This window comes from Amphritea atlantica (genome assembly GCF_018860855.1).
GTDB classification, from domain to species: Bacteria; Pseudomonadota; Gammaproteobacteria; order Pseudomonadales; family Balneatricaceae; genus Amphritea; species Amphritea atlantica_A.
Window position 1 is genome coordinate 1 of record NZ_JAHKQE010000016.1, and the last position, 57,671, is coordinate 57,671.

A 57,671-nucleotide genomic window follows, 5' to 3' on the forward strand; every position below is an offset into this window, starting at 1 on the left:
GTGAGAGATGGTATCTACAGGTGCAATATCGGCCAACCACCACGTAGGGTGGCGGTGAGGAACGAACCGCACCGTTAGGATCAATGGCGCCAATGACGATGGTGCGGTGTCAATCGTGGGTTATGGAGATGGTGCGGTTCGCAAGCTCACCAAGCACCCTACCTCGCAAAGGCGATGGGGCGATGCGCGGCAACATGCAGGGATACCTGTGAGCCTACCTCAAACATCAGCGGCTCAAAGATTTCAGACTCGATTCGTCGACCCGATGGTAACAACAGATGATAAACCACCGAATGACCGAGAAACTCTTTCTGCTCGACCGTCGCCATAATACTGCCCTTATCCATACTCGGCCGAATATCGGCTGGGCGAATAAACAGAGATAAACGCTTACCGGATTCCGCGCCAAACGGCTCGGCAAACTCAAGGGTGCCCAACTCGGTATGCACAGAGGTTTCATTCAAGCATTCCCCATCAAACAACTCCCCCTTTCCGACGAACCCAGCCACCAGCGGATTAACCGGCTGATAATAGAGCTCTGTGGGTGAACCCCACTGCTGTAATTCACCCTGCGCCAAAATACCCAATTTATCACTGATTGCGAACGCTTCTTCCTGATCGTGCGTCACCATAATCGATGCGATCCCCTGATCTTTAAGAATAGCGCGAACTTCGAGGGCAAGCTGACGACGTAGGTCAGTATCCAAATTAGAGAAAGGCTCATCCATCAATAGAAGATTGGGCTTAGGCGCCAGCGCTCGGGCTAATGCCACCCGCTGCTGCTGTCCACCAGACAACTCATGGGGGTAACGGGCAGAGATATCCGGCAATTCAACCAGCTTTAACAGTTCCGCCACCGCCTGTCTTTTCGCGGCACCGCTATGCTTTTGCAGCCCGAAAGCAATGTTGTCGTATACGCTAAGGTGAGGAAACAACGCATAATCCTGAAACACAACACCGATGCTGCGTTGCTCCGGTGGCAAAGTGGAACCGACCGTAGAGATTGCCTGACCATTCTGCAGAATACTGCCGGCCAACACTGGATTAAAACCCGCTATCGCCCGCAATACCGTCGTTTTACCGCAACCACTGGGACCGAGCAAGCAGGCAATTTCCCCCGACTGCAGTTGAAAATTCAATCTTTCGGTAATCACTGCATTTTCATAGCCGCAGCTGAGTGAATTGAGTTCCAGCAGAGGAATCATACGTCGGGCGCTCTCTATCCTAAATGAAAATGATTCTCGCTTATCTCTAGCAATATTTCAACCGAGATTCTCGCCAGTACCACAACCGTTACCCTTCGATCTCAAACGCCCATAAAGAAAGCTGTGTCTCTAGGCTTTGATGCAAGCTCTTAACTAAGCTCTTAACTAAGCCCTTATCCAGATTGAATCGAAGAGCGAGGCAATATTAGATCTAAACTTAATAAAAAGGTGTTTCAATTCCCATCATCGTTAAAACCGCCAGCAGTACTAACCAGAAAATCGCTGCCCGTCGAATTAACTTATTTAAGCCAATAATCTCTTCAGCCGCTAAATGTCTAAACTGATCATCCCCCTGAGTAACCAATGGATACTGCCTCGCACTTTCCTCCCCCAACGCACCCAGAGCAATGCGGAACAACCATTCACGGTATCCCCAACTCTTCGCTTCAGGGTTTTTCAATTGGTTATAGGCACTCACCCCGTTGCCCACCATAAAGAATGTAAAACCTAACAGCTTGGCCGGGATGCCAATGATCAACTTAGACAACCAAACTTGCCGTGCCCTATTGGACCAGAGCGCCAAAAGCAGCCCTGGTAATCCCAAGCAGATAAACCAAAACAGGAGCACAAAAAAACCGGTCAACGATAGATAGAGATACTGCTGACAGATAGCATAATGAGCAGTCTGATTATCACGAACATCATCCGTACGCTGAAGTCCTAATAGCCCCGCTAACTGCAACCAAGATGCCTCAAAGTCGCCCTGACACCAGTCCTGATAATACTTACCGGTCAAATCACTAGGTGACCAGTTTTCCACAAAGAGATACAGCGCCAACACTTCTACAGCCAGCACCAACACACCAAACTTCCAACTAAAAAACTCAAGCAGTAATACTTCGCCAACGACCAGAGCAGCGATTAACAACAGCCAAGATCGATTACGCGATGGCAACGCTGCTGCTGACCATTTCACTAACCCTGGCGAGCGGCGCTTATAACGTCCGAATATCATCAGCAACATCACCGCTAGAAACTTCATCCTTGTATCTCCATCTTCAGTTGCCGGTTAAAATACGCTCGATTAAATGCCGGACCGGGGTCTGTTTTACGTTGCGGTGCAATATCTTCATGGCCGGTAATCTCTTCCGTGGTCATCTTTGGATAATAACCGATCAATGCCGCCGTCACCCGCGCTAACTGTTTATATTGCTGTACCGTATAAGGGACATCGTCAGCCCCTTCCAACTCAATACCAATGGAAAAATCATTACAGTTGTCGCAGCCGGCATATTCTGACTGGCCCGCATGCCAAGCACGCTGATCAAAGCTGACAAACTGAACCAACTGACCATCACGCTCAATCAACAGATGAGCCGATACCTGCAAAGTTGCAATCGTTGCAAAATAGGGATCAACGGAAGTATCTAACCGGTTTAGAAAGAAATCCCGAACATAGCCTCCGCCGAACTTCCTCGGCGGTAAACTGATATTATGGATCACCAATAGACGCGGCACCTGGTTAGCGGGACGCTGATTAAAGTTGGGCGATGGGCAATGCTCCGCAGCATTCAACCACCCCGCGTTGATCTGTAAATTATCCTTAGACTGCGTCATTTTTCCTCGAACAGCGACTACTTTACCCAGCGGGTTTCCGTTAGAATAGCCGCCTGTGAGCGACCACTGACTGAATAGTACCACGGCGCGCACATCAGACAAGCTATCAACACAGCCTTCGCCTGCGATAGCCGATTAACCGGAATCAGATCATTTAAACGGAGTCCCCATGGCCAACACCCAACTACTCAGTGATATCCCCGCCACCGTGCGCACCGCATTGTTGGAAGATATCGGTGATGGCGATATTACCGCCCGTTTGATTCCTGCAGAACAGCAAGCCAAAGCCCGAGTCATCAGCCGTGAAGACGCGATCATCTGCGGTGTGAGTTGGGTGAATGAAGTTTTTCACCAAGTAGATAAAAGCGTCAAGGTTAACTGGCTAGTGAGTGACGGCGATCACGTGAAGCCGAATCAAACGTTATTTGAACTCGAAGGCCCAGCCCGCTCACTGCTGACCGGCGAGCGCAGCGCCCTGAACTTTCTGCAAACCCTCTCCGGCACCGCCACCATCAGCGCATATTATGCCTCACTGATTGAGGGCACCGGCGTTAAACTGCTCGACACCCGTAAAACCATTCCAGGGCTGCGACGAGCACAGAAGTACGCGGTCAGCTGTGGACAGTGTTACAACCATCGTATCGGCCTCTATGACGCTTTCCTGATTAAAGAGAACCATATTATGGCCTGCGGCTCGATCGCCAACGCCGTGGCCACTGCCAAACAGAATGAACCGGACAAAGCGGTTGAGGTGGAAGTGGAATCTTTTGATGAGCTGCAACAGGCGCTAGATGCCAATGCCGATATCGTCATGCTGGATAATTTTGATCACGCAGGCCTGCGCTTAGCGGTACAGAAAAATAAACAACACCCCACTCCAGCCAAACTGGAAGCCTCGGGTGGTATCGATCAAAGCACCCTGCGCAGCATTGCTGAAACGGGTGTGGACTATATCTCCATCGGCCTACTAACCAAAGACTGCAAAGCGGTTGATCTGTCGATGCGATTTGTGTGATTGCTTTTAGTGCCTTTATCAACGGCTGTATTCACTGCTGTATTAACGGCTGTGAATAAAGCTTTAAGTGAGTCAGGACACTGAAAGCTGTCAGTGACAAACAAAAGCCTGACATTTAAGGCTTAAAGTCGAACACCTAAAACCGCAGAGAATGATTACTCTTTGATCACCCTATGCATAAAACGAAAAAATCCACCGCTGAGGTGGATTTTTTATAGTGGTAGTAGCTAAACCAGCCCACTATTTATTCCAAATTAGAAATAATAAGCAATTGAGATACAATACCCATTTTGAGCACAAGCGCTATCAAAAAGCGGTTGATTTACCACAAACCACCCTATTGACTCAATTCATCGCTAGAGTCGATTATGGCGCTTGACGACGACAATCCGCCGCGCCGATCAATTCCCACTCATCACTTTTCTGAATCTGTAGAATATCGTAAACCTCAACTACGGTTTTATTAACGTTATTATTCCACAGAATCTGACAGATCTCGGTGGCACTATCATTACGCTTTTCACCGTTTTCACGGGGCAACATCCCGATCGCCAGAATACCGCCATCCGACCACCATACCGGTGTCGCTGGGTACTTATCCGGCTGCGCTGCTAAATCGGCTTCAACTGCTGCCCGCTTTGCCAGTGATAAGGGTTCGTCATAGAGGAAATAAGTCACCGCTGCGGTAATCGCCACCAGCAAAATGAGCATTGTTTTTTTATTCATGGAGTACCGAGTAATCGACTAATAACAAAGTCACAGTAAATCAAAATCTTAACGAATAAACTAGTCGCCATTAGGCTAATTTCAGACATAAAAAAAGCGCAAATTTCTTTGCGCTTTTTTTGAATACTTAAAATTTAATCACAATAACCTTTAGCTACACAGCCACTATCCTCATCAACCGCCCATGCAACAGCGCCATGACTAATCGTGCCATTAAGTATATAAGTCTCCCCACCTAAGCCGTTATCCGAAACTGCTTGAGCTGTAATATCAATCGCTTGACTAGTAACACCACTAATACCCACGCTGGCAACATACTGACCAATTGCAGCACCTAATAACGCCTGACTAACTGTGTTATTTTGTCCATCACACTCTGTTAACGAACCATCAACCTGAGCACACACTTCAATAGCTGACTTAACCCCCCCCGTAGCATTTACTACTTCAGAGAATTTAGCCTTAGCTGCATAAGTCTGATATGCCGGCAACGCAATCGCTGCCAAGATACCGATAATCGCTACTACGATCATCAATTCGATTAGGGTAAAACCCTGTTGTTTATTCATCGTTTTTTTCATTCGTTATCTCTCCAGCGAGTAAAGTATTCATCATCGTCCCTGCTCCGAACGACTTCTTTCCCTTGCCATTATGGCTCTTCATCCATGCTCCTACGAGCCTGATATGAATAGTAACCTATTTTTTATGGCAGTCCAGTGACTTAAAGCAAGTGTCTGTTGATTCTCAAACCGACCAATAGATGTTACTTTACATATAGATAATAATACAAGACAGTAAGAGTGTTAGCGTGCCATTTAAGCTACAACTAAGGTCGCAACTTAAACAAAGAAGGCCAGCTACCCTTTCCATGCCGTTATTAATAACCTTATTACTGCGCTATCAACGAGAGCAACACAGATAAAATGGATTCTCTGAAACGATGAGTGTACAACCCTTTCAGCCGCTCAGTGGCTTGGCCAGACGACTGGTAAATGATGGTGTGTTTTCATCCGATGTGGCGATGGATGCACTAAAAACCGCCCGTAAAGACAACAAGCCCTTTATTGCCCACATTATCGAAAACCGCTTGGTAAGCGCTTACCGAGCCGCTGCCGCTGCCGCTGATGAGTTCGGCATGCCGTTATTTGATCTCGATGTGATCGATGTTGAATCACTGCCTCAGGGGTTAGTCGATGAAAAACTGATCACTAAACACCATGCGCTGCCGCTCATTAAGCGGGAAAACCGCCTCTATGTGGCGATCTCTGACCCTACCAATATACAGGCGCTGGATGAATTCAAATTTCATACCGGCACCACCACCGAAGGGGTCATCGTTGAGGAGGATAAACTTGCTCATCTGATCGATACCTTCTTGGATGAACAAAACTCTGCTCTCGATGGCTTAGAAGATGCCGATCTCGACAATCTGGAGATCGACGAAGGACTACAAGAACAGCAAGAAGATAGCGGCGAAGAGGCGGCCAGTGAAGCGCCTATCGTGCGTTTTGTTAACAAAATATTGCTAGATGCGATCAAAAATGGCGCGTCCGATATTCACTTCGAACCCTATGAAAAATCCTATCGTATCCGCTGCCGTATCGATGGCATTTTGCAAGAGGTGGCTAAACCACCGTCAAACTTAGCCCCCCGTCTTAGTGCCCGTTTGAAAGTTATGTCCCAGATGGATATCTCTGAACGACGGATGCCACAGGATGGCCGGATTAAGATGAAGATATCTAAAAATCGCGCTATTGATTTTCGGGTGAACACTCTGCCCACCCTTTGGGGCGAAAAAATAGTACTGCGTATTCTCGATCCGACCAGCGCACAGATGGGGATCGAAGCGCTGGGGTATGATGAAGATCAAAAAGAGCTCTATATGCAGACCCTGCAAAAGCCTCAGGGGATGATCCTCGTTACCGGCCCCACCGGTAGTGGTAAAACCGTCTCGCTCTATACTGGCCTTAATATTCTCAATACCGTTGAACGCAATATCTCCACCGCGGAAGACCCTGTCGAGATCAACCTTGAGGGGATCAACCAGGTTCATGTCAACAATAAAGTAGGTCTAACCTTTGCCGAGGCTCTACGCTCCTTCCTACGTCAAGACCCGGATGTGGTCATGGTGGGGGAGATACGGGATATTGAAACCGCCGAGATCGCCATCAAAGCGGCCCAAACCGGTCATATGGTTTTATCCACCCTGCACACCAACAGTGCTGCAGAGACGTTGACTCGACTGCGCAACATGGGCGTGCCGGCTTTTAATATTGCCACCTCGGTATCCCTTATTATTGCCCAGCGCCTCGGCAGACGCCTGTGCAGCGGCTGTAAAAAGCCAACAACTATTCCTGAAGCAACCCTGTTAGAAGAGGGCTTTACCCAGGAGCAGATTGCCGCCGGTTTGAATCTGTTTGAACATAACCCCGAAGGCTGCAATAAATGTAATAAGGGCTATAAAGGCCGTGTGGGCGTCTACGAAACCATGAAAATGACACCGGAAATTGCTCAGGTCATCATGGACAACGGCTCATCCTTGGATATTCTGGCACAGGCAAATGCTCAAGGCTTTAGATCACTACGTAAATCGGGTTTGCGTAAGGTGATTCAGGGGGTCACCAGCCTAGAAGAGATGAACCGAGTCATAAAACTCTAACAGCGTTAACTTTTAATCTATTAAACCTGTAAACGGATGCAATTCAGATGGCGAAGAAAGCAACAGATAAAACCCCTCTGACTTTTAACTGGGAAGGTAAGGACAAAAGCGGCAACCAGAGCAAGGGCGCCATCAATGCTCAGAGCATTACTGAAGCGAAAGCGATGCTACGCAAGCAGGGCATTATGCCAAAAAAGGTGCGTAAACAGACTTACAGTATGTTTAGCAACCATAACAAACCGATAAAACCGATGGATATTGCCCTGTTTACCCGTCAGACCGCCACGATGCTGAAGTCTGGCGTACCGCTATTGCAGGGCTTTGAGATCGTCGCCAACGGGGTTGAAAAAGCCCAAATGAAAAAGGTGATCTACGACCTTAAAACCGATGTAAGTGGTGGTACTAGCTTTGCTAAAGCACTAGAGCGACACCCTAAATATTTTGATGATCTTTATTGCAATCTAGTCCATGCGGGGGAGAGCTCCGGCTCACTGGAAACGATGCTAGACCGTATAGCTAGCTATAAAGAGAAGATGGAGACCCTGAAAAAGAAAATCAAGAAAGCACTGACCTACCCTATTGCAGTTATCGTGGTCGGTTTAGTCGTCTCCGCCATTCTTTTGATCAAAGTAGTTCCGCAATTTGAGAGCGTGTTTTCCAGTTTTGGCGCAGACCTACCCGCGTTCACTATGTTCGTAGTCGGTTTATCTAAAGTCGCGCAAGATTGGTGGTTTATCGCCATCATTGTCATCGTGCTAACAGGCTTTGCCTTCACGAAAGCCCATGAAAAATCGAGAGGTTTCCGTGAGTGGCTCGACCGCGCCGTACTCAAAATCCCTATCATTGGACAAATTCTACACAACTCGGCTATTGCTCGCTTTGCCCGAACCTTGGCAACGACCTTTGCGGCAGGGGTGCCCTTAGTGGATGCGCTCGACTCAGCAGCCGGCGCATCGGGTAACATTGTCTATGAAAAAGCGATTCAACAGATAAAAAATGGCGTCTCTACCGGCCAGTCACTGCAAAATGCCGTCACCATGACAGGACTCTTTCCCGCCATGGCTACACAGATGATCGCCATTGGTGAAGAAGCGGGTTCTCTAGAGATGATGCTGGATAAAGTCGCTAGCTATTATGAAGAGGAAGTAGATAACGCCGTCGACAACCTCTCAACCCTGATAGAACCCATGATTATGGCTATTCTCGGTATTCTGGTGGGTGGTTTGGTTATCGCCATGTATCTACCGATCTTCCAATTGGGTAACGTTGTCTAAATTATAACAGCCAAATTTAATATTTTATTTCAAAAGCGTTCAGGCTGTTATGGGATACTGATATACAGCCAACGCTATAGAATGATCACACCCATGTTACTGTAGGCCGAACTTCCTTATGTACGAAATTATTGCAGCAACACCTTGGTTGGCGATCACGTTAACCGGTGTTTTTTCTTTGCTAGTCGGTAGTTTTCTTAATGTGGTTATTTACCGCCTACCGCTGATGATGGAACGGGAATGGCAGCAAATGACCGAAGAAGCCGCTGCATCTGCTGAAACCGATGCGACGCTACCGCAAGCAGTCATAACCGAAACATCCTTAGAAACTTGCATAGAAACATCCTTATCAACTGACGATCCATCAGAAGCCTCCTTGCTAAAAGAACAACCGCTAGAAAACGATAACGATAAGGTCTTTAATCTTTCACACCCCGCTTCGACCTGCCCTCACTGTGGACATCTAATTCGCTGGTATGAAAACATCCCGCTTATTAGCTATTTTCTGATCCTCAGGGGGCGCTGTAGCCGCTGTAAAACCCGCATATCGATACGCTACCCGCTGATCGAGCTGATCACCGCCGCCATTTCCGCTTTTATTGTCTACCAGTTTGGTTTTAATACCCTGGCACTGGCGATTATTTTCTTTAGCTGGTGCCTGATCACGCTGACCGCGATCGATTTAGATCATCAACTGCTGCCGGATAAGATCACCCTACCGCTGCTTTGGCTCGGCCTGATCGTTAACAGCTTTGGCTATTTCACTAGCCTGCCGTTGGCACTCTGGGGCGCGGTACTCGGCTATCTCTCACTCTGGTCGGTCTACTGGATCTTTAAGCTGGTGACAGGCAAAGAGGGGATGGGCTACGGCGACTTTAAGTTACTCGCAGCGCTAGGTGCTTGGGCCGGAGCGGATATGTTACCGCTAATCATCCTCGCGTCATCGCTGATTGGCGCCGTAACCGGCGGTTTAATGATACTTTTCCGGCGTCACGGATCGCAAACACCGATGCCATTCGGCCCCTACCTAGCGGGTGCGGGCTGGGTTGCGCTATTATGGGGCGATAGTCTTACCGGTTGGTACCTGCAACTGCTAAGCTTATAAATATCGAATTGATACAACGCTGAATCCAGAGAGACTGATATGTTTGTAGTGGGTCTTACCGGTGGCATTAGCAGTGGAAAATCTGCTGTGTCCCACCTATTTGAGCAATTATCCGTGACCGTGATTGATGCGGACCAAGTCGCCCGTGAAGTCGTTGAGCCCGGTGAGCCGGCGCTGGAAAAAATTACCCAACGTTTCGGGTCAGAGATACGCTTAGCCAACGGAGGATTAGACCGTAAAGCGCTGCGAAAAATTGTTTTTACTGATCCCCGCCAACGGGACTGGTTAGAACAGCTACTGCACCCACTCATTCGGGATCGTATTCTGTTAAAGCTGGATCAGTGCGATTCAGACTATGCTATCTTGGCATCGCCACTTTTATTAGAAACCGATCAGCATCTGCTGGTGAATCATATTGTGGTGGTCGACGTGGATGAAGGGACTCAGATTAGCCGTACCGTGGCACGCGATAATACAGATATTGCACAGGTAAAAGCGATTATCGCCGCACAGATGCCCCATGATGAACGCGTCACTAAAGCCCATGACCTAATCGATAACAGCGGCTCTTTGGCAGATCTTAAGCCGCAGATTGAACAACTACATTTAAAGTTTCTGTCGCAAGCACAACAGGAACAGGAGTCCGACCTTGGCAAATAACCCCAGCAATAACTCACACGGCAAAAAAACGCTCGTCGCCTGCCCTACCTGTAAAAAAGAGTTGGAGTGGAGTAGCGAAAACCCTTTTAGACCTTTCTGTAGCGAACGCTGTAAGATGATTGATCTGGGCGCTTGGGCGGCAGAAGAGTATCAGATTGCGGCAGAGCCCAGTGTCGACGATTACAGCAGCAGCTTTGAAGATGCCGAAGGCAGCGATTATCTAGACCGACCGCTACACTAATTACAAGATACCGATGTGGCTTTTTATTGAGATATAAATACTCGACGCATTATGTTGATCTAGCTTTATCGCCCCTAGAAGGGGCTCCTACAAGCAAAGGACGTGCGGAATAAGCAAAGGAAGTACTGAATTTTACGTGGGAGCTACCTCTGGCTGCGATTATCTGCGTATCAACAGCGAAAACCACTGATGGCCGCAATCCCCTGACCTCCGACGTCGATAGTCTTTTCGAGATCATCGCGCGATACCCCACCCAGCGCATAAACCGGCAACCTTGTTTGACTCACTAGCCGGGTAAACTCATCCCAACCTAGCGGTGCAGTATCGGGATGACTCGGCGTCTGCTGTACTGGCGAGAGAGTAATGTAATCCACCCCGACCCGTTCAGCCTGCTGAATCTGCTCTAAGCTGTGACAGGATGCCCCCAACCAACGCCCCGAAAACAGATCACAACTATCCGGCCCTTGTTGATCCAACTGCTGCAGGCGGTCGGAGCTTAAATGAATAGCGGATACGCCGGCCGCGTTCGCCGTTTCGATTGAGGTATTCCAGATAATCGGCAGGCTTTTAAAGCGCTCAGCAAGCTGCGTATAAAGCGCTAACTGCACAGAGTTAGTCAGATGCTTTGCCCGCAACATAATCGCGTCAGCGCCATTAAGGGTCGCTTGAGCCACAAATCCACCGTACTGATCGGCTAGCTCAGTTAAGCACGACTCGCTGACTTGGCCGTTTTCTAACAAAGGCTCCGTCGAAAACTCCGGCGTAATCGCCATCGCGTTTGGCAATAACAGTGCATTAACGATCGGTTTATTGGCCGCCGGAAACTGATAGTTTGGCAACTCAGACAAGCGGATCCATTTTAGTGGCTGACCTTCTCGGCCATAAGCTTCGCCGCTAAAATGGTTGACTCGGAATACATCCAGCATTACAGATTTATCCGGATAGTGATAGGGCACCTGTATTAACGGTCGAGTGGCCGCCAGATCAATCGTAATACCCAACTCTTCATGCAGCTCCCGGGCAAGCGCATCGCGAGCTGATTCGCCCGACTCCACCTTGCCACCGGGAAACTCCCATAAGCCACCCTGATGCTGCTTGCTATTACGCAGTGCGATCAGCAGCTCACCGGACTCATTAAAGATCGCCGCTGCCGCCACATGAATCAGTTTAGACAAAACCTATTCCTATTCAAAAATTGATTAAGAACGATAGTCCGCATTGATGGCAACATAGTCTTTGCTCAAATCAGTGGTCCATACTGTTTCTTGCTGATCACCCCGATTAAGCAGAATACGAATCGTAATCTCCTCTCGACTCATCACTGCCTGTCCAGCCGCTTCGGTATAACTGGCCGCACGGCCACCGTTTTCAACGATACAGGCTTCGCCCAGCCAGATTTGCAGCGCGTCAACATCGAGGTTATCAACGCCAGCATAGCCTACCGCCGCTAAGATCCGCCCCCAGTTAGGATCACTGGCAAACAGAGCGGTTTTTACCAATGGAGAATGCGCCACCGCATAGGCTGTTTTTAACGCTTCATCAGAACTAGCCGCTTGCTCAACACTGATGGTAACAAATTTGGTTGCCCCTTCACCGTCACGCACAATAGCCTGTGCCAGTTCGAGCAACACCTTGTTAACCGCCGCATCAAACAGTGCCAACAGCTCTGCGGTCGTTTCACTGATCTCGATACCACTGGCACCGGTCGCTATTAACATGCAGGAATCATTGGTGGAAGTATCACCATCGATCGTAATACGGTTAAACGAACGATCCGCCGCACGGCTCAATAGCGCTTGCAGCAGTGCCGGTTCAACCTTCGCATCGGTGGCAATATAGGCCAACATGGTCGCCATATTCGGTTTGATCATACCGGCACCTTTAGAAATGCCGGTTAGGGTAATCAACTGTCCCTGATGCTCAATCTGCATCGAATAGGCTTTAGGACGCGTGTCGGTGGTCATAATGCCACTGGCAGCCTCTAGCCAGCCGTTATCAGTCAGGGCTTCAAAAGCAGCAGGAATCGCACTAATAATGCGTTCTTTCGGTAGTTTTTCACCGATCACGCCGGTCGAGAACGGCAACACCTGAGCAGACGTAACACCCGCCGCTTCAGCCACAGCCTGACACACATCCAGCGCGTCCTGATAGCCTTCCTTACCGGTTCCAGCATTCGCATTGCCGGTATTGGTCACCAGATAGCTGGGCATTCCCTGTTGCAGGTGTTGCTTACAGATTCGCACCGGCGCGGCACAGAATTGATTGAGGGTGAAAACACCGGCGGTGCTTGCTCCAGCGGCGATCTCCATCAAAACCAAATCTTTTCGGCCCGGCTTTTTAACGCCCGCTGATGTTGTACCTATACGAAACCCTGCAACCGGGTGCAGCGTCGGAAGCGTGCCAGGACCTACTGCCATTACCAACTCCTTAAACCTTGAAAAAAAAGAAAGCAGCTTGGCTGCTTTCTATCGATTAATCAATCACGCAATCAGGGTAAGTATTACCCCTTAAGCGATCAGTTCAGCTTACCGTGACACTGTTTATACTTCTTGCCTGAACCACAAGGGCAAGGATCATTACGACCCACTTTTTTGCCATCACGCACAAAGGTTTCAACTTCAGCCGCCGCTTCTGGTGCTTCATCAGCTTCAGGCTCATCGGCAGCCATTGCCGATGACTCAGCATGCTGGAAATTCATCTGCTGCTGTTCGGCCTGCTCACGACGCTGACGTTCTAGCTCGTCCAGTTCTTCTGGTTGGCGTACCTGTACATGACTCAGAATTTTGATCACATCGGTCTTAATATTTTCCAACAGATGCTCAAATAAGATAAAGGATTCGCGTTTGTATTCCTGTTTTGGGTTTTTCTGTGCATAACCACGCAGGTGAATCCCTTGACGCAGCATATCCATCGATTGAAGATGCTCTTTCCACAGCGTATCCAGCACCTGCAACATCACCTGTTTCTCGAACAGGCGCATATTTTCCACCCCAACAAATGCCGCTTTAGCCTGATAATCTTCGACGATATCCCGCAGAATCCGCTCACGCAGTGTATCTTCATGCAGGGTGTCATCTTTATCTAGCCATTCCTGAATCGGCATCTCTATACCGAATTCAGACTCGATGTGTTTCTCTAACCCAGCAACATCCCATTGCTCTTCCAAGCTCTGAGGCTTGATATAATCATTGATTGTATTTTCAACCACTTCAGCGCGTACCGCCTCGATGGTTTCAGAAATATCATTGGTCGCCATCAGCTCATTACGCTGATCATAGACCGCCCGGCGCTGATCGTTCGCCACATCATCATATTCCAGCAGTTGCTTACGAATATCGTAGTTACGGCCTTCAACTTTACGCTGTGCTTTTTCAATCGCGTTAGAGACCATCTTATGCTCGATCGCCTCGCCCTTCTCCATCCCCAGCGCTTTCATAAACTGACGCACACGATCAGAAGCAAAGATACGCATCAGATCATCTTCCAATGACAGGAAGAAGCGCGATGAACCATTATCACCCTGACGACCGGCACGGCCTCGAAGCTGGTTATCGATACGGCGTGATTCATGACGTTCAGTACCGATAATATGTAGACCACCCGCCTTCAACACCGCATCATGGCGTTCTTGCCATTCAGCCTTCGCCTGCGCAATCTGCTCTTCAGTCGGGTTATCTAAACCTTCCAGCACCGCTTCAAACTTACCGCCCAGGACGATATCGGTACCACGACCCGCCATATTGGTGGCAATCGTCACTGCACCGGCACGGCCAGCATCGGCGATAATAGTCGCTTCCTTACCGTGATTCTTGGCGTTCAAGACATTGTGAGGGAAGTTTTTCTTCTTCAAGAAGTTAGAGATCATTTCAGACGATTCAACCGAGGCGGTACCCACCAGCACGGGACGTTTCTCTTCAACGCAGTGCTCGATCTCTTTTAGAATCGCTTCGTACTTCTCTTCAATTGTGAGGAAAACCAAATCGTTATAGTCGATCCGCGCAACCGGTACATTGGTTGGGATAACCACAACATCCAGACCATAGATCTGATTCAATTCGAATGCTTCGGTATCTGCGGTACCAGTCATACCAGACAGTTTTTCATACAAACGGAAGTAGTTCTGGAAGGTAGTCGATGCCAACGTCTGACTTTCTTGATTAATATGCACGCCTTCTTTCGCTTCAACTGCTTGATGCAAACCTTCAGACCAGCGACGCCCCGGCATAATACGACCGGTGTGCTCATCAACGATAACCACTTCACCATCTTGAACGATGTAATCCACATCTCGCTGGAACAGATTATGCGCCCGCAGTGCTGCCAATACATGGTGCAGCATACCTAAGTTCTGTGGTGCATAGAGACTTTCACCTTCGGCCAGAATCCCCTCTTTGGAGAGCATCTCCTCAATGCGCTGATGACCACGCTCAGTCAGTTCAACGGTGCGGTTCTTCTCATCAACAGCAAAATCACCGTCAATCTCGATCTCTTCTTTAGGATCGATCTCGCCATCAAACTTTTCCAGTACCGGAATCAAGGTGTTCATCTTGCGGTACATTTCGGAACTATCTTCCGCCGCACCAGAAATAATCAGCGGTGTACGCGCTTCATCAATCAGAATGGAGTCAACCTCATCCACAACTGAGAAGAAAAAATCACGCTGTACTTTGTCTTCAACACTAAAGGCCATGTTATCGCGCAGATAGTCGAAGCCAAATTCGTTGTTAGTACCGTAAGTAATATCGCAATGATAAGCGTCGCGTTTAGTTTGCGGGTCTTGGCCGGATAATACGACACCGACGCTCATACCGAGAAACTCATACAGTGGGCGCATCCACTCGGCATCTCGACTGGCTAGATAATCGTTCACTGTGACAACATGAACGCCCCGGCCCGCTAGCGCATTCAGGTAGACAGGCAGTGTTGCTACCAGGGTTTTACCTTCACCGGTACGCATCTCTGCGACTTTACCTTCATGCAGCGTGATACCACCGATCATCTGCACATCGAAGTGACGCATCCCCATAACCCGACGGGAGGCTTCACGCACCACCGCAAAGGCTTCCGGTAGAATGGCATCCAGACTTTCGCCCTGAGCCAAACGCGCTTTGAACTCAACTGTCTTGGCTTTCAGATCATCATCAGAGAGGGGTTCTACTTCGCTTTCATAGCTATTGATCTGCTTAACGACCTTACCCATCTGTTTGAGTACGCGATCGTTCTTACTACCAAATACCTTCTTAAACATCGAAGTGAACATAATCTGATTATTTACCTATTAGCAGCGGCGGGCTTGGGCCGGTTAAAGTATTAAATTAACGCAACATTCTACATCTATTGGGGCATCAAATTGAATCTCAATAGGGATATTTTTTCAGCGGGTATAAATGACCGGAAAAATGGTAAAAAGCCGGACTGAAGAGTCCGGCTTTTATAGAATGGATACGATTTAGCTGACAGCGGCGGGCTGCAAGTATGAAATAGGCATCGATTGTTCGCGCCCTTCAAAGGTAACAATCTCCCACGCGTCTTCTGTTTCCAGTAGTTTACGCAACAGCAAATTGTTTAAATGGTGTCCTGATTTGAAGCCATGAAATTCACCAATCAAGCTTTTACCCAACAGATAAAGATCACCAACCGCATCCAGCACCTTATGTTTTACAAACTCATCATCATACCGCAGACCATCTTCATTCAAGATACGGTAGTCATCAACAACGATGGCATTATCCATACTGCCACCCAATGCCAGATTTTGGCCTCGTAGATATTCAATATCCCGCATAAAACCAAAGGTACGCGCACGGCTAACCTCTTTAACAAATGAGGTGCTAGAAAAATCGAGGCAGGCTTCCATGTTTTTTTCAGCGAAAGCGGGATGATCAAATTCAATCATAAAACTTACTTTAAAACCGTCAAACGGCTTAAAGGTGGCCGACTTTTCATCTAGTTCGACACTAATCTCTTTCTTAATGCGGATAAACTGTTTAGGGGCATCCTGTTCCTGAATACCAGCAGATTGAATCAGGAAGACAAACGGCGCAGCACTACCATCCATGATCGGCACTTCTTCAGCACTCAGCTCAACAAACGCATTATCAATACCCAGTCCAGCAAGAGCCGACAACAAGTGCTCTACCGTGCAGACCCGTACGTCACCTTTCTGCAGATTGGTTGATAGCGTCGTATCACCGACATTTTTGGCGCAAGCATTAATCTCTACCATTGGCTCGAGATCGACGCGACGGAAAACAATGCCGGTATCCACGGGGGCAGGTTTTAGTGTCAAATACACTTTCTGCCCAGTGTGGAGGCCCACGCCAGTTGCTTTAATACTGTTCCGTAATGTACGTTGTCCGATCATATTTCCTGCCAAGGTTATTTTGTGGCGATAAACGCGCCATTTTAGCAAAATTACGTCTATATCAGCAATAACTGATTTAGCGTAATACCGACAATGTCAGGCTAAGAGATCAATTTCATCAATCCGCCTGACGCCGCAGAAACGTCGGGATATCCAGATAGGTCTCAGTTTCTCCTTGCGTGCTACTCTTCGACTGCTGTGAGCTAGAAAGTTCCCTCTGTGACACTCTATTTTTTTCAGCACTGATATGATCTGCCTTTCGACGATGCACGGCCGGCAATTCAAGCTGATCTAGATCGAGTTCACCGTCGGGCTTACGGTTACTACTCACCACCTTAACCGTCGTTTCTTCAGGTTCAGCTTTTTGTAATCCGGTAGCGACAACGGTCACCTTAATATCATCAGTCATTTCTGGATCAATAACCGTACCGACCACGACGATAGCATTATCGGAGGCAAACTCTTCGATCACCTGCCCCACATCACTAAACTCACCGAGTCCCAAATCGAGACCCGCAGTGATATTGACCAGAATGCCTCGAGCGCCCATGAGATCGACATCTTCAAGTAATGGACTACGAACAGCCGCCTGTGCTGCTTCCATCGCACGGTTTTCACCCCGTGCCATACCGGTGCCCATCATCGAGGTGCCCATTTCTGACATCACAGTACGCACATCTGCAAAGTCGACGTTGATCATACCCGGACGGATAATCAGATCAGAGATGCCCTGCACAGCGCCTTTCAGCACGTCATTGGCTTCATCAAAGGCCTTCATCAGGGTACAGTTTTTACCCAGCACCTGGAGCAGTTTTTCGTTGGGCACAATAATCAAGGAATCAACATGCTCAGAAAGCTCTTTGATACCCTGATCGGCAATCAGCATTCGCTTTTTACCTTCAAACGGGAAAGGCTTAGTGACCACCGCAACGGTCAGGATACCGAGCTCTTTTGCCACTTCAGCAACAATCGGTGCTGCCCCCGTACCTGTACCGCCCCCCATACCGGCGGTGATAAACACCATATCCGCGCCGCGAAGCATCTCGACGATCTGATCACGATCATCCAAAGCCGCCTGCCGACCAATATCAGGATTCGCTCCTGCCCCCAACCCTTTGGTGATCTCGCCACCTAATTGCAGGACACTGCGCGAGGCCATATTATTCAAGGCCTGTGCATCGGTATTGGCACAGATAAACTCAACCCCATCAACTTCTGACGAGACCATGTGCTGGACCGCGTTACCGCCGCCACCACCAACGCCAATCACTTTAATGACGGCGCTCTGTGCAATGTTATTCACTAATTCAAACATATCCCTTCCCTCCAGGTTCAGTGCCCGACCCGCACCTGCTTGTGTTGCATTCTGTTTCATTGCTGACTGCCACATCCTGTGAATACTTCAATCACTCGGGGTAACACCGTATGTATCACGCCCCGCTCTATTTATACTTCGAATCCATTCTGCCTTACGCTTACAAAATCATCAGAAGTTCCCCTGAAACCAGGTTTTCATCCGTTGCAGTACATTCGGCTGCTCAGGACCATCGTCAACCAGCACCGCTTCAGCCTGATGCTGTACATCTTGTTTCGCGTATTGCAGTAAGCCAATACCGGTGGCATAGATGGGGCTATTCAAAATATCCCCCATCCCGCGCACCCCTTTTGGCAATGCCAGACGTACTGGCATATGAAAAATCTCTTCAGCGAGTTCGACTGCGCCTTCCATCTTCGCCGTGCCGCCAGTCAGGACGATACCCGCCGCGACCAAATCTTCAAATCCACTACGACGCAACTCTGACTGTATCAGCGTAAACAGTTCGTCATAGCGAGGCTCAACGACTTCAGCCAACGCTTGGCGAGATAGATCCCGTGATGGCCGATCACCCACACTCGGCACCTTAATCGTATCTTCGGCTCTGGCCAGTTGCGCCAATGCGCAGGCATATTTAATTTTAATCTCTTCCGCATGGGGTGTCGGTGTACGCAACGCCATGGCGATATCGTTGGTCACCTGATCACCAGCTATCGGGATAACCGCAGTATGTCGAATCGAACCGCCGGTAAAGATGGCGATATCGGTGGTACCACCGCCCATATCCACCATACAAACACCCAGTTCTTTCTCGTCCTCGGTCAACACTGACAAACTCGACGCTAGCTGCTCTAACACAGAGTTATCCACCGCTAAACCACAACGCTGAACACATTTTTCAATATTCTGTACTGCATTTACCGCACCGGTCACCAGATGAACCTTGGCTTCTAAACGCACACCGGACATCCCTAGTGGCTCGCGAATACCTTCCTGATTATCGATGACATATTCCTGCGGTAAGATATGCAGAATTTTCTGATCAGCCGGTATGGCGACGGCGCGAGCTGCATCGATGACTCGATCGAGATCATGCTCCATCACTTCACCCTCACGAACCGCAACGATGCCGTGAGAATTCATGCTATTAATATGGCTACCTGCAATGCCCACCGTGACAGAATGAATCTTACAACCTGCCATCAACTCAGCTTCATCCACCGCTCGCTGAATGGAGTGCACGGTGGATTCAATATTCACCACGACCCCGCGCTTCAGTCCACGGGATTCATGTGAACCAATACCTACGATATCGATCATGCCGTCAAGGCCAACTTCACCAACAAGACACACCACTTTTGAGGTGCCTATATCCAGTGCCACGATCATATTATTTCCAGGCTTCATCGCCATATTCTCTGTATCAACCCTTCTGTTGTTCATCAGTGGCCGCCAAAGGGCGCCACTTAACGGCAATGCCGTTGTTGTATCGAATATCAATCTGTTCTATTCGGCCGGCGTCCGCTTCCGCCTGCAGACGCTGTTGATAGATGGTCAAAAAGCGCTCTAACCGCGCCACAACCTGATCTCGACCGACAACCACTCGGATGCCATTATCCAGTAACAAAGTCCAAGCACCCCGAGCTTCGAGCTTTAACTCAACTAACCGTAAACCGGTATTACGCAGCATCTGATTCAAGTCGTAATATTCCGACATCATCATCCCCGTATTACTCGAAGGCCCCCGCAAACGCGGTAGTGCACTGTATTTAGCAACATCATCCGGCCAAAAAATATCGCCTTCATGGTTTAACAAACCATCTTCACCCCAACGGGCAATAGGTACTTCTTCGGTCACCGTCAGATATAAAGATGCCGGCCAGCGGCGACCCACACCAACCTGATACACCCAAGGATCAACCTGTATACCGGCTTTGACCGCCTGAATATCCGCGCTGAGCAGGCCACCATTCATGAGCGCCACCGACTTAGCGGCTATCTGTTGGCGATCAAGGTGCTGCGTATTACCGGCAAATATGACCTGCTCAACCGGCTGATCCAACCAGTTATACAAGGATCCGTATGCGTTACTCATCAACACCACAAATACCATTAGCGCGGTCAGAATAGTCGCCGGTTTAACCCACCAATCACCATCAATGCGATTCCACCAAGGGCCTTCGCTGTGCTCAGCCACTAGCTGTGTTGAGCTCTGTTTCGCTGCTGGCGTGTCCGTTTTGGCGGTTGGCTGTGCCTTTTTTACGCGGCCAAACCAGCCAGCCATTTTATTTTGCGGCTGTTCTGTTTTCTTATAAACCGTCGCAGAAGCCCCCCTTTTGGGCGGCTCTGGTGTTGGTTGTTCGGCAGAAAACAGTTTTTTCAGCATCGCTTACAGGCTCCCCCGTAAAATAGTCACGACCAGTTCTTCAAAACTAATGCCCGCTTCGCGTGCCGCCATCGGCACCAAACTATGATCGGTCATACCCGGCAAGGTATTCACTTCTAGCAGCTGAAAACCCCGCTGCTGATCCAGCATCACATCGACTCGACCCCAACCACGACAACCCACCATCTCAAAGGCTTGCTCAGACAGACGCTTGAGTTCGGCTTCCTGCGCCTCGGTTAACTCATTATCAAAATGGTATTGGGTATCATTGGCCTGATATTTAGCATCAAAATCATAAAAGTCATGCGGTGTTTCCAAGCGAATAACGGGTAATGCTTTACCATTTAACACCGCAATCGTAAATTCAGGCCCACTGATCCAACTTTCCACCAGCACCGCTCGGTCGAACTGCTGTGCATCATTGATGGCTTGTTCTAACGCCTCAATACTACGCACCTTGCTCATACCGATGCTTGAACCTTCATGGGCAGGTTTAACAATCATGGGAAAACCCAGTTGCTCAACTAACTGCTGCAGGTCGGTCGCTTCATCAGGCACCACATAGGCGGGTGTTGGTAGTCCTGCGGCACTCCATATCTGTTTACACTTAACCTTATCCATCCCTAGCGCTGAAGCCATCACACCACTACCGGTATAGGGTTTAGCCATGATTTCCAGTACTCCTTGCAGAGTGCCATCTTCACCACCACGACCGTGCATAATCAAAAATGCCCGATCAAATTCAGCCTGTTGTAGCTGCGCTAAAGGATCAGCGCCATCAGCACAGAGATCGATACCGAAGGCATCCACATTGGCCTGCTGTAAACCACGCAACACTTCAGCGCCACTTTTCAGCGAGATACTCCGTTCTGCCGATGAACCGCCGAACAATACCGCCACCCGGCCAAATTGAGCACGTTCCTGAGCGGTTATTGAGAAATGACTCATCAATCAGCCTCCGTCACAACGGTCAAATCCAGCTTAGAAAGCTGGTGTGCCAGTGCCGTGATATTCCCAGCACCTTGGGTTAACAATAGATCACCCGGCTTCAACAGATTTTTCAATACACTAGGCACCGCATCCACGGATTCCACAAAAACGGGATCCACGCTGCCACGCTGACGAATACTGCGGCACAAGCTGCGGCTATCGGCGCCAGCTATCGGTTCTTCTCCCGCCGCATAGACTTCCATCAATAACAGCACATCCGCTTCTGACAGCACTTGCACGAAATCTTCATACAGATCTCGAGTACGGGTGTAGCGGTGCGGTTGGTTAATCATAACCAAACGCTTGTCTGGCCAACCCCCTTTTACCGCCCGAATGGTCGCCTGAACTTCACGAGGGTGATGGCCATAATCGTCCACCAGCATCGCAGTTCCGCCCTCAACAGGAATATCGCCCAGCACCTGAAAACGTCGACCGACCCCTTCGAACTTCTGCAACGCTGTACAGATAGAGTGATCATCAATCCCTTCATCACTCGCTACCGCAATGGTCGCCAGTGCATTCAAAACGTTATGTCTGCCCGGCATGTTCACAGTGACCTGCAAATCCGCTCGCCCATCAGGCCGTTTCACCGTAAAACTGGTTTGCATACCACGCTGAACAATATCTTCCGCCCGATAATCAGCATCCTCATTCACACCGTAGGTCACGATAGGACGCCCCACCTGGGGAATAATCTCTTTAACCACGGGATCATCGGTGCATAGCACAGCCAAACCGTAAAAGGGCAAGTTATGGAGAAAATCGACAAAGGTCTGCTTCAACTTGCCAAAGTCACCGCCATAGGTGTCCATATGATCCGCATCGATATTGGTAACAATCGCTACCATCGGTTGCAGATGCAGGAAAGAGGCATCACTTTCGTCGGCTTCGGCCACTAAATAACGACTACCACCTAGCTTTGCATTGGTACCCGCACTATTGAGACGCCCACCAATCACAAAGGTCGGATCAAAACCCGCTTCAGCCATCACAGAGGCCAGCAAACTGGTGGTGGTTGTCTTACCATGGGTTCCCGCAACGGCGATGCCATGTCGATAACGCATCAGCTCTGCCAGCATCTCCGCCCTGCGTACAACGGGAATACGTCGTTCACGGGCCGCACTGACTTCTGGGTTATCATTACCAACCGCTGTAGAAATCACGACCACATTAGCGGCGGTAACATTCTCTGCAAGGTGTCCAATAAAGATCTCAGCACCCATCTCTTGAAGGCGATCAGTGGTCGCCGATGCCCTGATATCTGAACCGGTAATCTGATACCCCTGGTTCAGCAGAACCTCTGCGATACCGCACATACCCACGCCGCCAATACCGACAAAGTGGATTCTACGGATACGGCGCATCTCGGGGACTTCATAGATTTCAGTGGTATTATCAGTCACTTTTTCATTACCTCCAGACAGATATCCGCAACGGTCTGACTCGCCTCGGGCTGCCCCAGCTGACGCGCTTTTTGCGCCATTGCCAGCAGTACCTCACGGTCATTCAACTGCTCTGTCAAAATATTTATCAAGCGATCCCGATTCAGTTCATTTTGTTGAATCAGGATCGCCGCGCCGGCCTCTGCCAAATAGCGTGCATTCCCCGTTTGATGGTCATCTACCGCAAAGGGAAATGGCACCAAAATAGACGCCACACCCGCAATACTTAATTCACTGACCGTCAATGCGCCCGAGCGGCACAGCACAAGATCTGCCCAGCCATAGGCTTCATCCATGTGTTCAATAAAAGGCACAACACGAATAGATTCCCGTTCGGCCAGCTCTGCCGCACGATATAGCGCTTCAGTCTCAGCCAAATTGCGTTTGCCTACTTGGTGCAACACCTCTGGGATCATCCCCTCAGGCAGCGTACTTAATACTTCAGGCAACAACTCATTGATCGCTTTAGCGCCTAAGCTCCCCCCCACGACTAACAGACGCAGTGGCCCTTCTCGTCCAGCAAACCGTTCGGCTGGTGCAGGCAGATTAAGAATATCGCCACGTACCGGATTGCCCACCACGGTGGTCTTTACCTTGCTTTTGAAAGCTCCGCCGAAGGCTTCTAGTACACGCCGAGCGAGCTTCGCTAAAATCTTATTGGTCATACCGGCACAGGCATTCTGCTCATGCACTAAAACCGGCACACCGGTTAACCATGCAGCCAGTCCACCCGGGCCCGAAGCAAACCCACCCATACCTAGCACCACATCCGGTTTGACTCGGCGTAACACGCCAAATGCTTGATACAATGCATGCAGCAAGCGCAAGGGTGCCAGCAACAAGCTTAACTTCCCCTTACCACGCAAACCTTTCACATCAATACAGTGCAATTGAATATCTGCCGCGGGTACCACATCCGCTTCAATACCGGCTGCGGTGCCCAGCCACTCCACCGCTACACCCTGTTGTCGTAAGCAGTCAGCCGTCGCTAGCGCCGGAAAAACATGTCCTCCGGTGCCGCCTGCCATAATCAGTACTTTGCGGCCCTTATTCATCTTCACTGCCTATTGTCGATTTTTTCTTTTTCCCAGCTTTTGCTATACCCGTGGCATTAACTCGCAGCCGTTTTAACTCGTAATCCACCCGCATTACAATTGCGATCATCACGCAGCTGACCACCAAACTACTACCACCATAACTCACCAGAGGTAGCGTCAGCCCTTTAGTGGGTAATGCGCCGACATTAACACCAATATTAATCAGCGCCTGTCCGGTCAACATAATGGCGAAGCCATAAACCATATACGCCATAAAAAACTGCTGTAACTTTTCAGCACGACGGCCAATACGAAACATCCGCTGCGCCATTAAGCCATATAGCACCACGACCAGCAGTGCAAAGATCAACCCCATCTCCTCAGCCAGTACCGAAAACACAAAATCGGTATGAGCCTCAGGCAGATAAAATAGTTTTTGCACACTATTACCTAAACCAGCACCCAACCAATCACCTCGGCCAAAGGCGATCTGAGCCTGCGCCAACTGATAGCCGGAGCCAAAAGGATCGGCCCAAGGGTCAAGGAAAGTCTTTAATCGCACCACCCGATAGGGCTGCCACATCGCCAACGAAGCGATCACGGCAACACAGCCGCTAACGATCAACGCAAACTGGCTGAACTTCATGCCGCCGAGGAAAATCATCCCCATAACACTGCCCATCAATACCACCGCAGCACCAAAATCCGGCTCAAAAATCATCAAAGAGACAAAGAAAGCCAGCGGAAACGCGGGTTTAATAACCCCCATCCAGCTGCCTCTGACCTCGGTCAAACGGCGTACTAAATAGCCAGACAGATAGACCACCATAGTAAACTTGGCCACTTCAGACGCTTGAAGGTTAACCGGTCCCAACGGAATCCAACGAACTGAACCATTAATTTCTCGACCAACGATCAACACCAATATCAGCAACACGGAACCGATCAACAGCAACACTGGGCCGCAGCGTTCCCAAAGACTGATAGGCACCCTCAGCACAATGATCGCCGCCGTTAAACCGATTAAAATGAAGATCCCATGGCGGATCATATAAAAAAACGGATTACTGTTACGTACCGCGGCAACCTCAATCGAGGCTGAACTTATCATCACAAAACCCAGCAAAACCAAACACAGTGCCGCCGCAACCAGTAATGGGTCGAATGGCAGCACACGGTTGCTCACCGCTGCCTGAGTTTTCATCGATGTTTTAAGTGCAGCACTCGCTGTCATAGCGCCTCCACCGACTCAATAAATGCATCGCCACGCGCTGGAAAACCACTGAACATATCGAAGCTAGCGCAAGCCGGTGAAAGCAACACGATATCACCGGGCTGAGCCAATGCCGTCGCAACCTGCACCGCCGAGTCCATACTTTTAGCATACTGACCGTCAAGACAACCAACCGCTTGATCGATCAAGGCGCCGTCTTTACCGATAAGCACCAACGCCCGAGCAGCCTCTTTTAAGGGTTGATCGAGGTCGCTAAAATCAGCGCCTTTGCCCACGCCCCCCGCAATCAAGACAATTTTATGCCCCTCTGCCAGCATCGCAGATAAGCCATTAATCGCTGCCACCGTCGCACCGACGTTAGTGCCCTTGCTGTCATTAAAATAGGTTACGCCCTGCTTATCTGCGACCCATTGGCAACGATGCTTCAGTCCTGCAAACTGCTTAAGGGTTTGCAACATAGACTCAAGAGGAATATTGACCGCTTCACCCAAGGCCAGCGCCGCTAGCGCATTCGCTAAATTGTGTTGCCCCTGTATTTTTAGCTCACTGACCGCCAACAGCGGCGTTAAGCCTCGGGCTAAGAATGTTTGCCCCTGTTTTTCTAGCAACCCAAACTGATTCAGGTCGGGTCGACCTAAACCAAAGCTGCTGATCTTAACGCCCGTACTGACCAATGGTGAGGTCAGCGGATCATCACGATTGATCACCACGTTCGCCGCGCCTTTAAACACTCGGTGCTTAGCCTGATAGTAAAGATGCAAGCTATTGCTATAACGGTCGAGGTGATCAGGACTCACATTCAGCACCGTCGCTGCTGTCGCCCGCAAATCATTGACTGTTTCCAATTGAAAGCTGGACAGTTCCAACACATACAACGCTTGTTCACCGTCACTCAGCATATCCAGCACAGGGGTACCCAGATTGCCACCAATGCCGGTATCGATACCCGCATCAAGTGCCATCTGCCCTACCAATGTGGTCACCGTGCTTTTAGCATTAGAGCCCGTGATTGCGACAATAGGCGCCGTCACTGCCTGACAAAACAGGTCGATATCTCCGCTCAGTTTCACCCCTGCAGCCGCGGCGGCCTGGATAGCGGGCTGATCTTTAGCTACCCCAGGGCTCAGAATGATTTCACGGGCACGACACAACAGTGCTGGGTTCAACTCGCCACAATGGACTTCCGCATCCGGAAATTCGGCATGGATCAATTCAAGATTGGGCGGTGTATCCCGAGTATCAACAAGAATAAACGGTAGCCCTTTATCAGCCAGATAGCGCGCACAGGAAAGCCCGGTCTGCCCCAGTCCGATGATTATCCGTAATTGATCCGTCGCTATCAGGCTCACAATATCTCCGTTAACGTATTTTCAAGGTTGCTAAGCCAATCAGCACTAGCACCACGGTAATGATCCAAAACCGCACAATCACCCGCGGTTCAGGCCAACCTTTTAATTCAAAATGATGGTGCAGCGGTGCCATTCTAAAGATTCGCCGGCCGGTCAATTTGAAGGACCCTACCTGCAAAATCACTGACACGGTTTCAATCACAAACACGCCGCCCATAATCATCAGGACAAATTCCTGACGCACGATAACCGCAATCACCCCTAATGCAGCCCCTAGTGCTAACGCACCAACATCTCCCATGAAAACCTGTGCGGGGTAGGTGTTAAACCAGAGAAAGCCGAGGCCAGCCCCGACGATGGATGCACAAATAATCACCAACTCGCCAGCACCGGCGATGTAAGGGATATGCAGATAGTTAGCAAAATTAACGTTGCCGCCTAAGTAAGCAAAAAAGCCCAAAGCCCCCGCCACCAACACGGTTGGCAAGATAGCCAAACCATCGAGACCATCCGTCAGATTCACCGCATTTGAGGTGCCGACAATGACGAAATAGGTAAAGACGATAAAGAACAACCCCATTTCAATCGCGACATCTTTAAAGATCGGAATAATCAACTGGGTTTCAGCAGGAGCCTGAGCCGTCATATAGAGCACAATCGCCGCGCCTAAACCGCCCACCGACTGCCAAAAATACTTCCAGCGCGCCGGCAAGCCTCGGGTACTTTTCTCAATCACCATGCGGTAATCATCAACCCAACCCACCGCGCCGAAAATAAAGGTAACCCCCAATACAATCCAGGTATAACGGTTGGTCAAGTCTGCCCACAACAGAGTACTGATCATAATGGCCAGAATAATCAGTGCCCCACCCATCGTCGGGGTTCCTGCTTTACTGAAGTGAGATTCCGGACCGTCACTACGAACGGTCTGGCCAATCTGCTTACTTTTCAGTTTACGAATGAGCGCAGGTCCTAACATCAACGAGATCGACAGAGCGGTTAGCACCCCTAGAATCCCGCGTAACGTTAGATAACTAAACACGGTAAAAAAACTGTTATATTCAGCCAGCCAGTTGGCCAAAAACAATAACATCAGTGACTACCTCCGTCGGTAGAGCCGTCATTGGTCAGGCCCGTTACAATTTGATCCATTCCCGCACTGCGGGAGCCTTTTATCAACAGAACACGCGGACACTTCGGCAACTGCTGTATATAACTCAACAATGCCGCTTTATCCGAAAAATGCTCAGCACATTGGCCACCCGCCGCCATGAAACTTTCATTTGCAGCCTGGCTCAATACGCCGCAGCTCAATAACTTATCGATCCCTTTTTTAGCCGCGTACTCCCCAACTTCGCGATGCTTCTGTTTCGCATCCGCACCCAACTCACCCATATCGCCCAACACCAACACCTGTTCACCCTCAAGTTCCGCCAAGGCGTTTAGCGCGGCTTTCACTGCATCAGGGTTAGCGTTATAACTGTCATCTATCACCAGAGTGGTGTCATCTAGTCGAATCGGACGCATCCGTCCTGCTACACCTTGACACTGACTCAACCCTTCTGCCGCTACGGCGGGCTGACATCCATCAGCCAGCACGGCAGCCGCCGCAGCTAACGCATTAGCGATATTGTGCCGCCCCATCAATTCGAGGCTGACCGGATACTGAGCGCCTTGATAGTTCAACTCAAAGGCATAACAGCCGCTTGCCTGTAGTCGAATATCGGAAGCAAACACTGACGCTTCATGATTAACGATCGAAAAGGTTAACACTGGCTGCTGCGAGAGCATTCCTAGCCAGACACTGGCATGAGGATCATCGAGATTAACAACCGCAGTACCGCTATCTGATAAACCTTCAAATATTTCAGCCTTCGCCAGCACCACGCCACGCAGTGAACCAAATCCCTCAAGGTGGGCGCCAAACGCATTATTCAGTATGGCAACATCAGGCTTGGCCAGATGAGTGCTATAGGCAATTTCATGTGCACCGCTGGCCCCCATTTCAATCACCGCATATTGATCACCCGCCGACAGGCGCAGCAAGGTCAGCGGCACACCGATATCGTTATTGAGATTCCCCTGCGTCGCCAGAGTCTGCCCCCGCAACCGGTTAATGGAAGCCAACATCTCTTTGACGGTGGTTTTACCGCTGCTGCCGGTCACCGCAAACATCGAGCCACTAAAACGAGCACGATTGAAGGCGGCTAAATTTCCCAGTGCCATTCGCGTATTACTGACCACTAACTGCGGCACATCAACTTCAACTTTCCGCTCTACCACGACCGCCACTGCGCCGTCAGCTACCGCCTGAACAACAAAGTCATGGGCGTCAAAATTGTCGCCCTTTAACGCAACAAATAGATCCCCTGCATGAATATTGCGAGTATCCGTGCTGACACCCAGCAGATCACAGTCGGTACCGATCAACTGAGCAGATAGAGGTCCAGTCAATTCACTTAATCTAAATGGACCATTCATTGGTTGCCTCCTCGGTGCGCTAAATCTAACGCATCACGGGCAACGGCCAGATCATCAAAGGGTCGTTTCACGCCTTGTATATCCTGATAATTCTCGTGTCCTTTTCCAGCAATCAATAAAACATCCTCTGGCTTAAGTGCGGCAACAGCCTGCTCGATGGCTAACTGACGGTCAGCCTCGCAAACCACCTGAGCAGTATCACTAAAGCCCATCATAATCATGTCAATAATCTGTTGTGGATCTTCAGTACGCGGGTTATCACTGGTGACCATGACGCGCTCCGCCATCCTTTCAGCAACCTGTGCCATCTGCGCCCGTTTACCCTTATCTCGATCACCACCACAACCAAACACACACCAGAGTTCGCCGTTACAATAGCTGCGCAACGCCTCTAACGCTTTTTCCAACGCATCAGGCGTGTGTGCATAATCAACCACCACCAATGGAGGCTTTCTCGATACCAACTGCATTCGACCAGCAACGGCGTTCAACTGGCGTAATCCACGTTCAATCTGCGCCTGTGGATAACCCATTTTCTCGGTGATCGCGATGGCCAGCAGCAGATTGCTCAGGTTAAACCGGCCGATGAGACCCGTATCCAACGTGAAGGTCCCCTGCGCAGTTGTGATTTTTGCACTAATCCCTGCCGAGAGTTTTACCTCTGTCGCCCGTACCGCCGCACTCGCTGACTCACCAAACCCCACACGCTTCTGACCATCATCACGAGCTAACAGCGTGGCACCGAATACGTCGTCGGCATTGATCACCTGATGCTCAATCGCCAGATCGGTAAATAAACGAGCCTTGGCGGCGCCGTAACTCGCCATATCACCGTGATAATCAAGATGATCACGGGACAGATTGGTGAAGCCCGCCGCGTCAAAATGAACGCCGCTAACCCGCTGCTGATCCAACGCGTGGCTGGACACCTCCATCACTACCGCCGTGGCTCCCTGCTGACGAAAATCCGCCAACAATTGATGCACACCGATAGCATCGGGAGTCGTATGGGTCGAATCACTCAACCGCCCCAACAGACCATTACCCACCGTGCCGATCAAACCGCAGGTCTCACCAAAAAAGTTCAACAGCTGGGCTATATAATGGGCGCAGGAGGTTTTACCGTTGGTTCCGGTCACTCCCACCACCCGCATATGAAGAGAAGGTTCGCCATAAAAACGTGAAGCGACCTCGCCAATCGTGGCAGCAACATCAGCCACCCCGATCAGTGGGATCGCCACATTAATAGAGCCCGCTACAGCCAGTTCTGCGTCATCAACGATCGCAGCGACTGCCCCTTCTGCTGCAGCGGAGCAAACAAAATCAATTCCTTTATGGTTTACACCATCGCGGGCGAAAAACAGATCGCCCGGTTTCACTTTACGGCTATCCTGACAGATTCCGCTGATTGACAACGACGCCAGCTCAGTTCCCGCCAACTGCGGTAGCAAATCAACCAATGTATACTGGGCGATACTCATTTCATCACCACATGTGACGTAGCGGGTTGCCAGTTATCCGGCGCCACATTAAGCATTCTTAATGCACCACCAACCACTCGAGAAAAGAGTGGAGCAGCTACTTCGCCACCGTAATATTCTTGTCCCTTAGGGTTATCCACCATAACGACTGCAACAATCGCAGGGTTATCCACCGGCGCCACCCCAGCAAAGATCGACATGTATTGATCATCGGCGTAACCGTTAACGCCAACTTTATGCACCGTACCGGTCTTACCCGCCACGCGATAACCTTCAATCGCCGCGCGACGCCCTGTGCCGCCGGACTGAGTCACGGTTTCCATCATCCGCAAAATGGCGTCTGCCACTTTTTTTGGCATCACGCGGGTACCTGATTCGGGTCGGTCGAGTTTGAGTAGCGACACATGCCGCACTAGCCCACCGGTAGCAAACGGCAGATAAGCCTGCGCCAGTTGCAACGGTGTAACTGAGAGGCCATAGCCATAAGACATCGTCGCCCGCTCGACCAAGCGTTTTTCCGCTAAATAAGGTAACACCCCAGCCTGTTCGCCAGGGAATCCTGTACCTGGCACCTGTCCAAGCCCAACATTATGAAATACATTTCGCACCGCATCGCCATGCAGACTCAACGCCAGCTTAGTTGCCCCCACGTTGCTCGATTTAGTAATAATCCGCCCCATGCTCAACACGCCATAGTTGCGATGATCACGAATCGTTTTACCCTTCACGCGGATATAGCCCGGCGATGTATCAATCTTGCTATCTAAGGTATACTTACCACTCATCAACGCCGCTGCGATCGTCAACGGTTTCATGGTCGAGCCCGGCTCAAACGTATCGGTCACCGCGCGGTTACGTAACGACTCCATCCCGCTACCAAGATTGCTTCTGTCATTCGGGTTATAGGAGGGTTGGTTCACCATCGCCAAAACCTCACCGGTGTGCACATCCAACACAACCATCGCAGCGGAATCCGCCTTATGAGCCTGCACCGCCGCTTTCAATTCCCGATAGGCCAAATATTGCAACCGTAGATCGATACTCAGCTGCAGATCCTTGCCCTGCACCATCGGCTCTAACTCACGGATATGTTTAACCGTCCGTCCCAACAGATCCCGCATCACCAGTTTCTTGCCGGGTATGCCCTGCAACCAATCTTCAAATGCCAGCTCAATACCTTCCTGTCCCACACCATCTAAACCGGTAAAACCAACTAGATGAGTCGCCACTTCGGCCGCCGGATAAAAGCGTTTATATTCTCGATCAACATAGATACCGGGAATATGTAACTCTTCTACCTGTTCCGCCTGAGCAGGCGTCATCTGCCGCTTGAGATAGATAAACTGTTTATCTCGAAAACGTGACACCCGCTTTAACAAGGTGTTTTTATCGGTATCGATCAAACTCGCCAGTTTAGTGATTGAGGCGCTTTGCAGATCAAACTCTTTTGGATTCATCCATACCGTTGAAACCGGGGCGCTAACCGACAGCGGCAATCCATTACGGTCACTGATCATCCCCCGATGCGCGGGAATGATCGCTGTACGCAGCACGCGAGCATCACCCTGGCGCTTTAAAAAATCCTGTTCCTGTACATTCAGCGAGAGCATTTTGCCAGCGACGCCAGCCGCAATCAGGCACAGCAAGGCAAACACCAGCCATAAACGCCAGCCTCTTGCTGCACGAGCTTGCAAGCCTTGCTCATCGCTCATCTCTAATCACCTCAACCTGTTCAGGAATTCGCATGCCTAGGCGTTTAATTGCCACTGACTCAACCCGATTATTCGCGGCCAACGTGCCCTGTTCGAGCAATAACTGACCCCACTCAACCTGTAACTCATCCCACTGCTGCACCAACTCTTGCTGCTGATTAAACAAAACCCGGTACTGATGTGCCGACCAGATAACCAACAATGCCGACACCACCAGCAGCGCGACTAAACAAAACAGCAGCAAACCCGGCTTAATTAGCTCAGTAGGTTCAATCACCCCACTGATCGGCGGCTCCTCTTTCGCCTTCAGCCAGCTTGGTAATGGCAGACTCAGTTTCATCGTAGTTTTTTAGCAACCCGCATCACGGCACTACGTGAACGAGGGTTATCAGACACCTCATCCTGTCCCGCTTTCATCGCTTTACCCACCGCCTTAAGACGGATATTCAACATATCATCCGTCACCGGAATACCGGGGGGAAGGTGTTCATCACCTTTGACATACTTACGGATGAAGCGCTTAACGATGCGGTCTTCCAGCGAATGAAAACTGATCACCACCAGCTTGCCACCCGGTTTCAGCATCTCGAGCGCCTGATCTAGGCAATCTTCCAGATCTTCCAGTTCACGATTAATAAAGATACGAATACCTTGAAATGCGCGGGTAGCCGGATTTTTACCTTTCTCCCACGCAGGGTTCGCCTCAGTAATAATTTTCGCCAAGCGGCCTGTCGTCACAATAGGATCCAACGCGCGCTCATGAACAATCGCCTTGGCCATCCGCCGCGAATGCCGCTCTTCACCATAGGTATAGAGCACGTCGGCAATCTCTTTCTCTCCTGCCCGTGCCAACCACTGCGCTGCGCTTTCACCGACATCCGGATTCATCCGCATATCCAGCGGCCCATCGGACATAAAGCTAAAACCACGATTAGGGTCATCCAATTGCGGCGATGAAACGCCTAGATCTAACAGCACACCATCGACCTGTCCCGCCAACTCCCGCCGACGAACAAACTCTTCCAACTGCGCAAATGACCCTCGCTCAATACTAAAACGTGGTTCATCGCCAAATCGTTCGGCTGCGCAGATAATCGCTTCCGGATCTTTATCAATACCCATCAGATGGCCGCGCTCTGATAATCGGCTTAATACCAATGCCGAATGACCTCCACGACCAAAGGTCCCATCGATATAAAACCCATCCGGATCTTCAACCAGGGTATCCACAGCCTCATTCAGCAACACTGTGATATGTTTAAACTCTGCACTCATGTGCTAACCCCTGTCGGTTTAAAGTGATAAATTCTGTAATTCATCCGGCAGCTCGGCACCACCATCAACTTCAGCTAAATACTCTTCGCGAGTCGCCATCCAGCGCTCTTCGCTCCAAATTTCAAATTTGCTGCCCTGTCCCAACAAGATAATTTTCTTGCTTAAGCCAGCATATTCACGCAGCGGGGCCGATAACAATAAACGTCCATTGCCATCCATATCGATATCGGTAGCATGACCGATCAACAACCGCTGAATACGTCTCGCAGCTCGATTAAAGCTGGGTAATGCTTCAATCTTGGCCTGAATCTCTTCCCATTCGGCCAATGGGTATAGCAGCAAGCAACGTTCTTCCGTATCAATCGTCGCAACCAGATGCCCGTCGCAGTGCTCCGTGAGCGTGTCACGGTAGCGCGCCGGCATGACCATACGGCCTTTGGCATCAAGATTGATTGGATTAACCCCACGAAAAAACAAATACCTCTCCTAAAAAACCAAATTCACCCACATTTACCCACATTTTCCCACTGTGCACACTATAGGAATTAACCCCTACATTTGCAAGAAAGAAAGCGCCTAGAACAAGGTTAGAAACAGACAAACGATGAACTCGACGAATACAATTCATCGCCGAGCAATACCCATAGGATAAAAACAACCAAGAAAACAGCGAGTTGAAAAAAGTAAGTATTTACTACGCCCAAACACTCGCTATTTCAGATGAAAATAAAGCAGGAACAAACGGGAGCTATTTAGACCAACCCTCTTCAGCCAAATAGCGACACAACGCCGACCACAAAAACAAAAAACAGCGACACCTTTCTATCAACTTAAAAGTAGTAACCAAAAAAGCGCACCGATAAGCACAGAAACACATGACCCAAAAAACCTTATACCGACAAAAAAGATACTTACAGGCTAAAAATCAGCCTCGTTTGTGTTGATACGAGCAAAGAAAAATAAACGCATTGAACTCAGCGATAAGGCCTAGGTTTCGATAAGGAGCTATCGTGGACATCAAGGTTTAGTCATAAAAAAGAAAGTGCAGGAGCGCAAAGTTCGCCGATAAGCCCTAGCTTTTTGACAAGGAGCTGTCGTGGACATCAAGAGCCAAGCCATTAACAAAAAAACGTAGGAGTGTAGAGTTGGCCGATAAGCCCTAGGTTTTACCGAGAGCTGTCGTGGACATCCAGCGCCTAGATGTAAAAAAATGAGGTGTAGAGTTCGCCGATAAGCCGGGTTTTGTCGTGGACAATCATTCATCTAGGGCCTGCGTCGCCACAGGCCTCAAGCGACCTACCCGAATCCAGCATGGGCCATGCCTCATGGATTCCTATTTGGTCTTGCTCCAGGTGGGGTTTACCTTGCCGTGACATGTTACCACGCACGCGGTGCGCTCTTACCGCACCCTTTCACCCTTACCGGCTTCCTGTAAACAGGAAACGTAGGCGGTTTGCTCTCTGCTGCACTTGCCGTAGGCTTACGCCTCCCAGGCATTACCTGGCACCCTGCCCTATGGAGCCCGGACTTTCCTCCCCTCCCTTACGGGAGCAGCGATTGCCTAGCGAACTCTACGGCGCAAAGGATACCAGCAAGCACGCCATAAGCAAGCACAACTGCGATCAGCGCACCGAATTATTTACGCTCAAGCGCCGCCTGATACATCACCTTCTTTTTGATTCCGGTAATTTTCGCCGCCAGCGCCGAAGCCTGCTTCACCGACAACTCCTCCAACAGAATATCCAGCACTTCACTACTACGAGGATCCAGCAAACTCTCATCCTGCTTAGGCGCCCCCTCAACCATCAGCACAAATTCGCCTTTTCGCTGATTAGGGTCGGCTTCAACCTGAGCCAAAACCGCCTCAGCCGTGCCATTGAGAAAGGTTTCAAAGGTTTTGGTCAATTCGCGAGCCAAAGCAATCTGTCGATCAGGGCCAAAGGCAGCCACTATATCTTTTAAACTGTCGATAATTCGGTGTGGCGATTCATAGAACATCAAGGTGCGGGTTTCCGCCGCCAGCGCGGTATAAAAATTAAGCCGCTGCTGGGATTTCGCCGGCGGAAAGCCCTCAAACGCAAAACGATCAGAGGGTACACCGGCCGCACAAAGAGCAGCGACCAAGGCACAGCAACCGGGAAGCGGGCTAACTTTAAAGCCTGCCGCACGCACTTCTCGCACTAAAACAAAGCCAGGATCAGAGATTAACGGCGTGCCAGCATCAGAAATCAGCGCAATATCATCGCCTCTCTGCAACTTTTCGATAATTTTTTGCTGCTGCTGGCGTTCATTATGGTCATGAACTGCTATCATCGGCGTTTTGATATTAAAATGTGACAGCAAACGTCCACTATGACGGGTATCTTCAGCCGCAATCAATGCAACCGACTCCAATATACGGAGCGCGCGCGGCGTCATATCTTCCAAGTTGCCTATTGGCGTTGCGACAACATACAAAACTGCTTCGGACATCAGTATTCGAGCCATTTATAATTCAGGATGTGAAAGTATATGACGTTTCCAAGCCGTCTGTCTCTGGTCCTAACCGCCAGCGTGGCACTTTTTCTCACCGGTTGCGGTTCCCAACAGGGAAATATGACCACTCAAGCCCCAGCGGACCCCATGAAACGGGTCGCTGCACTGATTCAGCAGGCGGAAGTCGCTGCACCAGTAAAAAGTGCACAACTCAAAGCAGAAGCCGCTCGCCTACTCATTTTGCAAAATCGACAGGATGAAGCCTCCCAACTACTGGATGAGGTTGATATGCAGCGCTTAACGCCTGCTCTGCAGTTTGAAATTTCTGAGTTAAAAGCCAGAACGGCGCTACAGCAACAAGATGGACAGCGAGCGCTACGTTATCTACAGCAACTGCCAGCAGAAACTACCAAAAATCTAGCACCTGAACAGCAATACCAAATTGGTGAAATGCAAGCCGATGCTTATCGCTATGAACAAAACTCATATAATGAGCTGCAACAACTTATTCAACTGAGCAGCTATAGCCCAGCCGGCAAAGTTAAGGCGCTACACAACCGCATTTGGAGCTTACTCACCCAGATGCCAATCGATCAACTCACACAGCTTAGCCAGCAAGCCGACAACAACTATTATCAACAGGGCTGGTATGAACTCGCCCTAAGCGCAGGCAATGCACACGATCTGAGCCAGCAGAACAAACAACTACAGCAATGGAATGTCCTCTGGCAATCCCACCCTGCCCAGCAAACACCCCCTGACGCATTACTGGCCGTCACCAACGCTGATACCCTCAGTGCCGAGCATATCGCCCTATTCTTGCCTATGAGTGGTAATTTACAAAAACCTGCTGAGGCGATAATCACCGGTTTTATGACCGCCCATTACAATGCGGTACAAGCGGGCAAAACAACCGCCAAAGTCACCATGCTCGACTCAACCAAAATCACTACACCAGAACAACTTTACCAACTAGCCAACGAACGTAATATCGACCTTATAATCGGACCACTGCAAAAAGAGATGGTCGAAAACTTGATCAACTTCGGCCCCGCACCTATTCCGACGCTAACACTCAACACTGCCCCTGGCTTGCAGCAAAATAATATTTACCAATTTGGCCTAGCCATCGAAGATGAAGCGGCTCAGGCTGCGGAACGCATCTGGCAGGATCAAAAACGCCAAGTACTGGTTTACACGGCCAATACCGACTGGGGTACACGTGCAGCCAGCGCCTTCAAGCAACGCTTCAACGAACTCGGTGGCACCGTACTCAACAGTCTCAGCTACAACACCGATACTAGCTACTCCGAACAGGTCGCACAATTACTAGGTACCGACCAAAGCGCTATCCGTAAAACACAACTAACTCGCATTATCGGACAACGCCCTGAATTTGAAAATCGCCGCCGCCAAGATGTCGATGCTATCTTCCTCTCAGCACTGCCACAAACGGCTCGACAAATTAAACCGACCCTAGCGTTCCATTACGCAGGCGACATCCCGGTTTATGCCACCTCCCATATTTATACCGGCACCGAATCCGCCATTGAAGATCAAGACCTCAACGGTATTCGCTTCGTCACGACCCCTTGGTTTAGTAGCCCACCGTCGGCCGCACACTTACAACTGGCACAACAACGGGACAACACCGATAGCCGTTTTGGACGTCTCTACGCTCTAGGAATCGATGCCTTTACGCTGTTCCCCTATCTTGCCCAACTATCAGCATCTAGCTCGGCTAAAATAGATGGCGAAACCGGCTCGCTCTCAATCAATGAGAACAATCAAATTATACGCACCCTTAACTGGACTACGTTCAAACAGGGAATAGCTCAACCACTCGACTAAAATAACGATGGACAGAAAACAGATCGGCAAGGATGCCGAACAAGGCGCACTGCACTATCTCATGCAGCAAGGCTTAAAATTGATCGAACGAAACTATCACTGCCGGTTTGGTGAAATAGATCTGATCATGCGCGACAAAGATCAGTTAGTCTTTGTTGAGGTGCGAAGTCGGCGCTATCGCCAATGGGGCGGCGCCGGTTTATCGGTTGATTTTCGCAAACAGAAGAAATTAATAAAAACAGCAAGTTACTTCCTCAGCCAGCAGAAAAGCAGTAACCTGCCTATCTGCCGGTTTGATGTGGTAGCATTTGAGGCCAATCAGGGCAACGGGAGTGGAGATTCCCGCCCCGTATGGTATAAAGACGCCTTCAGACCTGAAGCCACTTTCTGACAGGAGCACCGATGGTACTTCAAGACCGAGTTATTAACCTATTCCATAACAGCATGGAGGTTAATGCCCAAACCATCGAAGAATACACCCCGATGATCTCGCATGCCGGCGAGCTGTTACTCGGCTGCCTGATATCCGAAAACAAGATCCTTTGTTGCGGTAACGGTGGTAGTGCGGCCCTTTCACAGCATTTTAGCAGCTTGCTAATGAACCAGTTTCGCCATGAGCGCCCCGGTCTGCCGGCAATATCGCTCAGCGCCGAAGGCTCAGCCCTCACCGGTATCGCCCAAGATGGCCAGTTTAACGACATCTTTTCAAAACAGATTCGCGCTCTCGGCCAACCCGGCGACTTATTACTGCTTCTCTCGAGTGACGGCCGGGCCGCCAATCTTGTACAAGCAATTCAAGCAGCCCATGATCGAGATATGCTGGTTATTGCCCTTACTGGGGGAACTAATGACGATATTCACTCTCTATTACTGCCGGACGAGGTTGAATTTTGCATCCCGGCAGACGATCCAGCCCTTATTTTTGGGGCACAAACACTGATTCTGCACGCCTTGTGCGATCTTATAGATTTTCAACTTTTTGGCGGAGAATAATTGATGAAACGGATAGCAATCCTAGTACTTGCAGGCCTTTTAAGTAGCGGCTGTTCGACCGTTGTCAGCAGCTTAAAAGAAGAGCCTATCAAGGAAGATCCTACCGACCGAACCACCGGCAGCTTTGTCGATGACCAACTCATCGAAATCAAAGCCAATGTCAATATCAGCAAGGGCTCAGTAGAGCTCAGCAGTAGCCATATTAACGTCACCAGCTTTAATGGGATTGTGCTGCTCACCGGCCAAGTTCCCACCGAAGAAAGCCGGTTAGAGGCTGAACAGATTGTTAGTCAGGTACGCAAAATCCGCCGCATCCATAATGAGCTAACCATCACCAGCCCCACCGCATCACTGGCACGCGCCAACGACACTTGGATTACCGCCAAGATCAAAGCTAACATGATTGGTGACAAAGGGATCGATGCGACCCAGATTAAAGTAGTCACCGAAAATGGTGTTGTTTATCTGATGGGCTTGGTTACTCGAGCTCAGTCTGATAAAGCGATTGAGGTTGTACGTCGTGTAAACGGCATCCAGAAAATCGTTAAGATCTTCGAATATATCGATTAGATTAACGTAGGAAATCATGAAAAGGTCACCGATGGTGGCCTTTTTTGATGCGGTGCTGTTGAAGAGTAAAGCGCACCCAACATGCGAAAGCAGCGTAGGCGTAGGGTGCGATGAAGCATGAACCGCACCGATGGTGCAAATGAAACATAGATCCACCAATCGTACTCGTGGCTATATCAAAACCATCATTGAATCAAAACCATCACGTTAATGCGACTTTCGGGGGTTTGGTGCGGTTCGCAAGCTCACCAGCCCCCACCGCGGGAGCTGCGTAGGCGTAGGGTGCGGTGAAGCATGAACCGCACCGATGGTGCTTTAAATTTCAACCTAAAGCCATTGGAAGATAATCCAGCGCTCTATTTAACAACCTTCAACGAAGGACGGCTCTTTGCTTTCGGCTTTGTGGGCTCTGGCGGTGTAGGGTCCGTCTCAGGCTCTTCCGCGAAAAGCGCCTCAACACCTGGCTCCGCGCCAAAGCCCATCCCTTGACCGTTCTCACGGGCGTAGATCGCCATCACGGCAACAATTGGCACAAACACATTCATGGGTACGCCACCAAAACGTGCATTGAAACTAACCGCATCATTCTCGACCGATAAGTTCTGCACCGCAGAAGGTGCAATATTCAAGACAATCTGACCATCACTGATAAATTGCTGCGGCACCATCACACCCTGAATCTCAGCATCAATCACCAAGTGCGGTGTCCAGCCACTATCCAAAATCCACTCATTCAGTGCACGGATAAGATATCCACGACTCGATTGCATTTTTCACTCCAAAAAAAAGGATGAGTAAAAACCCATCCTTTATATATTAATATCGTTCGTATCAGTCACGCATTTCACGTTCTTCTTCAGACAAGCTGATCTGAAACGCTTCACGCTCAAACAAGCGTTCCATATACTTGATAAGATCTTTGCACTGCGCCTCTGGCAACTCAACACCCAGAATCTCTAGGCGCCACAGCAGCGGAGCAATACAGCAGTCTACTAACGTAAACTCTTCACTCATAAAGAAGTCTTTTTCACCAAAGATAGGTGAAACAGCTACCAAACTGTCACGCAGCGCTTTACGCGCATTATCAGCCTCATCAGCATCTTCAGCCGTCAAAATAACATCGGCCAGAGAACACCAATCACGCTGAATCCGATACATATACAGACGACTTTCAGCACGTGCAACAGGATAGACAGGTAGTAGCGGCGGATGAGGAAAACGCTCATCCAGATACTCCATCATCACATTTGGCTCATACAACACCAGCTCCCGATCCAGTAGAGTCGGCAGGCTGTTGTATGGATTCAGTGAAGCCAGATCCTCAGGCAAACTGTTTGGGTCGCAATCGTTTATTTCAACGGCAACACCCTTTTCTGCCAGAACGATACGTACCCGATGGCTATAATGATCATTGCCATCGGAGTAAAAAGTCATAGAAGAACGCTTGGCCACTACACCCATTAAATCACCCCGTTTCACTTGTTCCATAAAATAAATATACGCGGACCAACAAAATTGGCCCGCGTATCGGTAATCTTGCCCAGCAGACGTTTAGTGAACGTCGCGCCAGAACTCTTTCTTCAGCGCAAAAGCGAAGACAAACAAGATCGCCAAGAAGATCAATACTTTATAACCAATCTGCTCAGATTCAAGCTTAACAGGGTTACCCATGTAAGACATGAAATTCACAAGGTCATAAATAGTCTTATCAAACTCTTCAACCGACAACTCGCCCTTTTCAGCAACGCTTAGGCAGCCACCCATTTGCAGACCCGTCAGAGGATCAATAGTCTTTTCATGATTAGCCATTTCAGACTTGGTGCAATGGTTTACCTGAAGGCCTTGCAGACCCTCTAACACATTTGGCATACCAACGTCAGGGAAGACAACGTTATTCACTCCCCAAGGACGTGCTGGATCTTTGTAGAAGCTACGCAGGTAAGTATACACCCAATCTTCACCACGTAGACGTGTTTCCAACGTCAAATCTGGTGGAGGTGTACCAAACCAACCAGCCGCATCAGTCTGAGGCATAGCGATAGTCATCTGCTCACCCACCTTAGACTCACCAAAGATCATGTGCTCTTGCACTAATTCACTTGGCATACCTAGATCGATTGCCGCACGCTCATAACGCTGAAAGTTAGCCGAATGACAACCCATGCAATAGTTTACAAAGGTCTTCATACCACGTTGCAGCGACTCTTTATTGGTATGATCCGGCCCCATAGTGTCCAAATGAACCCCGCCGGTATTCGCACTAGCTACCACCGGCGCCAGCACCAACATAATTGCGATAAAAAACTTTTTCATTAGCCTGTCACCCTTTCCGGTACCGGTTTAGTGCGTTCCATTCTGGTATAGAACGGCATCAGGAAGAAGTATGCAAAATACAGTGCAGTACAGATTTGTGCGACCACGGTACGCTCAGGAGAAGATGGAACAACCCCTAGGTAACCTAGTACAACAAAGCTGATTGCAAAGATTACTAGCCATACTTTGCTCATCCAGCCTTTATAGCGCATGGATTTAACCGGGCTGCGATCCAGCCAAGGCAGAACAAACAGGATAGCAATTGCACCACCCATCACCACCACACCAGGGAACTGAGATGCCGCAATAGGCGGAATCGCACGTAACATCGCGTAGAACGGTGTGAAGTACCAAACCGGCGCGATATGCGGCGGAGTCTTCAGCGGGTTAGCAGGTTCAAAGTTTGGCTGTTCAATAAAGTATCCACCCATCTCAGGGAAGAAGAATATGATCAGACAGAATACGAACAGGAAGACAACGACACCAACGATATCTTTCACGGTGTAATACGGGTGGAATGGGATACCATCAAGTGGGATACCGTTCTCATCCTTCTTATCTTTAATCTCAATACCATCTGGGTTGTTAGAGCCAACTTCATGCAGTGCAATGATGTGCATAACAACCAGACCCAACAGGACGATTGGTAGTGCAACCACGTGCAGCGAGAAGAAGCGGTTCAGCGTAATACCCGAAATCAGGTAGTCACCACGAATCCACTCAGCGAGGTCTGGACCAATAACCGGTACCGCAGAGAACAGCGATACAATTACCTGAGCACCCCAGTAAGACATCTGCCCCCAAGGCAGCAAGTAACCCATGAAGGCTTCAGCCATCAGCGCTAGATAGATCGTCATACCGAAGATCCATACCAACTCACGAGGCTTACGGTAAGAACCGTACAGCAGACCACGGAACATATGCAGATAAACCACAGCAAAGAATGCCGATGCACCGGTAGAGTGCATATAACGTAGTAACCAGCCATAATCCACATCACGCATGATGTATTCAACCGAAGCGAATGCACCTTCTGCACTTGGGTTATAGCTCATGGTCAGCCAGATACCGGTCAGCAACTGGTTAACTAAAACTAGCAGTGCGAGGGAACCAAAGAAGTACCAAAAGTTGAAGTTCTTTGGAGCGTAGTATTTTGCTAAATGATCATCCCACATCGCCGTGAGCGGGAAACGATCATCGATCCAGCCAATGATGCCTGGATTTCCTTTATTACGTGCGCCAGCCATTATGCAGTCTCCTGATCCACACCAATGATGATCACATTGTCGCTCTCATAATAATGAGGCGGAATCACCAGGTTAGTAGGTGCCGGAACACCCTTCAATACACGACCAGACAGGTCAAAACGAGAACCGTGACATGGGCAGTAGAAACCACCAACCCAATCAGCACCCAAATCTTCAGGGCCAAGTTCAGGACGGTAAGTCGGAGAACAACCCAAATGGGTACAAATACCAACCATCACCGCGATATCTTCACGAAGCGAACGAGCTGGTGTGCCCGGGATATACGCTGGCTGCTGCGGTACGGTCGACTCAGGATCCGCTAGACGGTCAGAAATCTTTGCTAAATTAGCCAAAGCTTCCGGTCCACGACGCACAATCCATACCGGCTTTCCGCGCCACTTCACGATCATCTGCTGACCGATTTCCAGCTTGCTGACATCAGCTTTAACCGGAGCGCCAGCTGTTTTAGCCTTTGCACTCGGATTCCATGAAGCCACGAACGGAACAGCAGCCCCTACGGCACCCACTGCCCCAACAGCAGAGGTGGCACCGATCAGGAGACGTCGCCGCCCCTTATTCACGCCGTCATTACTCATTAAGACTATCTCCCCTCACTCAACCTATAACCCCGCACTATTGCAGCGCAGCAATTATTGGGTTGCTCAGTAATGAATACCGAATTAACGGATTTTTAAAATGGCACAAATAGTAATGAAATTCCCTGCTTCTTACAAGGATAAATAGGGGTAAAACCGCCTTTTTACGCCTATAGTCGAGCAAGTCTTGACCTCATCACAAAGCACCAGAACAGAAACGAAAAAACGCCCGAACCATTGCTGGCGCGGGCGCTTTTTGTACGATACAAAAACTGTATCGCTGCGAATTAACGCTTGGAGAACTGTGGCTTCTTACGTGCTTTACGTAGACCAACTTTCTTACGTTCAACTTCACGCGCATCACGGGTAACAAAACCAGCAGCACGCAGTTCAGGACGTAGAGTCTCATCATATACCATCAGAGCACGTGTGATACCGTGACGGATCGCACCAGCTTGACCGAAACCACCACCGCCTTTAACGGTAATGTAAACATCAAATTTTTCTGTGTTACCAGTCAAATCCAGAGGCTGACGAACGATCATGCGAGCAGTTTCGCGACCGAAGTAAACATCTAGTTCACGCTGGTTAACAGTGATTTTACCTGTACCTGGACGCAAAAATACGCGAGCAGTAGAGGATTTACGACGGCCTGTGCCGTAATACTGAGTTGTAGACATATTGACCTGCCCCTTAGACGTTCAGTTCTTGTGGCTGTTGAGCCGCATGCGGATGTTCTGCACCAGCGTACACTTTCATCTTAGTGTACATAGCGCGACCCAAGGGACCTTTAGGCAACATGCCTTTAACGGCCAATTCGATGGTGCGTGTAGGATGAGTTTCAACCATCTTCTCGAAAGAAGTTTCACGCAGACCACCTGGGTAACCGGTATGGCGATAGTACATTTTGTCCTTACGCTTGTTACCAGTTACGTTAACTTTCTCAGCGTTAACAACGATGATGTAATCACCAGTATCAACATGAGGAGTGAATTCTGCTTTATGCTTGCCGCGTAGACGACGTGCAATCTCGGTAGCCAGACGACCCAGAGTTTTACCCTCAGCGTCGACAACATACCAGTCGCGTTTTACCTCTGCAGGCTTAGCGCTAAATGTAGTCATGATAATTTACCTATACATCAGTCTGAACAAGGCCAATCTGCTGATTAGCAAGGTTCGACGACCTTATAATTATTGGTTGTAAACCGAGGTTCACAACGTCAAAATTCCTTGGACCAATCCGAAGGAGCGCGGATTATACTGCAACTATAAAAATATGCCAATAAAAAGATTAGTCCGAGGATATAAAGAAATCATAAGACCAACCTCTAACACGTAGGGCGTAGTGAGCCTGCGAACCACACCGCTCAACAAACCGCATTGACATTAACGTCTTGATTGAATGATAGCGTTCGCTATAAGCTGGCGCCATTATTGATGCGGTTCATACTTCACCGCATCCTACAACACCCTCACACGTAGGGCGTAGTGAGCCTGCGAACCGCACCGCTCAACAAACCGCATTGACATTAACGTCTTGATTGAATGATAACGTTCGATATAAACCGGTACCATTATTGGTACATTCATGCTTCACCGCATCCTACAACACCCTTACACGTAGGGTGCGTGTGAGCTTGCGAACCGCACCGCTCAACAAACCATATTGACGTAGTGATCTTGATTGAATGATAGCGTTCGCTATAAGCCGGTACCATTATTGATGCGGTTCATGCGTCACCGCATCCTACAACACCCTCACACGTAGGGTGTGTGTGAGCTTGCGAACCGCACCGTTAATCGGATGATGCGGTGCGATTACCAAAAAAGCCACCATTGGTGACTTTTTTCGATCAACTATATTTAAACTCGGTGCTCTCGCGCCAAATACTCTTGCGACTGCATTTCAAGCAAGCGACTCTGAGTTCGCTGTATCTCAAACTCTAACCGCCCTTCACTATAAATCTCATGAATCGATTTTTCAGCGGTAAGAATCAACTTCACGCCACAATCATAAAACTCATCAACTAAGTTAACGAAGCGACGGGCAGCATCATCGTTACTTCGCCCAAGCTGCGGTACATCGCTAATCAACACCGCATGAAAGATCTTGCTCAATTCGATGTAATCATTCTGACTACGCGGCCCTTCGCACAGTTCGGAAAACTCAAACCAAGCCACATCTTCACAGCAACGACGTGCCTGAATGTTCCGGCCATTAATTTCCAGCGTGCAGCCTTCAGCCACCTCTTTAAGATCAGGCACTAAACGCTCAAAGCTTTGGTTTAAACAAGCATCCGCAGCGGCATCAAGCGGATAATGATACAACTCAGCTTGCTCAAGGGTCCGCAAACGATAGTCAACACCGCTATCCACGTTCACAACTTCGGTAAATTTATTTAGCATATCAATCGCGGGCAAGAAACGAGAACGCTGCAAACCATTCTCATACAAGCCATTTGGAACGATATTCGATGTAGCCACCAGCGACACACCGTTTTTAAACAACTCTTCCAGCAAACCGCCCAAAATCATAGCATCGGTAATATCGGTAACAAAAAACTCATCGAAGCAGATAATTTGGAATTCGCTGGCGTATTTTTTACCAATTTCAACCAACGGGTTAGGTGTGCCATCTAACAGCTTTAGTTCTTGATGCACCCGCTGCATAAAACGGTGAAAGTGGGTACGTTCTTTATTCTCGAACGGTAGGCTGTCATAGAAGGTATCCATCAGATAGGTTTTACCCCGCCCAACACCGCCCCAGAAATACAGCCCTTTCACCGGCTCAATTGTTTTCTTTTTCAGCTTGCCCGACAGACGGCTCATAAACCCTGAAGGTTTTGGCTCATTTTGCCGAGCAACTAGATCGTCATACAAACGCTGCAGATGCTTAACCGCCTCTTCCTGAGCCGAATCATAGGAGAAGTCATCTCTTTCAAGATCTTTTTTATAACGAGCAATAGGAGTCATGCGAGAAACCGTACCATTCTAGCTAATGTCAGATATCATCAAAGGATATAAAAGAAGGTTGGGCACTTTACTCTCCAGCACCCTGTTTTGCAACGCAACAAAGGGATAAGCTAACGCTCAAGCTTCCCTCTCCACTACATAAAAGCCCCTTTTTAAGGAATGAAAATAAATTCAACAACCCGAGTCAATGACTAGATTATCGCGATTAAAAACCATATAGACCCACTTCCGAATCTCAGCATTTAACCAATACCTAGCAGCGGCACAAGTACAGGCAACATAAACGCAGTGAACGCACCGGTCATCCCCATCGCTAAACCACCGAAAGCGCCGGCCATCAAACCATATTCAAATGCGTAGGCGGTACCCATACCATGAGCAGAGACGCCCAAGGTAAAACCTTTAACCGCCTCATCGGTAACATTCAAAATACGATAAATAGGCGGCGCCAAGACGCAGCCAATCGCACCGGTAATCAATACCAGACCCGATGCCAGTGACGGATAACCTCCCAACTTCTCAGCGATACCGATAGCGATTGCCGATGTCACCGATTTCGGCGCAATCGATAACAGCGTCCCCAGTGACGCATCAAAAGCCTGCGCGACCAAAATCGCGGATGCAGCGGCAGTCACAGCCCCAGCCATACAAGCTAATAATAGCGGCAACAGCATTTTCTTAACCCGCTCAAAATGATCAAACAGGGGCACAGCCAAGGCCACGGTTGCAGGCCCTAAGAGAAAATGAATGAACTGCGCGCCTTCAAAATAGGTTTCATAAGACGTACCCGTTAACAGCAAAAAAACGATGATCAATGATAACGAAACCAACACCGGGTGCAGCAAAGGCGTACCACCCAAACGTCGATTCAACCACGATGTCACGATAAAGGTCACAATAGTGACAATCAGCCACAACAACGGTTTCGCGGAAAAAAAAGCCCAGAACTCCATCGCTACGACTCCCGCTCCAGTTGATGCAGCTTCTTCGCCGACGGATTAAGAATCAACGCAGTCACCACAATGGTCAACCCAGTGCTGACGATCAACGCTAATAGAATCGCCAACCAATCAGCCTTTAACAACGAAAAATGAGTCATCAAACCCACACCGGCAGGTACAAACAGCAACGCCAGATGCTTTAGTAACGCTTCTGAAGGGATCCGCAGCGATTCTGGCACATCACCTTTAGCAATCAGACACATCAACAACAATACCATCCCAACCACCGGCCCAGGCACCGGCATCCCCAGCACCACAACGATAAGTTCACCAGCCAATTGAAACAACAGCAGCATCAGAAAACCAACTAACATTTCACCCCCAAAATCACATTCAAAGTAGCAATGATATCGCTTCACTGGCAGCATAGATGCCAAATAAAATAAACAGCACGCCAGATACTCGATGCAGCCAAACCACCGAGACATAACGCATCAACGCTCGCCCTGCTATCACGCCAATCACCGAAGTCGCGATCAGCGCCAGCGTCGCACCCAACCAAACCGCCATCGGAGACTCGGTACTGGCAAGCCCCATCACTGCTAATTGTGTTTTATCACCCAACTCGGCCAAAAATAGCATCATCAAAGCCGACAAAAAAACACTTTTACCCGAAAGCCCTAGAGCACCACTCTCTTCATCCTCTTCAGCCCTGAATGATTGCAGACCAAACCAGAGAAATAATACCGCTACCACCGTTAAAACCACTGAACGAGGTAACCAAGTCGCCGCAACCGACCCCACCACAACCGCCAGCACATTCAAAACTGAAAACGCCACGACTGCAGCAAAAATCACCGGTAATGGACGGTATCGAGTTGCCAAAGTCATGCACACCAACTGACTCTTGTCACCAAACTCAGCCAGAAACACCAATAAAAAAGCGCCAGCAAAACTCCCCAACTGATCCATACAACCATTCCACACAACAAAATTTTGGCGATTATACAGAAATAAATTCGACTGAAGAGCACTCCGGCTAAAGTTAATCGTTTACGGGCAGTTCTTCGGCAACGCGTAATGCCTGCTCAGTATTCAGATTACATAGCTGATCAGCCCTATCTACGATATCAATCAGCTGCATCGGATGACTGCGCATCCAGCGCTGCACCGCCCGTTGACCACCTTCCAACCACTTAGCCAGATCCGCCACCAGCCGACGAGGAATAACCGCATGTAATGGATGCAACTTATCCCCTTCTGACAAAACCGTAATAGCATCCGGCTTTGCTTGAGCTGCAAGTAATAATCGATCAATTAGCTCGGCTTGAAGCAAGGGAGTATCACAAGGCAGCACTAACACTTGGTCTGTATGACAAACCCGAAGACCACTTAAGATACCGGCTAAAGGCCCTTGAAACCCAGCCAACTCATCCATAACCACCTGATCAGCCAGATCACTGTATTCCGGCAGATGGCGATTACAACTGATAATCAACCGGCGAGCGTAGGGTCTAACAAGCTGCACCGCAAAACCCGCCATCGGTTGCGAACGAAACACGACCAAGCCCTTATCACGCCCACCCATACGCCGACCTTCACCACCAGCCAATACAATCACATCAAGCGGTTTAAGACCCATCACCCACCCGTTACCGGCGGAAATAGAGCCACCTCATCACCCGCAACAATCACCGTCTCCAACGGCACAATTTCTTGATTAACCGAACACAACAAAGTGCCATCGAGCGCTCGACGCCATTCATCACCTTGCAGCTTAAGCGCATCTAACAAATCGACAACCCGCTCACCACTCACCGATGGATGATCCAGCTGCCCAACCCCCAACGCTTCGCGCAGGGACGCAAAAAACAATACTTTAACCATCAGAGCACCTTTTCACCCATGCATAGCAACGCAAAACGCCGCCATGAACAGGTTATGCTAATACAAAAAAAACAACTTACCGCCGAATGATTGAGGCGGTGATTGCGCCACTGCTTTATCCACAACAACTTTATCCACGGCAACCATATTATCCACACCCGTTAAAATGAGGACCGTTTTAGTGACTAAAGACCCACTTCACTGAACGGAATAAATTCTAGCCGATCACCCTCAGCAACCACGGTTTTCGCCGGCACCACTAAATAACCGACGGCGGAAACAGCAGAACTCAGCACGCCAGAGCTTTGGCTATGCCCTAGCACCGCTCGACCCTCTTTAAGCTCAACCCGCAAATACTCCTGCCGACCGATCGCCCGGTTACGACTAAAACCGGCTTCAACCATAAAGCTCAACGGCAAGACCGAAACGGCGCCCATCGACCGCAATAAAAACGGTCGCGCGAGTATAGAAAAGGTTACCAAAACCGCAGAAGGGTTACCTGGCAGCCCAAGCAGAGGCTTTCCATTGACATAACCAAAAGCCATCGGCTTACCGGGTTTAAGCGCCAGCTTCCACAGCTTTAACTCCCCTTGCGATTCAACAGCGGCTTTAACATGATCTTCTTCACCCACAGAGACACCACCACTGGTGATAATACAGTCGGCCTGCTCTGCTGCCTGTTTCAACGCCGCTTTTGTGCCTTCGAGAGTATCGGCAACAACCGCAGAGACGATCACCTCGCAACCCAGCCCTTGTAATAAACCACGCAGGGTAAATAGGTTAGAATTATAGATCTGACCCGGCTGCAAGGAATTTCCCGGCATCACCAACTCATCACCCGTGGCTAACACCGCCACTTTCAACGGCTTATAAACATTAACCTCAGCGATACCCACCGAAGCCAGTACGCCGATATGCGAAGCCGTCAATCGAGTCCCTTTGGGCATCACGACCTGACCCGTCCGAATATCCTGCCCTCGCTGGCGAATATTATTCCCTGCGGGCGGCACCTCAACAATCTCAACCCTGGGCTGTCCATCAACATCCGTAACCACGGTATTTTCCTGCATCACAACCGTATCGGCACCTTGGGGAATTTCAGAACCGGTAAAAATGCGGGCTGCTGTTCCGACCTCCAGTGGTTTAGGTGCAGTACCTGCAGGAATACGTTGCGAAACCTTTAACGGTTTAACGCCCTCCAAGCCAGCAAGATCGGCACTATTAAAGGCATAACCATCCATCGCACTGTTATCCTGCGGCGGTACATCAACCGCTGAAAGCTGATCCTCAGCCAACACGCGCCCTAGCACATCACTGATAGCTAAGCGTTCCATGTTTACCGCGGGCTTTGCTTGAGCCAGCAACGCACTCAGCGCCTCAGCAACCGGCATCAATGATGGCTTTGGCAGATCGCAGCTCATTCTCGCGGCCCACAAGCGGTATCAACAGACCTATCAGTCATCACCATCTCAACAAAGTTACAGGGACGATGGCGCGCATCCAACTGCTCACGAATAATACCGTTCCACGCGGTTTTGCAAGCTCCCGTTGAACCAGGCATACAGAAAATAACTGTACGATTAGCAACACCGGCAAAGGCACGGGACTGAATCGTTGAAGTGCCGATCTCTTCATATGAAAGCTGTCGAAACAACTCACCATAACCCTCAATCGCTTTATCAAACAGCGGCTTCAATGCCTCAGGGGTTGTATCCCGCAGAGTAAAGCCTGTACCGCCAGTCACCAGCACCGCTTGGACCTGCTCATCAGCGATCCACTGAGACACCACCGCCCGCAACTGATACACATCATCTTTACAAATCGCGCGTTGAGCAAGTTGATGCCCTGCGGCACTCAAACCCTCGACTAACGCATCGCCGGATGTATCATTCTCCGGCGTTCGCGTATCCGACACCGTCAGCACTGCGATCTGCAGTGACTGAAAAGGTACTTCTTTCTTGTTATGACCCATAAAAACTCCTACTAATCCAGCATGTTATCCACAAACTTCTTTTCATTACATTCTGACACGATCAACCGCGATATACATAACGCCGTAACAAAAAAACACCACAATGAATTCAACCATTAACATTCAACAAGTCTAATATAAATTCAAGAAACGATAGCGAATAGATCATCATTGCTGCACTGCGAAAAAAAATATAAATGCCTTAAAAATAGCGACAGGAGCTAGTACCACTTAAAAAAAAGCCATGCTACTATGGGCACTCTTCTATTGACAACTGCCTCCCTTTAGATTGTGTAACATGCCTGCTCACAAATTAAGGGCTCAGAGGGGAAAGACAGAGAAATGTATAGACACTAACAAGGATATCCGACCATGAAAAACCGGACGTTAACAAGCATCTTTTCTATGCCTGCGCTTATTTTTTCTTCGCAAGGTTTTGCTACAATAGAGCCCGCTGCTATTGATGCAGGACCTGTCAGTATTATCCCAACAGTTAATGTTCAAACGAGCTATGATGATAATATTTTTAGTTCGAATTCGTCAGAAGTCGATAGCCTGATAACCTCAATCAACCCTCGGCTTGAAGTTATTGCCGAGGACGGTTTCAACGCATATAAAGTAACCTATTCAATCGATCATGGCATGTATAAAAGCAGCTCTGATGATAACTATACTGATCATAATTTAGGCCTAGACGGCCACCTTGAGTTCGATGCACGCAATACGCTGGACTTAAATACTAGTTACACAAAAAATCATGAAGAACGCGGTACCGGCATTACCGAAACAGGCAATATTGGCGCGAATGTTGACGCTCCTCTTGAGTATGATACAGCCTCGGTCTCTTTTGCCTATACCTACGGCGCTCAAGATGCAGCGGGAAAGTTAGTTTTTGCTGGCAGATATGCAGACAAAGAGTATCAAAATTTTCGCTCCATTACAGAAAGCAGAGATAGCGAAACAACGACCTTCAGCGGCACCTTCTACTACCAAGTCCAACCCAAAACATCACTACTATTTGAAGTACGAAACCAAGACCTAAACTACAAAAACGATCTTACCAATAGTCTTGATAGTGAAACACGCCGTTATTATGTCGGTGCAACTTGGGAAGGATCCGCTAAGACGACCGGCACCATCAAATTAGGCCAGGTAGAAAAAGATTTCGACTCCTCGGCCCGAGATGACTTTTCAGGCACCAGTTGGGAAGTAACCATTGACTGGGAGCCTCGAACTTATTCCGCGTTTAAACTAAGTACAAGCCAATACGAAAAAGAGTCATCCGGTGCGGGCGACTTTATCGATTCAAAAACGGTACGTCTAACATGGACTCACAACTGGGACGATCAACTTAAAACAGCGTTAAGTACTGGTTATACTAATGATGATTACAAAGGCACTAACGGTGGTCGCGAAGATGACATTACTGATGCCAGCATTAATTTAACCTATGATATGCGCCGCTGGCTTAGTCTCGGCGTTGGCTATTCACATCTGAATACCGATTCCAATGTCGCCAATATCCCATATGATCGAAATATCTATTTTGTTTCCGTTACAGGGTCCCTCTGATCTGATCCGTTTTATTGAGAATACAAATGCTACATTTAAAAAATTATCTGAAACTATCTGTTAGAGTTATATTAACTATTTTGCTTGCGACTTCGATTCCCTCTTATGCATCTGAGGACGCCCAGTTTTCAGATTATCAATTAGGGTCCGGTGACAGAGTCAAAATTACTGTATTCGGTGAACCAGAATTAAGCATTGAAACACGTCTGAGCGATGCTGGCACAATCTCTTACCCTTTTTTAGGAGAGCTTGAAGTTCTTGATCTAACCACTAGCCAATTGAGCAACAAAGTTGCCGAGGGGTTAGCAGATGGATATCTGCTGAATCCGAATGTCAATGTTACTGTTTTAGAGTACCGAGAATTCTTCATCAATGGTGAAGTAAAAAAACCAGGCAGCTATCCATTTCAACCAGGACTTACCTTGCAAAAAGCAGTAGCCATTGCTGGGGGGTTTACTGAACGCGCCTCAAAATCGAAGATCTTTATCCAGAAAGATGGTAGTGACGAGGATCCTATCATGGTTGATTTAAGCCAGCAGGTATCACCAGGCGACATTATTACAATAGATCAAAGTTTTTTCTAGCAACGATATATACAAATAAGTAGAAATTAGTGACTCTTTGAGTTTACTTTAAACCCTGCCAACAACGCAGTAGAGACCTTTAAGTATGGAAACGACAATGCCACAGGATAGATTCTCACAGCCTATACAAGACGAAGTTATCGATCTACGTCAGTACTGGATGACGATCAATCGAAATAAATGGGGCATTCTCGGGTTCGCAATTATTATAGCCATACTGACCACCCTCGTTGTTTTTTCAATGAAACCGGTTTATCGCGCGACAGCAACTCTGCTGATTGAAGCAAAGCAAGCCAATGTAGTGTCTATTGAAGAAGTTTATGGCTTAGATACCAATAATAACGAATATTATCTAACTCAATTTGAAATACTTAAGTCACGACAACTCGCTGAAAGGGTTATCGATAAACTAAACCTCTCGGCTCACCCCGAATTTAACCAAGAGCCTTCAGCATTCTCCTTTCATTGGCGTGAACTCCTTCCCGTAGAACTCCCCCAAAAAACAGTCACAGCTGAAGAAGCCGCTAAAGCTAAACTTCAGCAACTAACGGACGATTTTATCAGCAGATTAACTATATCGCCTGTACGTAAAACTCAATTGGTCAACATCACCTTTGAAGCGAACGATAGGGTCCTCGCAGCACAAGTGGCTAATGCCGTCGGTGATGCCTATATAGAAAACAACCTTGATGCGAGAATGCAACTAACCTATAAAGCATCAGAATGGTTAATGGACCGTCTCAGCGGATTACGTGAACAGGTTAATCAATCAGAGGCAAAACTACAGGCATACCGTAACCAAGAACAGATTGTCGGCAGTGACGGCGGGGCCGAAATTGCGAATAATGAACTTTCTTTGATATCTAGCCGGTTGGTGGATGCTCGCAGAACAAGACTGGAAGCTGAAAGCCTCTATCGGCAAATTAAAGCGGTACCTTCTAACAATTTAGAAGCCTACGAGAACTTACCTGTCATTCTAAATCATCCACTTATCCGTGATTTAAAATTAGCTGAGCTACAAATCGCATTAAAAAAAGCAGATCTGGCCAAACGCTATGGCGCCAAACACCCGCAGATGCAGGCGGTTGAATCAGAGCTAGCTGACGTTAGAAATTCCCTTTACAACCAAATCAAAAAAATTGTCAGCAGTATTGAAAATGACTATCGCATAGCGCAGACCAACGAACGCTCACTTAAGGCGGACCAAGAAAAAGCGAAACAGAACCTACAAGCAATCAACAATAAGGATCACAATCTAAAATCCTTAGAAAAAGAAGCTGAATCTAATCGTCAACTCTATGACACATTCTTTAATCGACTCAACGAAACCAATGCGACCGGCGATTTACAAACGGCTAATGCACGTATCAGTGACCCAGCCGAAGCACCGCTGCAACCCGCAAAACCTAAGAAAAAACTAATAATTGCGCTGGCTTTTGTTGCTAGCATTATGTTCGGGATTGTTCTGGCATTTCTAATGGAAGCCCTGAACAACACCATAAAAACCGCTAATGATGTAGAAAATAAATTACACTCAACCATGCTTGGCCTTCTACCCCTGCTGACTAAGAAAAAAGGTACAGAAGGTCAAAGTTATAATGCTTATATTAACGACTCAAAATCACCTTACGCTGAATCGGTCAGAACCATCAGAACAGGGGTTGTGCTATCTGCCCTTGATAACCCACATAAAATACTCTGCTGCACCTCATCAATTCCAGGAGAGGGTAAGACCTCGTTAGCTATCAACCTCGCCACCTCAATAGGTCAGATGGAAAAGGTTCTGTTAATCGATGCCGATATGCGTAAACCATCAATAGCCAAAGCCTTTGGCCTGTCAGGTAAATTAAGCGGCCTATCGAATCTCGTTGCGGGCACCTCTAAACTCGAAGAGTCCATACATCGAATAGAAGCCAATAATATCGACGTTATGACCGCCGGTATTATTCCGCCTAACCCGCTAGACCTACTAGCCTCGAAGCGCTTCGCTAAAGTGCTAGCAGCACTCGAATCCCATTATGACCGCATTGTCATTGATACAGCACCTGTACAGGCCGTCAGTGACTCATTAGTACTGGCTCAACATGTTGGCGCTATGATCTATGTCGTCAAATCAGATTCAACCAATATCCATCAAATAAAAGCAGGATTAAAACGCCTTAAAGAGGTTAACGCCCCCGTCATTGGCATTGTGCTTAACCAAGTCGATATCAAAAAAGCATCGAAGTACTATGGCAACGACTACCATGGTTATTACGACACATACGGCTATGCTGATGAAATAGCTCAGGATAGTAAACCCCAAAGTGCTGTCTGATGATTGACCTACATAATCACATACTGCCGGGTATCGACGATGGTCCAGCGACACTAGAAGAGTCTTTAGAGCTTGCGTTGATCGCGGTAGAAGACGGTATACAGCATATTGTGGCAACACCCCATGTTCATCCTGGGAGATATGACAATCAGATTGCTACGATTGAGCCTGTGCTCCGCAACCTACAACAAGCACTGAAAGATAGAGCGATCCCTTTAACTATAAGTTTGGGAGGCGAGATACGGATTTCAACAGAAATATTAACGATGATCCCGTCTGGCCAAATCCCTTTTATCGGTCAATGGAATGGTTGTGATGTATTATTACTTGAGATGCCTCACAGCCACATATTACCGGGTACAGACAAACTAATCCGCTGGCTGAAGGCGCGCAATATTACCCCGTTAATAGCCCACCCCGAACGCAATAAAGAGATCATGCAGTCGCCTGATAAGCTAGCCCCATTCATTGAAGAGGGATGCTTAGTTCAACTCACTGCCATGTCTGTAACAGGTGAGTTTGGTAAACAAGCTGAACAGTGTGCTAAATACTTTATCGAGCAAGGCTGGACAACAATTTTGGCAACCGACTCTCACAATCGCATGCATCGCCCTCCCGTTCTCAGTAAAGGACGAGATGTAGCAGCAAGCATTATTGGAGAGGCAGAAGCAGATAAACTTGTTCGTGAAAACCCGTCAATTATCACGGGGTTGCCATGTTAACCCAGTTATTAAAAAGAGTATTCGCTCCCGCTTTAACCTGCCTGCTCATTGCTCTTTGCCTCCCTGCAGCCAAACGGGGTATCAGCGATATCAATACATACCCTGTAAGGTACGATATACAGCGATGGCAAAATGAAAACAGAACACCCACTCCTACAGAATTGGCTGACGCTCAAACCGCTATTCAATTAGCCATTGACTGGAATCAAAGCCCGGAACTGTATGATTACCAAGGCAGGTTGTTCCATTATGAGGCACTGATCGCTGAAAATTCCTCCCAGGCAACCAATGCCTTGCAAAATGCACTACAAAGCTACCAGCATTCAAGCTCTCTAAGAAAACAATGGCCATATAGCCAAGCAAACGTAGCACTCATGAAAGCCCTACTGGGAGAGTTTGATCAGGAATATCTCAACATGCTCAGACAGTCAGCAACAAACGGGCCTTGGGAAAATGGCGTGAATCTTGCTTTAACTGAAGCAGGGCTACTCGGCTGGGTAAACCTTAACAAACAAGATAAACACCTCATTGTTGAAAATATTCAACGCGGTATTCGGCGAAACATGAGACACATGAAAGTCATCATCAGCCAATATAATAAACTTTCATTGGTCTGCGCCAATATTCAAAGAGACCGATACCAAAAGCAACTGTGTGGTGCCTAATGACTACAGATATTAACGTTTCAAAGGAAATCAATACGATGTCAACCGTACGCAAAGCTGTAATTCCTGTTGCCGGCTTAGGAACCCGAGTTCTTCCTGCTAGTAAAGCCATTCCTAAAGAGATGCTCCCTGTAGTTGATAAACCCGTTATCCAGCATGTTGTCGAAGAAGCGGTTAAAGCCGGCATTAAAGAGATTATACTGGTCACTCGCAGCGGCAAGTCATCGATCGAAGATCACTTCGACTCTAATTATGAGCTAGAACAACAACTAGAGCTCAAAAACAAAACCGCTATTCTTAATTCGGTACGCAATATCATTCCAAAAGATGTGACCATCGTTTCGGTAAGACAACCTGAAGCTAAGGGCCTTGGACATGCCGTTCATTGTGCCGCTCAGATTGTTAATAACGAACCCTTCGTCGTC

General features: G+C 48.8%; 56 protein-coding genes and 1 other RNA gene (1 of these 57 running past the window's edge). 16 read left to right on the top strand and 41 right to left on the bottom strand.

Annotated elements, in window-relative coordinates:
- Positions 1–158: 158 nt before the first annotated feature.
- The 3 genes from KO512_RS06880 to ampD form a co-directional block, all read right to left on the bottom strand.
- The gene (locus KO512_RS06880) at positions 159–1,205 is read right to left on the bottom strand and encodes an ABC transporter ATP-binding protein (RefSeq protein WP_215951596.1); all 1,047 of its coding nucleotides are present in this window, start codon (positions 1,203–1,205) and stop codon (positions 159–161) included.
- A 217-nt stretch (positions 1,206–1,422) separates the two neighbouring features.
- Complete coding sequence (locus KO512_RS06885; protein ID WP_215951597.1) at positions 1,423–2,247, bottom strand: hypothetical protein; 825 nt, start codon at positions 2,245–2,247, stop codon at positions 1,423–1,425.
- The gene (gene ampD, locus KO512_RS06890) at positions 2,244–2,915 is read right to left on the bottom strand and encodes a 1,6-anhydro-N-acetylmuramyl-L-alanine amidase AmpD (RefSeq protein WP_436792272.1); all 672 of its coding nucleotides are present in this window, start codon (positions 2,913–2,915) and stop codon (positions 2,244–2,246) included. The genes KO512_RS06885 and ampD overlap by 4 nt, the downstream gene beginning before the upstream one ends.
- A 76-nt stretch (positions 2,916–2,991) precedes the next feature.
- Between ampD and nadC the strand changes: the two genes are divergently transcribed.
- Positions 2,992–3,837, top strand: coding sequence for a carboxylating nicotinate-nucleotide diphosphorylase (gene nadC, locus KO512_RS06895; RefSeq protein ID WP_215951598.1), 846 nt, complete (start codon positions 2,992–2,994; stop codon positions 3,835–3,837).
- Positions 3,838–4,203: 366 nt separating this feature from the next.
- On the opposite strand, the gene KO512_RS06900 is transcribed toward nadC, so the two are convergent.
- Entirely contained in the window at positions 4,204–4,563 is a 360-nt protein-coding gene (locus tag KO512_RS06900) for a hypothetical protein (protein ID WP_215951599.1), read from the bottom strand.
- Between the two features lie 134 nt (positions 4,564–4,697).
- A complete protein-coding gene (locus tag KO512_RS06905) occupies positions 4,698–5,144 on the bottom strand; it encodes a pilin (RefSeq protein WP_289847217.1) in 447 nt (148 codons plus the stop codon).
- 359 nt (positions 5,145–5,503) lie between these two features.
- Between KO512_RS06905 and pilB the strand changes: the two genes are divergently transcribed.
- The 5 genes from pilB to yacG all read left to right on the top strand — a co-directional run bounded on the left by pilB (position 5,504) and on the right by yacG (position 10,502).
- A complete protein-coding gene (pilB, locus tag KO512_RS06910) occupies positions 5,504–7,222 on the top strand; it encodes a type IV-A pilus assembly ATPase PilB (protein ID WP_215951600.1) in 1,719 nt (572 codons plus the stop codon).
- A 47-nt stretch (positions 7,223–7,269) separates the two neighbouring features.
- Positions 7,270–8,496, top strand: coding sequence for a type II secretion system F family protein (locus KO512_RS06915; RefSeq protein ID WP_215951601.1), 1,227 nt, complete (start codon positions 7,270–7,272; stop codon positions 8,494–8,496).
- 118 nt (positions 8,497–8,614) lie between these two features.
- Positions 8,615–9,601 (top strand): prepilin peptidase, encoded by a 987-nt coding sequence (locus tag KO512_RS06920; protein ID WP_215951602.1) that lies wholly within the window; start codon positions 8,615–8,617, stop codon positions 9,599–9,601.
- Positions 9,602–9,640: 39 nt separating this feature from the next.
- A complete protein-coding gene (gene coaE / locus KO512_RS06925; protein WP_215951603.1) occupies positions 9,641–10,261 on the top strand; it encodes a dephospho-CoA kinase in 621 nt (206 codons plus the stop codon).
- Positions 10,251–10,502, top strand: coding sequence for a DNA gyrase inhibitor YacG (yacG, locus tag KO512_RS06930; protein ID WP_215951604.1), 252 nt, complete (start codon positions 10,251–10,253; stop codon positions 10,500–10,502). The genes coaE and yacG overlap by 11 nt, the downstream gene beginning before the upstream one ends.
- A 170-nt stretch (positions 10,503–10,672) precedes the next feature.
- On the opposite strand, the gene KO512_RS06935 is transcribed toward yacG, so the two are convergent.
- The 21 genes from KO512_RS06935 to rsmI all read right to left on the bottom strand — a co-directional run bounded on the left by KO512_RS06935 (position 10,673) and on the right by rsmI (position 36,040).
- A complete protein-coding gene (locus KO512_RS06935; protein WP_215951605.1) occupies positions 10,673–11,677 on the bottom strand; it encodes a Nudix family hydrolase in 1,005 nt (334 codons plus the stop codon).
- 24 nt (positions 11,678–11,701) lie between these two features.
- Positions 11,702–12,919: a bifunctional glutamate N-acetyltransferase/amino-acid acetyltransferase ArgJ gene (gene argJ, locus KO512_RS06940; protein ID WP_215951606.1), complete on the bottom strand. Its 1,218-nt coding sequence runs from the start codon at positions 12,917–12,919 to the stop codon at positions 11,702–11,704.
- A gap of 98 nt (positions 12,920–13,017) precedes the next feature.
- Entirely contained in the window at positions 13,018–15,762 is a 2,745-nt protein-coding gene (gene secA / locus KO512_RS06945) for a preprotein translocase subunit SecA (RefSeq protein ID WP_215951607.1), read from the bottom strand.
- Positions 15,763–15,951: 189 nt separating this feature from the next.
- Positions 15,952–16,866 (bottom strand): UDP-3-O-acyl-N-acetylglucosamine deacetylase, encoded by a 915-nt coding sequence (gene lpxC, locus KO512_RS06950; RefSeq protein ID WP_215951608.1) that lies wholly within the window; start codon positions 16,864–16,866, stop codon positions 15,952–15,954.
- A 118-nt stretch (positions 16,867–16,984) separates the two neighbouring features.
- The gene (gene ftsZ / locus KO512_RS06955; protein WP_215951650.1) at positions 16,985–18,181 is read right to left on the bottom strand and encodes a cell division protein FtsZ; all 1,197 of its coding nucleotides are present in this window, start codon (positions 18,179–18,181) and stop codon (positions 16,985–16,987) included.
- Positions 18,182–18,352: 171 nt separating this feature from the next.
- Positions 18,353–19,594 (bottom strand): cell division protein FtsA, encoded by a 1,242-nt coding sequence (gene ftsA / locus KO512_RS06960; protein ID WP_436792273.1) that lies wholly within the window; start codon positions 19,592–19,594, stop codon positions 18,353–18,355.
- A 10-nt stretch (positions 19,595–19,604) separates the two neighbouring features.
- On the bottom strand, positions 19,605–20,567 hold the full coding sequence (locus tag KO512_RS06965; protein ID WP_215951609.1) for a cell division protein FtsQ/DivIB: 963 nt from the start codon (positions 20,565–20,567) through the stop codon (positions 19,605–19,607).
- A gap of 3 nt (positions 20,568–20,570) precedes the next feature.
- Entirely contained in the window at positions 20,571–21,515 is a 945-nt protein-coding gene (locus KO512_RS06970; RefSeq protein WP_215951610.1) for a D-alanine--D-alanine ligase, read from the bottom strand.
- A complete protein-coding gene (gene murC / locus KO512_RS06975) occupies positions 21,515–22,921 on the bottom strand; it encodes a UDP-N-acetylmuramate--L-alanine ligase (RefSeq protein WP_215951652.1) in 1,407 nt (468 codons plus the stop codon). Before murC ends, KO512_RS06970 begins: the two co-directional genes overlap by 1 nt.
- Before the next feature lie 35 nt (positions 22,922–22,956).
- Positions 22,957–24,054, bottom strand: coding sequence for an undecaprenyldiphospho-muramoylpentapeptide beta-N-acetylglucosaminyltransferase (gene murG / locus KO512_RS06980; RefSeq protein WP_215951611.1), 1,098 nt, complete (start codon positions 24,052–24,054; stop codon positions 22,957–22,959).
- Positions 24,047–25,240 carry a putative lipid II flippase FtsW gene (ftsW, locus tag KO512_RS06985; RefSeq protein ID WP_215951653.1) on the bottom strand — a complete coding sequence of 398 codons (1,194 nt, stop codon included), beginning with the start codon at positions 25,238–25,240 and terminating at the stop codon, positions 24,047–24,049. Before ftsW ends, murG begins: the two co-directional genes overlap by 8 nt.
- A gap of 26 nt (positions 25,241–25,266) precedes the next feature.
- Entirely contained in the window at positions 25,267–26,619 is a 1,353-nt protein-coding gene (murD, locus tag KO512_RS06990; protein WP_215951612.1) for a UDP-N-acetylmuramoyl-L-alanine--D-glutamate ligase, read from the bottom strand.
- A 10-nt stretch (positions 26,620–26,629) separates the two neighbouring features.
- Positions 26,630–27,712, bottom strand: coding sequence for a phospho-N-acetylmuramoyl-pentapeptide-transferase (mraY, locus tag KO512_RS06995; protein ID WP_215951613.1), 1,083 nt, complete (start codon positions 27,710–27,712; stop codon positions 26,630–26,632).
- Positions 27,712–29,100, bottom strand: coding sequence for a UDP-N-acetylmuramoyl-tripeptide--D-alanyl-D-alanine ligase (locus tag KO512_RS07000; protein ID WP_215951614.1), 1,389 nt, complete (start codon positions 29,098–29,100; stop codon positions 27,712–27,714). The genes mraY and KO512_RS07000 overlap by 1 nt, the downstream gene beginning before the upstream one ends.
- Positions 29,097–30,581 (bottom strand): UDP-N-acetylmuramoyl-L-alanyl-D-glutamate--2,6-diaminopimelate ligase, encoded by a 1,485-nt coding sequence (locus KO512_RS07005; RefSeq protein ID WP_215951615.1) that lies wholly within the window; start codon positions 30,579–30,581, stop codon positions 29,097–29,099. Before KO512_RS07005 ends, KO512_RS07000 begins: the two co-directional genes overlap by 4 nt.
- Positions 30,578–32,293 carry a peptidoglycan D,D-transpeptidase FtsI family protein gene (locus tag KO512_RS07010; protein WP_215951616.1) on the bottom strand — a complete coding sequence of 572 codons (1,716 nt, stop codon included), beginning with the start codon at positions 32,291–32,293 and terminating at the stop codon, positions 30,578–30,580. The genes KO512_RS07005 and KO512_RS07010 overlap by 4 nt, the downstream gene beginning before the upstream one ends.
- Complete coding sequence (ftsL, locus tag KO512_RS07015) at positions 32,283–32,633, bottom strand: cell division protein FtsL (protein ID WP_215951617.1); 351 nt, start codon at positions 32,631–32,633, stop codon at positions 32,283–32,285. The genes KO512_RS07010 and ftsL overlap by 11 nt, the downstream gene beginning before the upstream one ends.
- Positions 32,630–33,568 carry a 16S rRNA (cytosine(1402)-N(4))-methyltransferase RsmH gene (gene rsmH / locus KO512_RS07020; protein WP_215951618.1) on the bottom strand — a complete coding sequence of 313 codons (939 nt, stop codon included), beginning with the start codon at positions 33,566–33,568 and terminating at the stop codon, positions 32,630–32,632. Before rsmH ends, ftsL begins: the two co-directional genes overlap by 4 nt.
- A gap of 18 nt (positions 33,569–33,586) precedes the next feature.
- The gene (mraZ, locus tag KO512_RS07025) at positions 33,587–34,045 is read right to left on the bottom strand and encodes a division/cell wall cluster transcriptional repressor MraZ (RefSeq protein WP_215951619.1); all 459 of its coding nucleotides are present in this window, start codon (positions 34,043–34,045) and stop codon (positions 33,587–33,589) included.
- 738 nt (positions 34,046–34,783) lie between these two features.
- Positions 34,784–35,141, bottom strand: an RNA gene (gene rnpB / locus KO512_RS07030) — RNase P RNA component class A.
- 62 nt (positions 35,142–35,203) lie between these two features.
- Positions 35,204–36,040: a 16S rRNA (cytidine(1402)-2'-O)-methyltransferase gene (rsmI, locus tag KO512_RS07035; protein WP_215951620.1), complete on the bottom strand. Its 837-nt coding sequence runs from the start codon at positions 36,038–36,040 to the stop codon at positions 35,204–35,206.
- Between the two features lie 39 nt (positions 36,041–36,079).
- Here rsmI and KO512_RS07040 point away from each other — a divergent pair, with 39 nt between their 5' ends.
- Genes KO512_RS07040 through KO512_RS07055 form a run of 4 tightly spaced genes read left to right on the top strand, consistent with a single transcriptional unit; the run spans position 36,080 to position 39,457 of the window.
- Complete coding sequence (locus KO512_RS07040; protein WP_215951621.1) at positions 36,080–37,894, top strand: penicillin-binding protein activator; 1,815 nt, start codon at positions 36,080–36,082, stop codon at positions 37,892–37,894.
- A 7-nt stretch (positions 37,895–37,901) separates the two neighbouring features.
- Positions 37,902–38,285, top strand: a complete 384-nt coding sequence (locus KO512_RS07045; protein WP_215951622.1) for a YraN family protein — start codon at positions 37,902–37,904, stop codon at positions 38,283–38,285.
- Positions 38,286–38,296: 11 nt separating this feature from the next.
- Positions 38,297–38,887 (top strand): SIS domain-containing protein, encoded by a 591-nt coding sequence (locus tag KO512_RS07050; protein WP_215951623.1) that lies wholly within the window; start codon positions 38,297–38,299, stop codon positions 38,885–38,887.
- 3 nt (positions 38,888–38,890) lie between these two features.
- Positions 38,891–39,457 (top strand): BON domain-containing protein, encoded by a 567-nt coding sequence (locus tag KO512_RS07055; protein ID WP_215951624.1) that lies wholly within the window; start codon positions 38,891–38,893, stop codon positions 39,455–39,457.
- Positions 39,458–39,813: 356 nt separating this feature from the next.
- On the opposite strand, the gene KO512_RS07060 is transcribed toward KO512_RS07055, so the two are convergent.
- The 15 genes from KO512_RS07060 to moaB form a co-directional block, all read right to left on the bottom strand.
- Positions 39,814–40,227: a ClpXP protease specificity-enhancing factor gene (locus tag KO512_RS07060; RefSeq protein ID WP_215951625.1), complete on the bottom strand. Its 414-nt coding sequence runs from the start codon at positions 40,225–40,227 to the stop codon at positions 39,814–39,816.
- A 61-nt stretch (positions 40,228–40,288) separates the two neighbouring features.
- Entirely contained in the window at positions 40,289–40,918 is a 630-nt protein-coding gene (gene sspA / locus KO512_RS07065; RefSeq protein WP_215951654.1) for a stringent starvation protein SspA, read from the bottom strand.
- Between the two features lie 90 nt (positions 40,919–41,008).
- The gene (locus tag KO512_RS07070) at positions 41,009–41,770 is read right to left on the bottom strand and encodes a cytochrome c1 (protein WP_215951626.1); all 762 of its coding nucleotides are present in this window, start codon (positions 41,768–41,770) and stop codon (positions 41,009–41,011) included.
- Entirely contained in the window at positions 41,770–43,017 is a 1,248-nt protein-coding gene (locus KO512_RS07075) for a cytochrome b (RefSeq protein WP_215951627.1), read from the bottom strand. The genes KO512_RS07070 and KO512_RS07075 overlap by 1 nt, the downstream gene beginning before the upstream one ends.
- The gene (gene petA, locus KO512_RS07080) at positions 43,017–43,613 is read right to left on the bottom strand and encodes a ubiquinol-cytochrome c reductase iron-sulfur subunit (protein WP_215951628.1); all 597 of its coding nucleotides are present in this window, start codon (positions 43,611–43,613) and stop codon (positions 43,017–43,019) included. Before petA ends, KO512_RS07075 begins: the two co-directional genes overlap by 1 nt.
- Positions 43,614–43,900: 287 nt before the next feature.
- The gene (gene rpsI / locus KO512_RS07085) at positions 43,901–44,293 is read right to left on the bottom strand and encodes a 30S ribosomal protein S9 (RefSeq protein WP_215951629.1); all 393 of its coding nucleotides are present in this window, start codon (positions 44,291–44,293) and stop codon (positions 43,901–43,903) included.
- 13 nt (positions 44,294–44,306) lie between these two features.
- A complete protein-coding gene (gene rplM / locus KO512_RS07090; protein ID WP_126159155.1) occupies positions 44,307–44,735 on the bottom strand; it encodes a 50S ribosomal protein L13 in 429 nt (142 codons plus the stop codon).
- A 741-nt stretch (positions 44,736–45,476) separates the two neighbouring features.
- Entirely contained in the window at positions 45,477–46,586 is a 1,110-nt protein-coding gene (gene zapE, locus KO512_RS07095) for a cell division protein ZapE (protein ID WP_215951630.1), read from the bottom strand.
- A gap of 242 nt (positions 46,587–46,828) precedes the next feature.
- The gene (locus KO512_RS07100) at positions 46,829–47,539 is read right to left on the bottom strand and encodes an LrgB family protein (RefSeq protein WP_215951631.1); all 711 of its coding nucleotides are present in this window, start codon (positions 47,537–47,539) and stop codon (positions 46,829–46,831) included.
- Positions 47,540–47,541: 2 nt separating this feature from the next.
- Positions 47,542–47,901, bottom strand: a complete 360-nt coding sequence (locus KO512_RS07105; RefSeq protein WP_215951632.1) for a CidA/LrgA family protein — start codon at positions 47,899–47,901, stop codon at positions 47,542–47,544.
- 19 nt (positions 47,902–47,920) lie between these two features.
- Positions 47,921–48,499: a TMEM165/GDT1 family protein gene (locus KO512_RS07110; RefSeq protein ID WP_215951633.1), complete on the bottom strand. Its 579-nt coding sequence runs from the start codon at positions 48,497–48,499 to the stop codon at positions 47,921–47,923.
- 73 nt (positions 48,500–48,572) lie between these two features.
- Complete coding sequence (gene mobA / locus KO512_RS07115; RefSeq protein ID WP_215951634.1) at positions 48,573–49,169, bottom strand: molybdenum cofactor guanylyltransferase MobA; 597 nt, start codon at positions 49,167–49,169, stop codon at positions 48,573–48,575.
- Positions 49,169–49,414: a MoaD/ThiS family protein gene (locus KO512_RS07120; protein WP_215951635.1), complete on the bottom strand. Its 246-nt coding sequence runs from the start codon at positions 49,412–49,414 to the stop codon at positions 49,169–49,171. The genes mobA and KO512_RS07120 overlap by 1 nt, the downstream gene beginning before the upstream one ends.
- Positions 49,415–49,599: 185 nt before the next feature.
- Positions 49,600–50,835: a molybdopterin molybdotransferase MoeA gene (locus tag KO512_RS07125; RefSeq protein WP_215951636.1), complete on the bottom strand. Its 1,236-nt coding sequence runs from the start codon at positions 50,833–50,835 to the stop codon at positions 49,600–49,602.
- The gene (moaB, locus tag KO512_RS07130) at positions 50,832–51,386 is read right to left on the bottom strand and encodes a molybdenum cofactor biosynthesis protein B (protein ID WP_215951637.1); all 555 of its coding nucleotides are present in this window, start codon (positions 51,384–51,386) and stop codon (positions 50,832–50,834) included. The genes KO512_RS07125 and moaB overlap by 4 nt, the downstream gene beginning before the upstream one ends.
- Positions 51,387–51,758: 372 nt before the next feature.
- Between moaB and KO512_RS07135 the strand changes: the two genes are divergently transcribed.
- The 6 genes from KO512_RS07135 to galU form a co-directional block, all read left to right on the top strand.
- Complete coding sequence (locus tag KO512_RS07135; RefSeq protein ID WP_215951638.1) at positions 51,759–52,958, top strand: outer membrane beta-barrel protein; 1,200 nt, start codon at positions 51,759–51,761, stop codon at positions 52,956–52,958.
- Between the two features lie 26 nt (positions 52,959–52,984).
- Positions 52,985–53,542 (top strand): polysaccharide biosynthesis/export family protein, encoded by a 558-nt coding sequence (locus KO512_RS07140; protein WP_215951639.1) that lies wholly within the window; start codon positions 52,985–52,987, stop codon positions 53,540–53,542.
- A gap of 97 nt (positions 53,543–53,639) precedes the next feature.
- Complete coding sequence (locus KO512_RS07145) at positions 53,640–55,859, top strand: GumC family protein (protein ID WP_252734891.1); 2,220 nt, start codon at positions 53,640–53,642, stop codon at positions 55,857–55,859.
- Complete coding sequence (locus KO512_RS07150) at positions 55,859–56,581, top strand: tyrosine-protein phosphatase (protein ID WP_215951641.1); 723 nt, start codon at positions 55,859–55,861, stop codon at positions 56,579–56,581. Before KO512_RS07145 ends, KO512_RS07150 begins: the two co-directional genes overlap by 1 nt.
- Positions 56,575–57,246 (top strand): hypothetical protein, encoded by a 672-nt coding sequence (locus KO512_RS07155; protein WP_215951642.1) that lies wholly within the window; start codon positions 56,575–56,577, stop codon positions 57,244–57,246. The genes KO512_RS07150 and KO512_RS07155 overlap by 7 nt, the downstream gene beginning before the upstream one ends.
- 38 nt (positions 57,247–57,284) lie before the next feature.
- On the top strand, positions 57,285–57,671 hold the 5' end (the start) of the coding sequence (galU, locus tag KO512_RS07160; protein WP_215951643.1) for a UTP--glucose-1-phosphate uridylyltransferase GalU. Its footprint extends 498 nt past the window's final position; 387 of the gene's 885 nt are visible here — the first part of the coding sequence; it begins with the start codon at positions 57,285–57,287; the stop codon falls past the right edge of the window.

Bases quoted from the DNA above. Each gene is read 5' to 3' on its own strand.
- KO512_RS06880 (WP_215951596.1), bottom strand. From the start codon at position 1,205: ATGATTCCTCTGCTGGAACTCAATTCACTCAGCTGCGGCTATGAAAAT.
- KO512_RS06885 (WP_215951597.1), bottom strand. From the start codon at position 2,247: ATGAAGTTTCTAGCGGTGATGTTGCTGATGATATTCGGACGTTATAAG.
- nadC (WP_215951598.1), top strand. From the start codon at position 2,992: ATGGCCAACACCCAACTACTCAGTGATATCCCCGCCACCGTGCGCACC.
- KO512_RS06900 (WP_215951599.1), bottom strand. From the start codon at position 4,563: ATGAATAAAAAAACAATGCTCATTTTGCTGGTGGCGATTACCGCAGCG.
- KO512_RS06905 (WP_289847217.1), bottom strand. From the start codon at position 5,144: ATGAAAAAAACGATGAATAAACAACAGGGTTTTACCCTAATCGAATTG.
- pilB (WP_215951600.1), top strand. From the start codon at position 5,504: ATGAGTGTACAACCCTTTCAGCCGCTCAGTGGCTTGGCCAGACGACTG.
- KO512_RS06915 (WP_215951601.1), top strand. From the start codon at position 7,270: ATGGCGAAGAAAGCAACAGATAAAACCCCTCTGACTTTTAACTGGGAA.
- KO512_RS06920 (WP_215951602.1), top strand. From the start codon at position 8,615: ATGTACGAAATTATTGCAGCAACACCTTGGTTGGCGATCACGTTAACC.
- coaE (WP_215951603.1), top strand. From the start codon at position 9,641: ATGTTTGTAGTGGGTCTTACCGGTGGCATTAGCAGTGGAAAATCTGCT.
- argJ (WP_215951606.1), bottom strand. From the start codon at position 12,919: ATGGCAGTAGGTCCTGGCACGCTTCCGACGCTGCACCCGGTTGCAGGG.
- secA (WP_215951607.1), bottom strand. From the start codon at position 15,762: ATGTTCACTTCGATGTTTAAGAAGGTATTTGGTAGTAAGAACGATCGC.
- lpxC (WP_215951608.1), bottom strand. From the start codon at position 16,866: ATGATCGGACAACGTACATTACGGAACAGTATTAAAGCAACTGGCGTG.
- ftsZ (WP_215951650.1), bottom strand. From the start codon at position 18,181: ATGTTTGAATTAGTGAATAACATTGCACAGAGCGCCGTCATTAAAGTG.
- ftsA (WP_436792273.1), bottom strand. From the start codon at position 19,594: ATGGCGATGAAGCCTGGAAATAATATGATCGTGGCACTGGATATAGGC.
- KO512_RS06965 (WP_215951609.1), bottom strand. From the start codon at position 20,567: ATGCTGAAAAAACTGTTTTCTGCCGAACAACCAACACCAGAGCCGCCC.
- KO512_RS06970 (WP_215951610.1), bottom strand. From the start codon at position 21,515: ATGAGTCATTTCTCAATAACCGCTCAGGAACGTGCTCAATTTGGCCGG.
- murC (WP_215951652.1), bottom strand. From the start codon at position 22,921: ATGCGCCGTATCCGTAGAATCCACTTTGTCGGTATTGGCGGCGTGGGT.
- murG (WP_215951611.1), bottom strand. From the start codon at position 24,054: ATGAATAAGGGCCGCAAAGTACTGATTATGGCAGGCGGCACCGGAGGA.
- ftsW (WP_215951653.1), bottom strand. From the start codon at position 25,240: ATGAAAACTCAGGCAGCGGTGAGCAACCGTGTGCTGCCATTCGACCCA.
- mraY (WP_215951613.1), bottom strand. From the start codon at position 27,712: ATGTTATTGTTTTTGGCCAACTGGCTGGCTGAATATAACAGTTTTTTT.
- KO512_RS07000 (WP_215951614.1), bottom strand. From the start codon at position 29,100: ATGAATGGTCCATTTAGATTAAGTGAATTGACTGGACCTCTATCTGCT.
- KO512_RS07005 (WP_215951615.1), bottom strand. From the start codon at position 30,581: ATGAGTATCGCCCAGTATACATTGGTTGATTTGCTACCGCAGTTGGCG.
- KO512_RS07010 (WP_215951616.1), bottom strand. From the start codon at position 32,293: ATGAGCGATGAGCAAGGCTTGCAAGCTCGTGCAGCAAGAGGCTGGCGT.
- ftsL (WP_215951617.1), bottom strand. From the start codon at position 32,633: ATGAAACTGAGTCTGCCATTACCAAGCTGGCTGAAGGCGAAAGAGGAG.
- rsmH (WP_215951618.1), bottom strand. From the start codon at position 33,568: ATGAGTGCAGAGTTTAAACATATCACAGTGTTGCTGAATGAGGCTGTG.
- rsmI (WP_215951620.1), bottom strand. From the start codon at position 36,040: ATGTCCGAAGCAGTTTTGTATGTTGTCGCAACGCCAATAGGCAACTTG.
- KO512_RS07040 (WP_215951621.1), top strand. From the start codon at position 36,080: ATGACGTTTCCAAGCCGTCTGTCTCTGGTCCTAACCGCCAGCGTGGCA.
- KO512_RS07045 (WP_215951622.1), top strand. From the start codon at position 37,902: ATGGACAGAAAACAGATCGGCAAGGATGCCGAACAAGGCGCACTGCAC.
- KO512_RS07050 (WP_215951623.1), top strand. From the start codon at position 38,297: ATGGTACTTCAAGACCGAGTTATTAACCTATTCCATAACAGCATGGAG.
- KO512_RS07055 (WP_215951624.1), top strand. From the start codon at position 38,891: ATGAAACGGATAGCAATCCTAGTACTTGCAGGCCTTTTAAGTAGCGGC.
- KO512_RS07060 (WP_215951625.1), bottom strand. From the start codon at position 40,227: ATGCAATCGAGTCGTGGATATCTTATCCGTGCACTGAATGAGTGGATT.
- sspA (WP_215951654.1), bottom strand. From the start codon at position 40,918: ATGGGTGTAGTGGCCAAGCGTTCTTCTATGACTTTTTACTCCGATGGC.
- KO512_RS07070 (WP_215951626.1), bottom strand. From the start codon at position 41,770: ATGAAAAAGTTTTTTATCGCAATTATGTTGGTGCTGGCGCCGGTGGTA.
- KO512_RS07075 (WP_215951627.1), bottom strand. From the start codon at position 43,017: ATGGCTGGCGCACGTAATAAAGGAAATCCAGGCATCATTGGCTGGATC.
- petA (WP_215951628.1), bottom strand. From the start codon at position 43,613: ATGAGTAATGACGGCGTGAATAAGGGGCGGCGACGTCTCCTGATCGGT.
- rpsI (WP_215951629.1), bottom strand. From the start codon at position 44,293: ATGTCTACAACTCAGTATTACGGCACAGGCCGTCGTAAATCCTCTACT.
- rplM (WP_126159155.1), bottom strand. From the start codon at position 44,735: ATGACTACATTTAGCGCTAAGCCTGCAGAGGTAAAACGCGACTGGTAT.
- zapE (WP_215951630.1), bottom strand. From the start codon at position 46,586: ATGACTCCTATTGCTCGTTATAAAAAAGATCTTGAAAGAGATGACTTC.
- KO512_RS07100 (WP_215951631.1), bottom strand. From the start codon at position 47,539: ATGGAGTTCTGGGCTTTTTTTTCCGCGAAACCGTTGTTGTGGCTGATT.
- KO512_RS07105 (WP_215951632.1), bottom strand. From the start codon at position 47,901: ATGTTAGTTGGTTTTCTGATGCTGCTGTTGTTTCAATTGGCTGGTGAA.
- KO512_RS07110 (WP_215951633.1), bottom strand. From the start codon at position 48,499: ATGGATCAGTTGGGGAGTTTTGCTGGCGCTTTTTTATTGGTGTTTCTG.
- mobA (WP_215951634.1), bottom strand. From the start codon at position 49,169: ATGGGTCTTAAACCGCTTGATGTGATTGTATTGGCTGGTGGTGAAGGT.
- KO512_RS07120 (WP_215951635.1), bottom strand. From the start codon at position 49,414: ATGGTTAAAGTATTGTTTTTTGCGTCCCTGCGCGAAGCGTTGGGGGTT.
- KO512_RS07125 (WP_215951636.1), bottom strand. From the start codon at position 50,835: ATGAGCTGCGATCTGCCAAAGCCATCATTGATGCCGGTTGCTGAGGCG.
- moaB (WP_215951637.1), bottom strand. From the start codon at position 51,386: ATGGGTCATAACAAGAAAGAAGTACCTTTTCAGTCACTGCAGATCGCA.
- KO512_RS07135 (WP_215951638.1), top strand. From the start codon at position 51,759: ATGAAAAACCGGACGTTAACAAGCATCTTTTCTATGCCTGCGCTTATT.
- KO512_RS07140 (WP_215951639.1), top strand. From the start codon at position 52,985: ATGCTACATTTAAAAAATTATCTGAAACTATCTGTTAGAGTTATATTA.
- KO512_RS07145 (WP_252734891.1), top strand. From the start codon at position 53,640: ATGCCACAGGATAGATTCTCACAGCCTATACAAGACGAAGTTATCGAT.
- KO512_RS07150 (WP_215951641.1), top strand. From the start codon at position 55,859: ATGATTGACCTACATAATCACATACTGCCGGGTATCGACGATGGTCCA.
- KO512_RS07155 (WP_215951642.1), top strand. From the start codon at position 56,575: ATGTTAACCCAGTTATTAAAAAGAGTATTCGCTCCCGCTTTAACCTGC.